The 43,746-nt window shown below is 36.5% G+C and carries 38 protein-coding genes; 20 read left to right on the top strand and 18 right to left on the bottom strand.

Translation table 11 applies throughout. The annotated features are described in order from the left end of the window. The first annotated feature begins 268 nt into the window (after positions 1-268). The 8 genes from IV36_RS08710 (at position 269) to IV36_RS08675 (ending at position 9,733) form a co-directional block, all read left to right on the top strand. On the top strand, positions 269-1,621 hold the full coding sequence (locus IV36_RS08710; protein WP_056991749.1) for a L,D-transpeptidase family protein: 1,353 nt from the start codon (positions 269-271) through the stop codon (positions 1,619-1,621). Positions 1,622-1,987: 366 nt separating this feature from the next. Next, on the top strand, positions 1,988-3,187 hold the full coding sequence (locus IV36_RS08705; RefSeq protein WP_056991747.1) for a DUF2075 domain-containing protein: 1,200 nt from the start codon (positions 1,988-1,990) through the stop codon (positions 3,185-3,187). A 431-nt stretch (positions 3,188-3,618) separates the two neighbouring features. Beyond that, a complete protein-coding gene (locus IV36_RS08700) occupies positions 3,619-5,070 on the top strand; it encodes an MFS transporter (protein WP_056991745.1) in 1,452 nt (483 codons plus the stop codon). A 12-nt stretch (positions 5,071-5,082) separates the two neighbouring features. Continuing rightward, on the top strand, positions 5,083-6,252 hold the full coding sequence (gene aroC, locus IV36_RS08695; RefSeq protein WP_056991743.1) for a chorismate synthase: 1,170 nt from the start codon (positions 5,083-5,085) through the stop codon (positions 6,250-6,252). Between the two features lie 22 nt (positions 6,253-6,274). Then, a complete protein-coding gene (locus IV36_RS08690) occupies positions 6,275-6,808 on the top strand; it encodes a hypothetical protein (RefSeq protein ID WP_010077938.1) in 534 nt (177 codons plus the stop codon). A gap of 8 nt (positions 6,809-6,816) precedes the next feature. Further along, on the top strand, positions 6,817-8,121 hold the full coding sequence (gene aroA / locus IV36_RS08685; RefSeq protein ID WP_056991741.1) for a 3-phosphoshikimate 1-carboxyvinyltransferase: 1,305 nt from the start codon (positions 6,817-6,819) through the stop codon (positions 8,119-8,121). 4 nt (positions 8,122-8,125) lie between these two features. Continuing rightward, positions 8,126-9,226, top strand: coding sequence for a prephenate dehydrogenase (locus IV36_RS08680; protein ID WP_056991740.1), 1,101 nt, complete (start codon positions 8,126-8,128; stop codon positions 9,224-9,226). A 3-nt stretch (positions 9,227-9,229) separates the two neighbouring features. Continuing rightward, positions 9,230-9,733, top strand: a complete 504-nt coding sequence (locus IV36_RS08675) for a shikimate kinase (RefSeq protein ID WP_056991737.1) — start codon at positions 9,230-9,232, stop codon at positions 9,731-9,733. Between the two features lie 25 nt (positions 9,734-9,758). On the opposite strand, the gene IV36_RS08670 is transcribed toward IV36_RS08675, so the two are convergent. From IV36_RS08670 to IV36_RS08640, 7 genes are all read right to left on the bottom strand, one after another. Next, the gene (locus tag IV36_RS08670) at positions 9,759-10,259 is read right to left on the bottom strand and encodes a DoxX family membrane protein (protein WP_056991735.1); all 501 of its coding nucleotides are present in this window, start codon (positions 10,257-10,259) and stop codon (positions 9,759-9,761) included. Between the two features lie 277 nt (positions 10,260-10,536). Then, positions 10,537-11,391 (bottom strand): DegV family protein, encoded by an 855-nt coding sequence (locus IV36_RS08665; RefSeq protein ID WP_056991732.1) that lies wholly within the window; start codon positions 11,389-11,391, stop codon positions 10,537-10,539. Between the two features lie 416 nt (positions 11,392-11,807). After that, on the bottom strand, positions 11,808-12,926 hold the full coding sequence (gene menC, locus IV36_RS08660) for an o-succinylbenzoate synthase (RefSeq protein WP_162261586.1): 1,119 nt from the start codon (positions 12,924-12,926) through the stop codon (positions 11,808-11,810). Beyond that, a complete protein-coding gene (menH, locus tag IV36_RS08655; RefSeq protein WP_056991729.1) occupies positions 12,923-13,732 on the bottom strand; it encodes a 2-succinyl-6-hydroxy-2,4-cyclohexadiene-1-carboxylate synthase in 810 nt (269 codons plus the stop codon). Before menH ends, menC begins: the two co-directional genes overlap by 4 nt. Before the next feature lie 2 nt (positions 13,733-13,734). Then, positions 13,735-15,435, bottom strand: a complete 1,701-nt coding sequence (menD, locus tag IV36_RS08650) for a 2-succinyl-5-enolpyruvyl-6-hydroxy-3-cyclohexene-1-carboxylic-acid synthase (protein WP_056991728.1) — start codon at positions 15,433-15,435, stop codon at positions 13,735-13,737. Further along, entirely contained in the window at positions 15,432-16,727 is a 1,296-nt protein-coding gene (locus IV36_RS08645) for an isochorismate synthase (RefSeq protein ID WP_056991727.1), read from the bottom strand. The genes menD and IV36_RS08645 overlap by 4 nt, the downstream gene beginning before the upstream one ends. Positions 16,728-16,865: 138 nt before the next feature. After that, positions 16,866-17,555 carry a Crp/Fnr family transcriptional regulator gene (locus IV36_RS08640; RefSeq protein ID WP_056991751.1) on the bottom strand — a complete coding sequence of 230 codons (690 nt, stop codon included), beginning with the start codon at positions 17,553-17,555 and terminating at the stop codon, positions 16,866-16,868. 223 nt (positions 17,556-17,778) lie between these two features. On the opposite strand from IV36_RS08640, the gene larA reads away from it, so the two are divergent. From larA to IV36_RS08615, 5 genes are read left to right on the top strand one after another with little or no spacing between them, the layout of a single operon-like run. Continuing rightward, entirely contained in the window at positions 17,779-19,062 is a 1,284-nt protein-coding gene (larA, locus tag IV36_RS08635) for a nickel-dependent lactate racemase (protein WP_056991726.1), read from the top strand. Between the two features lies 1 nt (position 19,063). After that, the gene (gene larB, locus IV36_RS08630) at positions 19,064-19,825 is read left to right on the top strand and encodes a nickel pincer cofactor biosynthesis protein LarB (protein WP_056991725.1); all 762 of its coding nucleotides are present in this window, start codon (positions 19,064-19,066) and stop codon (positions 19,823-19,825) included. Continuing rightward, positions 19,822-21,051, top strand: a complete 1,230-nt coding sequence (gene larC / locus IV36_RS08625) for a nickel pincer cofactor biosynthesis protein LarC (RefSeq protein ID WP_056991724.1) — start codon at positions 19,822-19,824, stop codon at positions 21,049-21,051. The genes larB and larC overlap by 4 nt, the downstream gene beginning before the upstream one ends. A gap of 22 nt (positions 21,052-21,073) precedes the next feature. Next, positions 21,074-21,910: an ATP-dependent sacrificial sulfur transferase LarE gene (larE, locus tag IV36_RS08620; RefSeq protein WP_056991723.1), complete on the top strand. Its 837-nt coding sequence runs from the start codon at positions 21,074-21,076 to the stop codon at positions 21,908-21,910. Positions 21,911-21,916: 6 nt separating this feature from the next. Beyond that, entirely contained in the window at positions 21,917-22,639 is a 723-nt protein-coding gene (locus IV36_RS08615) for an MIP/aquaporin family protein (protein ID WP_010077923.1), read from the top strand. Between the two features lie 41 nt (positions 22,640-22,680). Here the strand turns inward: IV36_RS08615 and IV36_RS08610 are convergent, their stop codons facing one another. Then, complete coding sequence (locus IV36_RS08610; RefSeq protein ID WP_156648652.1) at positions 22,681-23,904, bottom strand: MFS transporter; 1,224 nt, start codon at positions 23,902-23,904, stop codon at positions 22,681-22,683. A 187-nt stretch (positions 23,905-24,091) separates the two neighbouring features. Here IV36_RS08610 and IV36_RS08605 point away from each other — a divergent pair, with 187 nt between their 5' ends. Beyond that, positions 24,092-26,200, top strand: a complete 2,109-nt coding sequence (locus IV36_RS08605; RefSeq protein ID WP_056991721.1) for a putative ornithine decarboxylase — start codon at positions 24,092-24,094, stop codon at positions 26,198-26,200. A gap of 163 nt (positions 26,201-26,363) precedes the next feature. Here IV36_RS08605 and IV36_RS08600 read toward each other — a convergent pair whose 3' ends face one another. The 6 genes from IV36_RS08600 to IV36_RS08575 form a co-directional block, all read right to left on the bottom strand. Next, positions 26,364-27,767, bottom strand: a complete 1,404-nt coding sequence (locus IV36_RS08600; protein WP_056991720.1) for an NAD-dependent succinate-semialdehyde dehydrogenase — start codon at positions 27,765-27,767, stop codon at positions 26,364-26,366. Positions 27,768-28,189: 422 nt separating this feature from the next. After that, the gene (locus tag IV36_RS08595; RefSeq protein ID WP_056991719.1) at positions 28,190-28,894 is read right to left on the bottom strand and encodes a LutC/YkgG family protein; all 705 of its coding nucleotides are present in this window, start codon (positions 28,892-28,894) and stop codon (positions 28,190-28,192) included. Continuing rightward, the gene (locus IV36_RS08590) at positions 28,887-30,365 is read right to left on the bottom strand and encodes a LutB/LldF family L-lactate oxidation iron-sulfur protein (RefSeq protein WP_056991718.1); all 1,479 of its coding nucleotides are present in this window, start codon (positions 30,363-30,365) and stop codon (positions 28,887-28,889) included. Before IV36_RS08590 ends, IV36_RS08595 begins: the two co-directional genes overlap by 8 nt. A gap of 12 nt (positions 30,366-30,377) precedes the next feature. Beyond that, positions 30,378-31,145, bottom strand: a complete 768-nt coding sequence (locus tag IV36_RS08585) for a (Fe-S)-binding protein (protein ID WP_056991717.1) — start codon at positions 31,143-31,145, stop codon at positions 30,378-30,380. Positions 31,146-31,341: 196 nt separating this feature from the next. Continuing rightward, positions 31,342-31,818 (bottom strand): Dps family protein, encoded by a 477-nt coding sequence (locus tag IV36_RS08580; RefSeq protein WP_056991716.1) that lies wholly within the window; start codon positions 31,816-31,818, stop codon positions 31,342-31,344. A gap of 258 nt (positions 31,819-32,076) precedes the next feature. Next, on the bottom strand, positions 32,077-32,631 hold the full coding sequence (locus tag IV36_RS08575) for an NADPH-dependent FMN reductase (RefSeq protein ID WP_056991715.1): 555 nt from the start codon (positions 32,629-32,631) through the stop codon (positions 32,077-32,079). A gap of 591 nt (positions 32,632-33,222) precedes the next feature. Here IV36_RS08575 and IV36_RS08570 point away from each other — a divergent pair. Both IV36_RS08570 and IV36_RS08565 read left to right on the top strand, forming a co-directional pair. Continuing rightward, positions 33,223-34,266: an Atu2307/SP_0267 family LLM class monooxygenase gene (locus IV36_RS08570; RefSeq protein WP_056991714.1), complete on the top strand. Its 1,044-nt coding sequence runs from the start codon at positions 33,223-33,225 to the stop codon at positions 34,264-34,266. Positions 34,267-34,268: 2 nt separating this feature from the next. Next, positions 34,269-34,955, top strand: a complete 687-nt coding sequence (locus IV36_RS08565; RefSeq protein ID WP_056991713.1) for an NADPH-dependent F420 reductase — start codon at positions 34,269-34,271, stop codon at positions 34,953-34,955. Between the two features lie 50 nt (positions 34,956-35,005). Here the strand turns inward: IV36_RS08565 and IV36_RS08560 are convergent, their stop codons facing one another. Together IV36_RS08560 and IV36_RS08555 are read right to left on the bottom strand one after the other, a co-directional pair. Further along, positions 35,006-36,499: a PH domain-containing protein gene (locus tag IV36_RS08560; protein WP_056991712.1), complete on the bottom strand. Its 1,494-nt coding sequence runs from the start codon at positions 36,497-36,499 to the stop codon at positions 35,006-35,008. Continuing rightward, the gene (locus IV36_RS08555) at positions 36,492-36,983 is read right to left on the bottom strand and encodes a PH domain-containing protein (protein ID WP_056991711.1); all 492 of its coding nucleotides are present in this window, start codon (positions 36,981-36,983) and stop codon (positions 36,492-36,494) included. The genes IV36_RS08560 and IV36_RS08555 overlap by 8 nt, the downstream gene beginning before the upstream one ends. Positions 36,984-37,161: 178 nt before the next feature. On the opposite strand from IV36_RS08555, the gene IV36_RS08550 reads away from it, so the two are divergent. Next, a complete protein-coding gene (locus IV36_RS08550) occupies positions 37,162-37,767 on the top strand; it encodes a nitroreductase family protein (protein ID WP_056991710.1) in 606 nt (201 codons plus the stop codon). Positions 37,768-37,948: 181 nt separating this feature from the next. Here the strand turns inward: IV36_RS08550 and IV36_RS08545 are convergent, their stop codons facing one another. Further along, complete coding sequence (locus tag IV36_RS08545) at positions 37,949-38,716, bottom strand: tyrosine-protein phosphatase (RefSeq protein ID WP_235810287.1); 768 nt, start codon at positions 38,714-38,716, stop codon at positions 37,949-37,951. 173 nt (positions 38,717-38,889) lie between these two features. Here IV36_RS08545 and IV36_RS08540 point away from each other — a divergent pair, with 173 nt between their 5' ends. Then, positions 38,890-39,444 carry a TetR/AcrR family transcriptional regulator gene (locus IV36_RS08540; protein ID WP_056991708.1) on the top strand — a complete coding sequence of 185 codons (555 nt, stop codon included), beginning with the start codon at positions 38,890-38,892 and terminating at the stop codon, positions 39,442-39,444. A 1-nt stretch (position 39,445) separates the two neighbouring features. Here the strand turns inward: IV36_RS08540 and IV36_RS08535 are convergent, their stop codons facing one another. Further along, positions 39,446-40,138, bottom strand: a complete 693-nt coding sequence (locus IV36_RS08535; protein WP_056991707.1) for an aspartate/glutamate racemase family protein — start codon at positions 40,136-40,138, stop codon at positions 39,446-39,448. A gap of 257 nt (positions 40,139-40,395) precedes the next feature. Between IV36_RS08535 and glpK the strand changes: the two genes are divergently transcribed. Both glpK and IV36_RS08525 read left to right on the top strand, forming a co-directional pair. Then, on the top strand, positions 40,396-41,907 hold the full coding sequence (glpK, locus tag IV36_RS08530; protein ID WP_056991706.1) for a glycerol kinase GlpK: 1,512 nt from the start codon (positions 40,396-40,398) through the stop codon (positions 41,905-41,907). Between the two features lie 14 nt (positions 41,908-41,921). After that, positions 41,922-43,601: a glycerol-3-phosphate dehydrogenase/oxidase gene (locus IV36_RS08525; protein WP_056991705.1), complete on the top strand. Its 1,680-nt coding sequence runs from the start codon at positions 41,922-41,924 to the stop codon at positions 43,599-43,601. Positions 43,602-43,746: the final 145 nt, after the last annotated feature.

Raw genomic sequence — 43,746 nt, 5'->3', positions numbered from 1 at the left:
TTTCTATACAATTCAGAAATCTTTTATGCATTTACACAAGATATTTTACGCTCTCGAGAAAACATTGTACAATGGTATGAATTTTTTTTTTTAGGTGAAATTTACTAGCATAATGGGGAATATGTTGTTAAAATTATTTATGAAGATTGAGCCAAGATAATGATGATTAAGATACAGTAATGAAAAGAAAATTGAAACTAGGAAAGTATGCTTTCTAATTAAATTATATTGTGAGTAATAGTTAACTTAAAAAAGAGGATGAATTTAATTGAAGAATAAAGGGAAATGCTGGGATAGGTTGTTGAGCGGTTTAATTTATATGTCTTTTTTTCTTTTTGGTTTTTTTGTCTTGAATTGTACAACAACTGTAAAGGCAAGTAGCTCCTCTTCAGTTAATGTTGCTGTAACACAACAACTTAATAAAGATCATTCATTGCGTGGTCAAAAATATATCAATGGTTCATGGTATTACTTTGATGATAGTACCGGCAATGTTGTAACTGGATGGAAGTATATAGCTGCTCAGAAAAAGACTGTCTATTATGCTACAGATGGTAAAATGCTGTATGGGCAGCAACATATCAATGGTTCATGGTATTATTTTGATGATAATACAGGTGGTGTTGTAACTGGATGGAAGTATATAGCTGCTCAGAAAAAGACAGTCTACTATGCAGCAAATGGTAAAATGCTGTATGGACAACAGTATATTGGTGGCAAGTGGTACTATCTAAATGATAACACAGGTGCAGTTACGACAGGTTTTAAATATATTCAAAACCAACGCAAAACGGTCTACTATGCTGCAAATGGACAGTTACAATATGGACAGCAACATATTAACGGCAAGTGGTATTACTTTGACTCAGCAACTGGGGCAATGAAGACAGGTTTTCAATTAATCAAAAATCAGAATAAAATTGTTTACTATAATGCCGCTGGGCAAATGTTGTATGGTCGCCAAAAAATCAATGGGATCACTTATTCATTAAACACCGCAAGCGGAGCTTTAAGTATTTCAAATATTTCCTTGCAATTAGCTGAAGCAAATTTCGCACAAAAAACGAAGCAAACAATTGTTACTGTTGCCAACTATAAGAAGACAGCAAATGTATATCTTTATCAAAAAGATACAAATGGAATATGGTCTCAAGTAATAGCTACGTCTGCTGGGCACGTTGGGTATAACGGGCTAGGGAAGACGTATGAAGGGGCTGGAAAGACTCCTCAAGGAGCGTACACACTTGGCACGGCATTTGGAAGCCATGCGAGTGTAAGTACTGGTCTATCCTATCGACAATCAGATAGTCGCTCTTATTGGATTGAGGATGTAAACGATTCAGCTTATAATACATGGCAAGAAAGAAGCTATGCTAAGGCTCCAAGTGAGCATTTACTGAGTTATCCAACGCAATATGAGTATGGGATAGTCATTAATTATAATACTAATCCTGTTGTAAAGGGTGCTGGTTCCGGCTTTTTCGTACATGTCTCAACTGGTGGTTCGACAGCGGGGTGTGTTTCGGTACCGAGATCAGTTTTAATCGCGATGCTTGCCAAACTCAATAAGGGTGCATACATCGTAAATGTTAATACCGAAAGTCAGATTAGTAGTTACTAGAAAATAATAGTAAAATGGGAGTTGTGCGAGGTCACTTGCTGAGCATAACTCCTTTTTTATTCGGTCTGTATTAAACAGATCAGTTTTTTGTAGGGTTGTGTTTTAGTACTGCTATACTTGTTCTTTACACAAAAAACTCCGTATGCCTAAACATACGGAGAAAAGGTTACGTGATTAAAAATCACTTCATTTACTTATATAGGGGGAGTAAATGAAAAGTTGTTTTTATATCAGGTTACAAGTGCAATATTATGCTTGAAATGTGAAGAAAATGTGAAGAAAGGCTTTAAAAAGATTTAAAGGAGCACAGTTATGATGGAAATAAAGTCTTTGCACTCGTATTGGTTAGCTAGGAGTGAGTATTAAATGGTAAGAGAGAATAAGGGAAAATTAGATATGACTTGGCCTGTGCGTAAGTTAAGTTGCGAGCAGGAAGAAATTAAAAATGAAGCACTGAATTTTGTGAAGAGTAAGATTGAGGCAAGACAGAAAGGTATATTTGTGATCGGTGGACGAGCTGGAACTGGTAAAAGTGTATTAGTTACAGCTTTGTTTAATGAAATTCAAGCAGCTTGTAAGGATAAAAGCTCAATTTTTAGTAAAACTAAAAATTATGTACTAGTTAATCATCCAGAAATGTTGAAGTTCTATAAAAGAGTAGCAGGGGAATCTCCGATATTATTAAAAAAGAATTTTGATAGACCAACATCTTTTATCAATAGGATTCATAAAAGTGCTGAACAAGTTGATATTGTAATTATTGACGAAGCACACTTATTGTTGACGAAAAAAGATGCATATAATCATTTTTATCAGGAAAATCAACTGCAAGAAATTCTAAAGTATGCAAGAATAGTTATACTGATATTTGACAATAAACAAGTATTAAAAGCCAAAAGCTATTGGTCAAAGCAAAAATTAGCAGCAATTTTAGGTGAAGACAATGTCAAAATCAGACATTTGCAGAAGCAGTTTAGGATAGAAGCAAACGTTGATGTGCAGAATTGGATCAGTGATTTTTGCAGCAAGAAAATCAGTCATTTACCAGCAAAACAAAAATTTGATTTTCGCATAATGAATGATGCAAAAGAAATGTATGAATTAGTAAAAGTCCATGAGAAAACTGAGGGACTTAGTAGATTGTTAGCGACGTACGATTTTCCATATCGCTTAGATGGAAATGATTATTTTGTAAAGGCGGGGAATCTGAGCCTACGTTGGGATAGAAGCAAGCCACAAGAATCTTTGGCATGGGCCGAAAGAGCGGATACTATTGATGAGGTTGGGTCTGTTTATACAATCCAAGGTTTTGATTTGAATTATGCTGGTATAATTCTTGGACCAAGTCTGGGATATGATGAACAATTGGACAAAATTGTTGTTCGCTCAGAATTTTATGAAGATCAAGCTGCTTTTAATGGGATAAAACACTTGGACACAAATATCAAAGCAGCTAAAGAGCGATTAATACTGAATGCCTTAAATGTTTTATTAACTCGTGCAAGAAAGGGTCTATATATCTATGCAGTGGACAGCAAACTACGAAAAAAGCTGTTACAAAACTAGAAAAAGTATAATCTGGTTACGTAGTTTTATTTAATAAAGAATTTATAATATCGGAACAGAGAAGGCTGTCTCGACCAGACTGAAATTTTTAATTCAAAGAAAAATAAACAATTGACTTTTAATTTGTAAGGTGTTTTAATATAAAATAAATAAAACAAAGAAAGGATCTATTAAATGTGTATTCATACGAAACTCTCAAGTTCATATTATTATGGCTTTGCTTACTTTAGGTAACGTTCGTGTTTCGTGGCACGGACGGGACGTCCGTGTCTGGGTGCGCAAGGTCATTTTTTGCCGGCTAGACGTGTAGTAGTCTAGCTGGTGATATGACTGAATTCTTTGTTGAATAATCGGTTGAAGCAAACCAGCTAGATAAAAAAATCTAGCTGGTTTTTTATTTTAGTTTTTTATTACAAAGGAGGATGAACATTATGGAGGCAAGTAAACGAAAGAGGCTAACAGTTGGGTTATATCTTAACTATTTTGTTCACGGTATAGGTTTGATAATCTTAGCCCAAAACATGCAGGAACTTGGTAGACTATGGGGCCAGCCCTTAGCAGTTGTTTCATACGTTATTTCTGGTGTTGGCATTGGGCGCCTAGCAGCGTACCTGTTACTTGGTAGTCTAGCTGATCGGTACGGAAGAAAGAGTTTTATTTATATCGGAATTGGTAGTTACTTTATTTTCTTTATCGGGATGTTGCTAGTTAAAGACGTGATGTCCGCATATCTGTTGGCAATTTTGGCAGGAATTGCCAACTCAGCACTTGATTCAGGGACGTACCCTGTATTTATTGAAATGGGTACCAATAATGGAGCTTCAAATATTTTGATTAAAGCTTTTATGTCAGCAGGAGAATTTATCTTGCCTTTAGGTGTCTCTTTTCTAGAGGTCAACAAATTATGGTTTGGCTGGTCTTTTGTACTTGCTGCTATTATCTTAGTTTTGAATGCAATAATTTTGTTTCCAGTGAAATTTCCAGAGAAAAATCTTAATCAAGAAACTCAACAGCAATTATTTGCTCATCTCCCAGCTTGGCGGAGAAAGGGTTTAGCGGTTGTACTCTCTCTTTACGGGTACAGTTCGATGGCTCTGATGATTCTATACACACAATGGATTAGCTTATATGCTGAAAAACAGCTGCACTTTAGCAATTTGCAGGCACATTTGTTGCTTTCTCTATACAGTATAGGTTCAATTACAGGAGTTGTTATCGTTTTCTTACTGTTGCGAAAGCATATTTCTGAAACGATACTTTTAATTTCGTTAAATGCATTGAGCCTAATAAGTCTGTTAGTGGTTAATTTTACCAATAATAGTTTACTGATTAGTATTGCATCTTTGGTGTTCGGAATGAGTGCTGCAGGCGGCATTATGCAGACAGGATTAAATCTATTCTTGAAAGTATTCTCAAAGCATAAAGGCCTAATTACCGGAGTTTTCTTTACCTTTGGTAGTCTAGCATCTTTTTCAATTCCGTTAATTACTGGATGGCTTTCAAAGAACAGTATTAGGTCAGTATTGGAATTTGATTTGTTGATTGCATTGGTGGGCCTCGTGCTTTCTGTGGGTGCCCGTATGTTTTTAGGATCTGAGACTAATCTCGAACAGGCTAGGAAAAAGATTACGTTAATTGATTATTTGGTAATTAAGTTACTTGAATATCGTTTTAAAGAAGTTAAAGTAGTTGGAAAAATAAAATTTTTCAATCAGCAAGCATTTTTAGATGAAAAACGTGAGGAAGCAGTGCTTAATAGAATTTCAGTACAGAGTTCAAATGAGAACTTGACACCATACTTGCAAGATGTCTATCGGCATATTATGAAGAACTCACGAACATATGAGGCAGAGGACTTCGAGAAAGATGATTTAACAAACTAAAGGAGGCTTTCAATAATGAATTATCTAACAGCTGGTGAATCACATGGCCCACAATTAACAGGGATACTAGAAGGGTTTCCAGCAGGAGTGGTACTTGATATAGATCAGATTAATCAGCAATTATCGGCTAGACAAGGTGGTTACGGAAGAGGAAATCGTCAAAAAATCGAGCATGATACTATTCAAATTGTAGGTGGTGTACGCCATCAAAAAACTCTAGGCTCACCAATTGCATTGATGATTAATAATATTGACCATGCTCATTGGTCTAAAATTATGGATCCAATTAGTGTTGAGACAGAACAAAATACACTAAGAAAAGTTACAAGACCACGTCCAGGACATGCAGATTTAATTGGTGGGATGAAGTATGGACACCGTGACTTACGTAATGTTTTAGAGCGATCTTCTGCACGAGAGACGGCAATGCGTGTAGCAATAGGTGCAATTTGTAAGCAGCTTTTGAATCAATTGGATATCGGTATTGTTGGGTACGTAGAGCAGATTGGATCAGTTAAAGCTTTAGGAGGACGTCCAACTGACTCGGCAGAAATTATGGAGAAGATTTTACAAAACGACTTACGAATTATTGATAATCAAAAAGTAGCTGAAATTCATGAATTGATAGATAGGACTAAAAAGAATGGCGATACTCTTGGAGGAATTATTAGGGTAGTTGTGAATAATTTACCTGCGGGATTAGGAAGTTACACAGGATGGAACACTAAGTTGGATGCAAAATTAGCAGCAGCAGTTATGGGAGTAAATGCAATGAAGGGTGTTTCTATTGGAGACGGATTTGAAGTTGCTGGTCAATTTGGGAGTCAGGTTATGGATCCGATTGATTGGGACCAAGATGCAGGATTTACACGAACAAGCGATAACTTGGGAGGATTTGAAGGTGGAATGACTAATGGAATGCCTGTGGTGGTCTTTGCTGCAATGAAGCCAATACCAACCTTATACAAGGCACTACAAACCGTTAATGTCGAGACACATCTGCAACAAAAGGCTAACGTTGAGCGCTCCGATACAACGGCAATCGTACCAGCTTCAATTGTCATCGAGAGTGTGGTTGCAATTGAATTAGCTAAGGAAATCCTAGCTACTTTTGAGGGAAGCAATATTGAGCGTTTAAAAAAGCAAATTGCTGATTATCGGAAAGAAGTTCGAGAGTTTTAAAATTTTTTAAGAGGAGGCTAACTTGCGAATACACACGCTTGGCCCAAAACAAACTGATAGCTATGCGGCAACAAAATATTATGTTAACCAACATCTAATGAATCAAAGTGTTGAAATTGAGCTGCATACGAGTTTTGAAAAAATAATAGCCCAAATGTCAAAATATCAAGGCGAATATATTGTGATTCCCGCGGCTTTTAAGTCTAAAGAATTAGGTGTTGACTGGGGAGACTTCCACTATCGCAATATTGAACGTTTAAAATTAATTACAAGTTTCATATTTGAAATATCACCACTTGTATTGCTGAAAAATAGCAGATGCAATAGCGGGATAGCCTATACTCACGCTGCATTAGCCGATTTATTGAGACAGGTTGTTGAACCTGCTGAAATAAGATGTGCAAAGAGCAAGTACCTTGCCTATCAAGAGTATTTAGAAGATGGACAATATGTACTTACTAATACTAAAAATATTCATTTAAGAGAAAATGAAATTATTTTAAAAAAATTCAGTCCACAGATGGTTTGGGTAGTATATCAGATTATTAAGGAGTAGCCATAATAATGGAAAAAATTAAGTTAGATGCCTTTCGTACGGGGGGACTACATGGAACGATTGATGTTCCTGGAGATAAAAGCATTTCACACAGAGCATTGATGATAGGTGCAATAAGTGAAGGACAGACAATCATTAATCATTTTTTATGGTCACAGGATTGCCGCAGCACTTTAGATGCACTTCGGCAATTAGGAGTGGCAATTGAAGAAAGTACAACACAAGTAATTGTACATGGAGTGGGATTTGGGGGCTTCAAGGCTCCTGAACAACCACTTGAAATGGGAAATTCGGGAACTACAACTAGACTGCTAATGGGGTTACTTGCGGGCACGAACTTCACTAGCAATTTGAGGGGAGACGAATCTCTATCCAAAAGGCCGATGAACAGAGTTGCTGTTCCACTTTCTAAAATGGGTGCCAAAATTGAAACAACAAAGCTTGGAACTCTCCCAGCGGTCATTAAGGGGAGTAAAATTCACGGAATTGATATACAGTTACAGGTAGCCAGTGCACAAGTCAAAAGTGCTGTTATTTTTGCTGCATTGCAAGCCGATAACCCAACGACAGTAATTGAAAAGTTGCCAACGAGAAATCATACTGAACTCATGCTGCGTAAATTTGGAGCAGATCTCACAACTGAAAGTGATCAAAAAACGATCAACATAAAACCTATCAATAATTTAAGGGGACAAGTAGTCAATGTTCCCGGAGATATATCATCGGCTGCGTTTTTTTTAGTGGCCGCGGCAATTGTGCCCAATTCAAAAGTACTTTTGAAAAATGTCAGTTTGAATCCGACGAGAACTGGTATTTTAAAAGTTTTAAAACGAATGGGAGCAAATTTCAAAGTTGTTTACAAGGAAAACACAGATGAGTGTTATGGAGATATTGAGATTAGCACAAGTAATCTGACCCCAATTAGAATAACAGAAAACGATATTCCAGCATTGATTGACGAGTTACCACTTGTGGCCTTACTGGCAGCGTGTGCCGATGGGGTAAGTGAAATAAGAGGAGCGGCTGAATTACGTGTAAAAGAAACGGATCGTATTGCAACGGTCACCCAAGAATTAGGTAAATTGGGGGTATTGATTACTGAATTATCAGATGGAATGATAATTCATGGAAGAAAAAACTGGAAAATAAATACAAATGAACTGAATAGTCATGGAGATCACCGTATTGGTATGATGCTGGCAGTTGCTGCTTTGCGAACAGACCAGGAGTTGTATCTTAATGATGCTGCAGCTATTGCAGTTTCATATCCATCTTTTTTTACAGATTTAAAATCTCTATTGAGAAGGAGTTGATGCAATGAGTACGACGGAAGTTTTTATCAATGGGCTCGGCTTAATTGGTAGTTCACTTGCACGAGCAATTAAAAAAAAGAATGAAGAAATAGTGATAACTGCGGCTGATAAAGATAAAGATACGTTGGACTATGCAATTGCAAATAAAATAATTGATAGAGCTGCGGGAAATTTGGCGGCCGTAAAAACAGCCGATATTATTATTTTAGCAACTCCCGTGGATCAAATTGTCACTACATTGCATGAACTAAGCAAAATGCAGTTAAAAAAGGATGCAATCGTTACAGATGTGGGAAGTACAAAACAAACAGTTTTAAAAGCGGCTAAAGAGTTGATTCAACCAAATGTAACTTTTATTGGTGGTCATCCAATGGCTGGATCGCATAAAACTGGTGTTACGGCTGGAAGAGCCGATTTATTTGAGAATGCGTTCTATTTTTTGGTCGCACCAAAGGCAAAAGATAAGCAGATAGAAAAGCTACAGTTATTGTTGCAAGAAACAAATGTTAAGTGGTTTGAAGTAGATGCCAGCACACATGACAAATTAGTGGGACAAATCAGCCATTTACCGCATATCATTGCAGCAACTTTGGTAAACCGAACGCAAGATGAATTTGCAGATTCTCCATTGGGGATGAAGATGGCAGCCGGGGGCTTTAAATCAATTACTAGAATTGCTTCTTCTGATCCAGACATGTGGAGTGCGATTTTAAAAACGAATACAACGATACTCACGACTCAATTAGCAAAGTACCAGCAGCAGCTTTCTGAAGTCCAAGATGATTTAAAAAATGGCAACCAAGAAAATCTTTATAATTTATTCTTTCAAGCTAAGAATAGTCGTGATAAATTGAGTAACCAAAAAAAATATATCTTACCAGATTTCTATGATTTATTTGTTAACATACCAGATAAAGTTGGTGCAATTGCAAGAGTAACGCAGTTGTTAGCATGCAATAAAATTAATTTAGTTAATTTGCAGATTTTAGAGATCCGAGAAGAAATTGATGGTATTTTACAGCTGACGTTTATGAAAGAAATTGATTATGAGAAAGCAAAAAGAATACTTTCGAGTCAGGGATACCAGATTGTTAAGGGGGAATAGAAGATGGATGCTATCTTGATTGGTTTTATGGGAAGTGGGAAGACAACAATAGGAAGGATGCTAGCTAAGACTTTATTGGTGCCACACACAGACCTAGATCAAGAAATTGTTGAAAATGCTGGACAAACAATACCAGAATTTTTCTCAAACTATGGTGAGAAAAAATTTCGTGAATTAGAACACCAAATCTTATTGAATCAATTGAAAAAAAATGGAGTCCTCTCAACAGGTGGAGGAACTCCAATTAGTATGCAAAACTTAGAAATACTACAAGCAACAAAGGCACCTGTGATACTGCTAGAAGCCTCAACAAATACGATTTTAGAACGAGTGGGTAAGAGCAAAGAAAGACCACTTGTAAATCAAATGTCAGTAGAACAATTAGCGGAGCTGCAGTTTAAAAGAATGCCCTTTTATCAAAAATGCGCTAATTTGTGTATAAACACAGATAATCATTCACCACTAGAAATTACTGAACAAATTTACAAGTATTTATCAGTAAACTAATTTACAATAATTAGCTGTTATAGAATCAATAGTTTTCGACCGAATTCTTGAGAAAAGGAGCTTTTTCGCGGATAAACGGGATGATGAAGCGATCTAACCCAATTTTTCCAGCATTGTAACCAGCAATGATAATTATAAATTCGAGGAAAATATATTTAGGATTAACTGAGATACTTCCAGCCAATATATAGCTGAAGTTCATCATAAGTGCAAAGAATGTTGCTGTTGTGGTAAATGCACCAAAAATTAAACCAAGACCAATGAATATTTCGCCCCAAACTACTAGAAAATTAAAAACACCAATATTTGGAGCAACGAAATTTTCCAGAATTGAGGTAAACCAACCGTATGCAGAATGGCCTGTTGGATCAAGTACAGGCGTCTTAATTGCTGCAGATATAAATTTTTCCGCAGAAAAATTGCCGACTTTTTCAATTCCGGTCATTAGCCACAGGACACCTAAATAAATTCTAATAATTGCTAATAAAATACTGCTTACATTTGAACTGCGTAGCCATTTTATCATTATTATCCCTCCATATTTAATGAATTCGCTTTCACAATGTAAGTATATACAAGATGAATGTGATTGTAAAGAAAAGTGAAAATGTACACAAATCTGCATTAGAATAGCTGGTCGGGGTGATTTTGAATCTTTTGTGAATAAATACAAGGAGCAGAGCCAAAAGTTATATTTTGACCCAGCTCCTTTATTTATTCTATATAAACATGTTTCATAACTCGAAATTATCCATGACTTCAAATAACTAAAAATGTGAGTAAATGAAATGATCGACTGATTTTTAAAGATCTTCTTTTTCTGATAGGGTAATCACGCCAATAGCATTTAATCCTGTATGAGTCATGATTATTGGGCTTGTCAGTCTTATCAAAGATGGAACATGGCTATTTTCACCCAATATTGTTTTCTTTAGTCTTTCTAAAAATTCAGGTTCTGGATCGACATGCGAAAGAGATAAGTCAATGATTGGATTATCAATGTGACGCTTGGCAAGTTCTTCGCAGAATTTAACGAAGGTTTTTTTGCTTCTTCCTTTTACAACAGGATCAAGGCTTTTATCACCCAACTCAACAATAACTTTGAGGTTGATTAGTTTCGTCAGGGTACCAGCTAAACGACTTACACGCCCACCTTTTACCAAACAATCTAAATTATCAATCAAAACACTGATTTTAGTACGTTTATGGATTTCTAGACAATGTTCTTTAATTTCCTCAATACTTTTTCCAGCAGCCACATCTTTTGCTGCTGCAATTACCTGATACGCCAGACCACGATCTGTAGATTTGCTGTTAATAACAGTTACTTCAGTATCTGTCATACCAGCAGCGGTTTGTGCAGTTGCACAAGTACCACTTAAAACATCAGAAATCATAATTGCAAGAACTGAGCTGCCGTCTGCACCAAGCTCATCATACATTTCCACAAACTTTCCTAGGGCTGGTTGGCTGGTTTTGGGAAATCTTCCAGCACGCAGATGATCAATAAGTTCTTGGCGCGAGATGTTTTCACCATCTATGAATGTTTTTCCGTCAATCTCAATGGACAAAGGAATAATATTAATCGAGTATTCTTTCAATTCTTCATCCGTGAGTTGAATTGAAGAGTCAGTCAGGATTTTAATGGATTTAGTCATGCTGTATGCTCCTTAGATTTTTAATCTGCTTTTTATTTATTAACATTACTTATCATATTATACACTTATTATACGCTAAATAGTTTTTAATTCAACATCATGTAAACTCTAAGTCTAGATAACTAATAATTATACTACGTAAATTATAACAGAAATAAGAGAATCTAGTTATTGATTATACTTGGTAAAATAATAAAAAAAGACACAATCAACAATGACTGTGTCCGCTATGATATCTAGAAATTTCTAACACTTGGGGGAGCGTCAAAGACATAGATATCATTTGTTGTATGAGTTATCAGCTCTTACAACAAGGGAAAAGAAAAAGATATATTACTAGGGTATGTAATGAATTGTAGAGTAAAAATGTGAATTATTTGTGACGATAATTCTAGTTTTTTTTAAAGATTAAAAAATTATAGAAGAGAAACTGTATTTTGAAGTGCCTTTTGGTACTTGGAATTGAGGACAACTCCGATACCTAATTCGTCCGGAACTGAGAGCATGCCGTGTTCAAGTATGAACTCAGACGTTATAACATCCTTAAAATAGTAGCGAGAAGATGCTGAAATATCACCAGGGAAGTTTAATCCGGTCAGGCTTGCAATTGCTAGATTAGTTGCACGACCAATACCAGCTTCGAGCATGCCACCACACCATACCAAGAGTTTGTGTTCCCAGCAAAAGTTTATTATTGCCAATGCGTTTGTTATTCCGCCAACGCGAGCAATTTTTAAATTTATTGCTTGGGCACTTTTAAGCATACATGCTGTTTTTACATCATCCAGTGAAAATATATTTTCATCAAGACAAAGTCGGGTTTTGATTCTTGATTGAAGTCTGGAATGGTCAACAAAATCAGTGGTTCGCAAAGGCTGTTCAATCATTACTAGATTAGGTGCGGCAAGTTCAGCAAATTTGGTGGTTGTTTTTAAGCTGAAACTTGAGTTTGCATCAATCATGAAAGTTAGATCTGGAAATTCTTGCAATATTCTTTTTATAATATCAAGTTCTTCAGATGAAGTCACTTTGATCTTGATTCGCCGGTAACCTTGAGCATTTGCGGAAATGATCGTATTTTTTAGATCTACAAGAGAAGATTTAGCCCCGATACTGATCCCCACTGGGACATTTTGACGATACGTAGTATTCATTTTCTGTGCGATTAGTTCAGCTAATGTTTTCTTTTGAGTTTTTGCAAAAAGATCCCATATGGCTGTTTCAACTGCAGCCTTTGCCATCTGATTTCCCGCAATGTTGTTAAAAATAATTGTTATTTCTTCTGGTTGGTTGATTTGAATGTTTTTTAATAAAGGACCGATTACTTTCCTAATAATTAAACGAGCCGATTCTTGAGTTTCTGGCGTGTAGTAGGGTGCAGAAAAAGCTTCAAGTTCGCCGTAGCCCCAGATACCTGCATCATTTTTTAATCCAATAACTGTGATTTCCCGTTCTGAAATTGTTTCGTGATTACTGATAAAGGGTTTCTTTAACTGGAGTTTTATTGGGAGCAAGTGCATCTTTATAATTTTCATATACATTCCTTCTTGCGTATTATTGCCAAAATTTCATTAGGATTTTCTAGGTGAATATTATGACCAACACCTGATATGACAAAGCGTTCAGAATTAGGAATAAGAAGTTGCATATCGTGTGTAATGCTGCTGAATTTAAAATCAAATTCACCGGCAAAAAGGGTAGTGATAGTCTGCAATGAAGGCAGTTCATCCCAGTAATTAGGCATTTTGCCAGTTCCCATCCCCAGAAGGCTTTTAGATAAACCAGCGCTAGATTGTTGCAGGCGTTGTGTACGTACAAATGCTTGGACTTTGGAAGGCAAACATTTTTGACTACTGAAGAGGGGAAGATTTTCCCAGAAATTTACAAAATTGACAAGGCTGTCTTGTTGCAGTTTGAGAGCTAAGCGCTGATCGTTAGCAATCCTAGCCTTGCGAGCAGAATTGTCCTTAATTCCAGCAGTGCTGCTTTCTAGGTAGAGATGATTCACAATATTAGGGTGCCTGAATGCTAGAGCAAGTGCTAGTCGACCACCCATTGAATAGCCCCAAACATTGACTTTTTGATTAGTAATTTGTCTGGATAATGTGGCCAAATCATCGGCTTGTTGTTCAATGGAAAAACATTCAATATTTCCAGTACTTTCAGATTGTCCATGTCCCAATAAGTCAGGAATAATAATCATTCCAGGAAGTTTTTTTGCAATATTAAGATATTCTCTGTGCGATCCCATAAAGCCATGCAGAAGCAACCAACAAAATGGTGCAGACCCATTTTTGAATACTGTGTAGTAATATTTCGAAAACTTGGTTTTAAAAAACATTATTAAAGCTCCTTTGCAATTTGCCTTGCAAATCGATCAACTAATTCCTGACGAAGGGCAACATTATCTTTTCTATTAGTCTTTACTTCAATGATTTCGAGTGTATGCGCAGGTGTACTCAAATGTTCTTTCAAGTCGGTTACAGTCGTAACTAATGAATATTGTGCGTGGTATAGACTAGCTACTTGCTCAATATCAATATCGAGTGGTGTCCCAAAGACATCTTCGAAGCCTGGACTTCCCGCCTGAGGAAGGAATGAAAATATGCCACCACCATTATTATTGATAACAATAATTTTTATTTTTAAATGATATTTCTTTGCCATCATTAAGCCATTCATGTCGTGAAAAAAGGCTAAATCGCCAATTAATAAAAGATTATCAGTGGATTTTGTGCTGATTCCCAAAGCTGTTGATACAACACCATCAATGCCATTTGCCCCACGATTACAGAAAACACGAAGGAAAGTCGAAGGCTGGAAAACACTATCGACATCACGAATTGGCATTGAATTACTGATAAACAAATTACGCTCTTTGTTCTTGGTTGCTGAAATTACTCTGACGACATCCAGTTCATTCAATGTACTAGTAGGATCGATTTTGTTGATAGAGGTATATGCTTTTTCAAGTGTGGACCACTTGTGTAACCATTCACCATGTACGCTGACAGGTGGGAGTTGATTAAAGAAAGCCTCTGGTGATATGTCTAACGAAAATGTCGCAGTCTTTGTATAGTCATTGAGTTTGTTTCCTTCATCAAGTGAGTAAATTGTAGCATGACTTTCTTTTAAAAATAAAGCTAATGAGGCTGCAACAAATGTTTGACCAGTTCTAATAATAACTTCTGGGGTCAAGTCAGTTAATTTATCTGATTTGGTTTTCAATAAAGAATCATAACAAGTAATAACATTAGGCCTAGAAGGGCCACGTAATTGACTTAAAGGATCAGCTAGTATCGGCCAACCGCTTTTTTTTGCCCATTCAAGCATAGCAGTATTAGAAGTTGTACGCTGGTTTGGCCCAGCCAGAATTATTCCTCGCTTCTTCTGTAGTGAAGCATGCAGTTCTGTAATCAGATTAGTGGGCAAGGCAGGAGTGCTTGGAAGCAAAGCATATTTCTGTTGGTCTTGATCGAATTTGATTGGTAATTCAGGCATCAAAGGTTTGCGCAAAGGCTGATTAAGATGAACAGGACCCGCAGGATTACTTTGTGCAACTTGAAAACTTTTTTGAACGACATAATTAGTATAGTCTTGTGAGCTCTGATTAGTTTCAGGTAATGGGAGTTCAAAAAAGTCCTTAACTTGGTTACCAAAAAAATGATCTTGGTCAAGTGCTTGAGGTGCAGCAATTTTTGTGAGTTCAGGTGGACGATCAGTGGTTAGTACAAGCAATGGGACATGTGAAATTGCGGCTTCACAGACTGCAGGATAAAAATTTGCCGCGGCAGTTCCCGAAGTACATACTATTAAAACAGGTTTGTTAGTTTTCTTTGCAATTCCTAAGGCAAAAAAAGCAGCCGATCGCTCATCAACATCAACAAAGAGTTGAATTTTTTGTTCACGTGCTAACTGTGCTAATGCCAAGGCAAAGGGAGTTGAACGTGACCCTGGTGCAATTACGGCTGTTGTGAGTCCTTGAAGCAACAATCCGTTTAGAATAAGTGAGATGTGGTTTGTTAAAGTTTCATTTTGTTTCATTCATTATCTTCCTTTAAAATATTCAAGATTGGATTAAATTTCATTCTGGTCTCTGCAACTTCAGTCTCGGGTACTGAGTCGGCAACGATTCCAGCACCTGCAAATAAGAATGCTGTAGTACCGCTTATAATACCAGAACGAATCCCGACCGCTAGTTCGCCAGTACCGTCAAACGAAATATGACCAATGGGTGCCCCAAACAGTCCGCGGGTAAAGGGCTCTATTTTATCAATCTGCAGTAATGCTTTTTTTCGTGGTAGTCCTCCTAACGCAGGAGTAGGGTGCAGGTTGTTCAATAAAGAAAATAAGTCATAGGAACCGGTTCCTTTGATAGGAGTAAAAAGATGTTGCACATTTTTGTTTTTGAGTAAGATCGGTTCCATGGGATGATGGGTAACTAAACCAGCTTTTTTCAAACTGCTATTAATTTCGTTGACGACAAATTGTTGCTCGCTGCGATTTTTTTTATCCGCAAGGAGTATGTTCCCTAATTGTTTGTCTTCTAATGCAGTACCTCCACGACGAGTTGTTCCAGCAACTGCAGCGGTTTCAAAATAAGCGGCACCAAACTTGGCGAAACGCTCTGGAGTTGCGCTAAGAAAGAGCAATTCCTTTTGTTTTAAAAGAATATGATAAGTATTAGGCTGTGTAAGCTGAAGCCTTTGCCACAGCAAGCAAAGCTCGGGTTCGTGGGCTAATTCAATTTGCAAGTTCCGTGCAAGGACAACTTTTTTTAAATCGTTTTCTTTGATAAGTTTGGTTGTTTTTGCAACGGCAGCTGCCCATTTATCTACATTAAGTTCTTTCTTCGCCACTATTATATTATTCAATTGTCGATTTGATATAGAAATGACAGACAACTGAGAAATAAAAGCAATCTTTTCTTGTATGATCTCGCTTTTATTAAAGCTGCTAGTTATAAGTGTGAAGTTATTATTTTCAATGATAACTATATATTTTGGTAAAAAGAAATAACCGTTTGTTAAATTACCCCAGACTGATTTACCAGTTTGTTTGGATGAAAAACTAAACCCTCCAACAACCTGTGGAGGGACATTCGCATTTATAGGAGTGAGCAGTGAATGTAAATGATCTTTCCAGTGAGAAACAGCAGTAAACTGATTTTCTTGGCCGCCAGGAGTTATTTGCGAAAGGGAGCCAAATGAATAGAGCCTGAGACCTTCAGGAGTTTGAAATATAAAAGCATTATCATATTTTGAGGCCAAAGCAATCAGTTTTTTTTCATCTACAGGCTGCAGTTGGCTGTTTGTGTAATAGATTTTTTTACTCATAAAAACAGTCCTTACAATATTTTGATGATGATAAGATTCTACAGAATGATTTCAATCAATTAATTCTATCACATAGTTTGTCAGACTATGTTTAGAAAAGGTCACTGTTGTGCTAAATATATAGTTCAATAAGTCTGTTTAATAGGCAATATAATCATCCAATTTTTGTACGTTGCGGACAACAATTCTACGTTTACTGAATTCACCACTGTTCGTAAATTCAATCACGCCTTCCTCTTTAAGTTTTTTCATCATTCTGCTAACACTTGCATAAGTTGCAATGCCACAAAAACCAGCAATATCTTCGTTGGTAACATCAAAATTAATTAATATTTTTGAACTATTCGGTAATTTGAGACCAAATTTTAGTACTAAGTCTCTTAGAAAGCTAGCCAAAGCACCTAGTTTGCCATTCATTGTCAGTCGCTGCAAGCGTGAAAAGTTCTCTGACAATCTATGACGATAATATTGTTTTACATAGTTTTGGAGTTGCGAATTATTATTAACATATTTCCAAAATTTTACACGATTTATCTGATAAAAAGTTGCAGTGGGTGATTCGATACGCACGTTAAAGGGCTGTTCATCATATTGCAAAGCCTCATCATGCAATAAGGATATTACATCGGGTTGGTTAATATATGAAATATTAAATTCCCTGCCATCTTGTAAAATTACTGAAGTCTTAATGATACCTTCTTTAAGTATGAATACGCTTGCTGCCTTTAATCCATGAAAGGTCAAATAAGTGTGATAATCCTTGGTAATAGTTGAAATTTGTTTATCCTTTAAGAATTTCACAAGGTAGTCTATATCTTTATTAGTCATTTTATTAGTTATCTTATTAGTCATTGTTTATCCTCTCATTATGTAAAACTTATTTCTTGATTTAGATAATACTCCTAATTTTATCATATCATCTTATCAATTGGTAATGTTTAAAGAACATACACTTGAATAATGTTTTCAAACAATATTTATTGACAAGAAAAGATATAAACATAGCAGTTACTATTATTTATGAACAAAAAAGAAAGAAGATGAAGTTTAGATGGTTGAGATAAAGCTTCCTTATGATCGTGGAACGGTTACTGCAAAAATAGATGAACAAAATTTTGCAGGATCCTTAGTTTCCGAGGCAGCCACATATCATGCAAAATATTCAGAAAAAGAGTTGGTGGAACGATCGCTGGATAATCCAACAGCTTCTCCAAAATTAGAAGAATTGGCAAAAGGCAAAAAGAATATTGTAATTATTTCTTCTGACCATACACGTCCAGTTCCTTCAAAAATAATTACGCCAATTCTATTGCGTAGAATTCGTTCAGCCGCTCCAGACGCAAGGATTAGAATTTTAGTCGCAACTGGATTCCATAGGCCTTCAACAACGGAAGAATTAATCAACAAATATGGCAAGGAAATTGTTGATAATGAAGAAATTGTGATGCATTTTTCTGAACGTGATGAAGACATGGTTAAGGTTGGCAAGTTGCCTTCAGGTGGGGATCTCATCATTAATAAAGTCGCAACAGAGGCGGATTTATTAATTTCAGAAGGTTTTATTGAGTCACACTTTTTTGCTGGTTTCTCTGGCGGAAGAAAAGCCGTTTTGCCTGGTATTTCATCATATAAAACAATTATGGCAAATCATTCAGGTGAATTTATCAACGATAAACATTCAAGAACTGGAAACTTAAATCATAATCTAATTCATGAAGACATGGTTTATGCTGCTAAAACAGTAAAATTAGCATTTATCTTAAATGTTGTGCTTGATGAAGATAAAAAGATTATTGGTTCATTCGCAGGCGACCTAGAAAAGGCACACAAAAAAGGAACAGAGTTTGTGGAATCATTATCAGAGGTTGACGCAATTGAATCTGACATTACTATTTCGACAAATGGTGGTTATCCTTTAGACCAAAATATATATCAGGCAGTCAAAGGCATGACCGCAGCCGAAGCAACTAATAAGATTGGTGGAACAATTATTATGGTTGCGGGCTGCAGAGATGGACACGGTGGTGAAGGCTTCTATCACAATATCGCTGATGTTGCTGATCCTAAGGAGTTTCTTGATAAAGCTATTAATACACCGCGACTTGAGACAGTTCCAGATCAATGGACATCACAGATCCTGGCACGTATTTTAGTAAATCATCATGTTATTTTTGTATCAGATCTTGTTGATCCAGAGTTAATTACCAATATGCATATGGAACTTGCAACTTCACTGGATGAAGCAATGAAAAGAGCTTACGAACGCGAAGGCGAAAAAGCAAAAGTTGTTGTTATTCCTGATGGACTTGGAGTAATTGTAAAAGGTAAGAAATAGTATGGAAGCGGAAAAGGTAAGACAAATATTTCAGCTTGTTTCTGAAAAACAAATAAGTGTGGAAGATGCGACTGAGATTATTAATAACTCTGGGTTTACCGATTTGGGATTCGCTAAGATTGATACGGAAAGAAATAAAAGGACCGGTGTTCCGGAAATCATCTATGGCGAGGGTAAAACGGCTGAGCAGATAATTGGAATTGTTGAAGCAATGTTAGAGCAACAAAATAACATTTTGGTGACAAGAGTCAATCCCCAAAAAGCAAAAGAAGTTAGAGAAAGCTTACCACAACTGCACTACGACAATGTTTCTGAAATGCTATTGTGGGAAAGAAATCCGGTAGCTAAGACAATCGGTAAGATTGCTGTTGTTACGGCTGGGACTTCCGATTTGAAGATTGCTGAAGAAGCTGCAGTTACGGCGGAGGCTTTTGGCAATAGCGTTGTAAGAATCTATGATGTCGGGGTTGCTGGAATTCATAGACTGTTTGCACGGATAGATGAGATTAGAGCTGCACAGGTAGTTATCGTGATTGCGGGAATGGAAGGGGCACTAGCTTCTGTTGTAGGCGGACTAGTAAGTTCTCCAGTGATCGCAGTTCCAACTAGTGTTGGCTATGGGACGTCATTCAATGGAATGGCAGCATTACTAACAATGTTAAATAGCTGTGCAACTGGCATTACAGTGGTGAATATTGATAATGGTTTTGGGGCTGGTTATTCTGCAAGTAAAATAAATCATTTAGCGGAGGCGGCAAAATGAAAAGTTTATATCTTGATCCCTTTTCAGGAGTAAGTGGAAATATGCTGTTGGGTACGCTATTTGATCTGGGGCTGAACTTCGAAGATTTTAAGAAAGAATTGGCAAAATTAGAAGTAACCGGATACGAATTAACCTTGACAAAAACGGCTAAATCAGCGATCAAGGGGCACTCATTTGAAGTTACATTGAGCGCAGAATTTAAAGGACATCATACTGATGAAGGTGCTGAAAAAGTTCATCATCATGGAAGAAACTTAGCTACGATTGAGAGTATTATTAATGATTCTTCACTGAGTGAAAGTGTAAAAAAATCAGCTTGTGCCGTTTTTGAAGAAATTGCTAAGGCTGAGGCACAGGTACACGGCAAGAAAATTGATGAGATTCATTTCCATGAAGTTGGAGCAATAGATTCAATTGTTGATGTAGTAGGATTCTTTATTGGTTTAGAGTTGTTGAAGATAGATAAGGTTATTTGTGGAACACTCGTGGATGGAACTGGAACAATCAAGGTAGCACATGGGGTAATGCCTGTACCTGTTCCCGCAGTAATGCAGATGAGAATAAATAGCGAAGTACCTTTTAGACAAAGAGAAGATGTGCTCACGGAATTGGTGACCCCGACAGGCTTTGGAATTATAAAGCTTGTAACGGATACATTTGGTGGAATTCCAGATAACTTGGTGGTTGAACAAGTAGGATATGGTTTTGGAACACGAGAAACAGGTAGTTTGAACGCGTTAAGAGGATGTCTTTGTAATTCCTTGTTGAGCAATCAAAGAGTTACACAAGAGCAAGATCAAATAATGTTGATAGAAACCAATTTAGATGACGTTACTGGCGAAGAGTTATCTGACGCAACACAGATACTTCTCGAAGAAGGAGTCAAAGACGCATGGACGGAACCAATTATTATGAAGAAGGGACGCCCAGCGTACAAGCTTTGTTTGCTGGCAGCACCGACAAAGAGTGAAGAGTTGGTGAAAATGTTATTTGAAAAAACGCCGTCGATCGGTGTTAGACAACAACTGATGAGTAGAAAAATAATGCAGCGTAGTGTTAAATCTGTAAAGACGAGATTCGGTGATATTCACGTTAAATATTTATCCTATGACGGTTTTTCAAAAATCTCGCTGGAGCATGATGAACTAGTAGATTTAGCGAGAAAAAATAAAGTGGCAGTAAGAGAGTTAAGAAATAGGATTATGGAGTTTGTACAAAATAATTAAATCATAAAAGGAGTTTTTTAAAATGAGTACATTAACAGAAAAAGAAAAGAAATTACAATCTATTTTGGCAAGTTACAAACGAGTTGTGATTGGATTTTCAGGCGGAATTGATTCGACTCTTGTATTGAAAGAAGCAATCAATGCACTTGGTAAAGAGAATGTCTTAGCAGTAGTAGCAAATTCTGAGCTTTTTTCAGACGAAGAATATGAAAAGGCAATTAAGTTGGCAGGAGAATTAGGTGCACAAGTAAAAGGTGTGCAATTAGACTATTTGGCAGATGAGCATGTAAGAAACAATAAGCCAAATTCATGGTACTACATGAAAAAAATCTTTTATGCCAAGTTAATGGAAATTGCTGAAAAATTTGATACAGATGTAGTGTTGGATGGAATGATTATGGATGATGCAGCTGATTTTCGTCCAGGACTTCGTGCAAGAGATGAAGCAGGGGCTGTTTCTGTTTTGCAACAAGCTGATATATATAAAAATGAAGTTCGTCAGCTTTCACAAAAAATGGGATTAAAGAATTGGAACAAAATTCCTTCATGTTCTGTCTCATCACGTTTCCCATATAATACTGAACTAACGAGTGAAAAATTACGTCGTGTTTTAGCTGCCGAAAAATATTTAAGAGAGCAAGGATTTATGACTGTTAGAGTTAGAGTTCACGAAGATATGGCAAGAATTGAAGTACCTGAAAAAGAAATTGTGAATTTAGTTGCTAAGAAGACAGCCATAACTGAGAAACTTAATAAAATCGGCTATAAATATGTTACGGTCGATTTGCAAGGATTTGTCAGTGGACGTATGAACCAAGAACTTTCAGAAGAAGAAAAATTAAATATTTTAGTGGGGTAGAATTCGATGCATTATTCTTTATTTATACGCTGTATAGCAGAATTTTTGGGAACAGCTATCATGGTTGCTTTAGGCAACGGTTCGGTAGCTAACGTTGAACTAAAAGGGACAAAAGGCTTTCATGGTGGTTGGGTCTTAATTGGTTTTGGTTACGGAATTGGTGTTATGATTCCAGCGCTAATGTTTGCTACCGTTTCAGGAGCACAAATTAATCCAGCAATGACGATTGGTTTAGCAGTTGTAGGGAGTTTTCCTTGGCATGAAGTTGTGCCATATATTGTTGCACAAATGTTAGGAGCAATTTTTGGGCAATTGTTGATTATTCTGGCTTATAGTCCTTACTACGATGAGACTGAAAATCCAGAATCAATTCTGGGAACTTTCTCGACAATTGATGCTGCAAATAGTAAACTCAATGGATTTATCAATGAATTCATCGGTACGTTTATGTTAGTATTTGGTGCATTATGCATTACGGCCGATAAGGTCGATTCTCGTGCAGATTTCATCGGACTAGGATTCTTAGTAATGTGTCTTGTTGTTTCCTTCGGTGGTCCAACAGGCCCTGCACTAAATCCTGCTAGAGATCTGGGCCCAAGGCTTTTACATGCTATATGGCCATTTAGATTTAAAGGAAGTTCACAATTTTCTTACAGTTGGGTACCTGTAATAGCACCAATTGTAGGAGCAATTGTAGCTACAACTTTATATCAAGGTATTTTTAATTAACAAAAAATAGTTCGGTAACATTGCCGAACTACCTTTTTTTGTTATTTTTTATTCTTGTTATAAGAGAGCCTAAGCTCAGGTAAAAAAATAATAACAACAAGAAAGTTTATTAATAAGGATAAGGCAGTAAAAATGAACACACCATTATAGTCAAAAAAGTTTGGAATAATTCCTCCGATGAGAGAACCAAACATACTGCCAAGGGCTTGAAAAGATTGATTCCAGCTAAATACAGTCCCAGTTAACTTTGAAGGTGATTCTTTTGATAGGATGGTCTGAATTGTTGGAAAAAGTGCGCCATCTGAGATACCGATCATGAAGCGTAATACACCAAGCATCCAAACACTTGTTACTAATCCTTGGGGAAAGTACATAATAATGGCAAACAAAAAACCAAATACAAGAATTTTGCGATTTCCTTTACGATCACCCAGTTCACCGAGCTTTGGTGCAGCAATCAGTGTTGATAATCCAGGCAAAGCGGCAATTATCCCAGCCACAACAGTGATTGGACCGACATTATGCATTAACTCTTTGACGTATAGACTAATGATTGGTGTGATTGAGTTATTCCCCATTTGGATAATCATTGTTGAAAAAAGAAGCACAATAATTATTTTAGGATTTTTTAATTGTGAAAGCGTTGAAATATGTTTTGTTTTTTCTTTAGACTTGGGAGCGGGTATAAAGCTCTCATGTACAAAAAATAAACTTAAGAAGAAAACGATCAATAAAAGTATTCCAGTCAGTACAAAGGTAATTCTAATTGAAAATACTTGGGCAAGAAATCCTCCTAGGACAGGACCAATCAGGTTACCTGAGACATAACTTGTAGTCAGGATACCTAAAACAGAACCACTTTTTTCTTTCGGAGATTCGGTTGCAATTAGTGCAGAAGCGTTAGGAATATAGCCTGCACACAGTCCCTGAAGAAAGCGCAAAATCAATAATGACCAGATGTTGTGGACGAAACCACAGGCGGCGATTATGATTGCCATTCCGAGAGAAGATCGAAGTAACATGAGTTTACGACCACGCCGATCTGCCAAACGACCCCAAATGGGTGAGACTACTGCAACGACGAGAAAAGTAATCGCATAAGTTAAGCCACTATAAATAGTTAACTGTCCTTTGCTGAAGTTGCCAAGTTCACCGACATAAAGGGAGAGAAAGGGTGCAATTTCGCTAAAACCAATGCCTGCAATAAAGCAGCCAATCCATAAGACAATCAGATTACGTTGCCATTTTTCTAGTTTTGCAAGCATATATGTCATCTCCTGAATTGTTAAAAGGTAAGTTTATTATAAACTTATTTTCGGTTAGTTAGCAAAACAATAAATTTTAAAACATAAAAATTAAGGTTCTTTGTGGGATTACATTAATTTTGAACTTGTTTATTTTACGGTTATGTAGTTGAATTAAAGTAAATTAAAATAAGAAAGAGACGAAAAAATGGGCTTTTTGAAGATCGCTGCAACACAAAAAACAATGTTCTTTTTAGGCGGCAATGTTAGAAATTTAATTTCATTGAATTCCGAGACAAAGATGGCTGAAATCGCAGAGATCGTGAAGTTAAAAGATGAGACTATCCCAGAAGATGTAAGACAAAATCTGATTCAAAGCGGATTAAAAATACCAATTTTTGACGTGGATATAGAAAATAAAAAGCAAATGCAGCAAATTGAGAAGATTGAAGCAATTGCAGAAGAGTACGAGAGAAAAAGTACTCCAAAGTTTATCGAAGATTTAGTGAGTTATGCTAAGGAAAAACCAGTTAGTTTTACTACACCAGGTCATCATGGTGGTAAATTCTACTCACTGCATCCTGCAGGAATAATCTTCAAAAAGTTTATGGGTGATAATTTTTTTCAGGCCGATGTAAGCGATACTGTAACAGAATTGGGTGATACATTGACTCATGCGGGGACACCACTTGATGCTCAAAAACAGGCTGCAAAAGCATACAATGCTGATAAGGTTTACTTTGTTACAAATGGAACGACAACCGCAAATACAATTTGTTCATTGGCTGCTCTTACTGCCGGTGATCTAGTCTTATTTGATAGGAACAACCATAAGTCGCTTTACAATAGTGCACTAATTATGACTGGGGCAGTTCCTGTATACATTCCCACAGATCGTAATGGTCTAGGGGCGATTGGTCCACTGGATGAGGAATATCTCAATGAGGAGAAATTAAGAGAAGAAATTAGCAAAGTTGCTCCTGCTAAAGCAAGGAAGAGACGTCCGTTCAGGATGGCGGTTATACAGTTAGAAACTTATGATGGAATAATATATGATGCGCATAGAATTATAAAAAAGATAGGACCTTTATGTGATTATATTTTATTTGATTGCGCATGGGGTGGATATGAGCAATTTGTCCCATTAATGGAATCTCTCTCTGTATTTACAAGTAATCTTGGTCAGGAAGATCCTGGTATCTTAGTGACACAATCAGTTCATAAGCAACAGGCTGGAGTCGCCCAATCATCGCAAATATTGAAGAAAGACAGTCATATAAAAGGGCAAGAGCGGTATATAGATCACAAACATTTTAACCATACATATTTAAAATATGTAACTACGAGCTACTCGTATCCTATCTATGCGTCCCTTGCTGTTAATGCTTATATGGCAGAAAGAAACTTTGCTGTAAAAGAATGGAGTAAAACTTTGATACGAGGAATCAAATGGCGTAAACGACTATTGGATAGTTCAAAACTGTTTGTTCCATTTGTCCCTAAAAAGATTGCCACTGTGAATTGGAGCGAGGTTGCAACAGAGCATCTTGCCACTGATAAAAATGCTTGGATGCTTAACTCTGATGATCTATGGCATGGCTTTGCTCAGGTAAAAGATGGACAGGTCATGCAAGATCCATTCAAGTTGATAATTAAAACACCCGGAGTGGATGTTGAACATGGTGTTTACGAGCAAACAGGGATACCTGCAATGATCGTCAATGCGTTCCTGACAGAACAACGTGTGATGTCAGCCAAAGCAGATTTGAATTCATTACTCTTTTTACTGACGCCCGGAGACGGAGAGTATGAGTTAGAGCGGTTGTTGGAAAAGCTTCTTGAATTTGAGAAAAAGTATGAGGAAAATGCACCGTTAGTTGATGTGTTGCCCAAGATAGTTGAAAAAAGCCATGGGAGATACAATGGCTACACCCTGAAACAGTTGTGCAAAGAGATGCATGATTATTACAGGAACCATCAGACTTTTATATTACAAAAGAAATTATTTGCTAAACATTCTTTTCAATCGTATGAAGAACTTCCTAGTGAAGCAGACTTAGAATTCATACGTAATAAGGGAAAGCTAGTCGAATTGTCACAAATTAAAAATAAAATGGCGCTTGAAGGTGCTTTGCCTTATCCACCAGGTGTATTTGTTGTTGCCCCCGGAGAAAATTGGGAACAAGATGATATTGACTATTTCCAGACGTTATTGGGCGCAATGACTAAGTTTCCAGGCTTTGATCCAGAAATACAAGGTGTTTATTTGAAACAAGTTGATGGTAAATACATCGCTTATGGGTATGTCAAAGCGTAGGTTATGAGCGAATGTTGATAAATTATCTAGAGCTGGACATTAGACAAAATTTTAATTTATGGGGCAGATCTATACAAAAAAACGATAATGAGGCTGGATCAAAAGTTAATTTTTGATCCAGCCTCATTTATATAGGTAATTTAAAGTGTAATAATAAATATTTTTAGAATAAAGCTCCGCCTAAGTTATCTAAGTTAGGTTTCTCAACTGAAACAATTAATTTATCATTCACAAATGCGTTCAATCCCAAACTGCTCATTTCACGACCATATCCAGAACGTTTGACCCCGCCAAACGGAATTTCAGGTAATGTGTACAAGAATGTATTGACGAAAACCATTCCTGTATCGATTTGTTGTGCGACTTCTTCACCGTGTTTACTGTCACCAGCGAATACAATCCCACCTAAGCCATAGTGCGAGTCATTAGCAATATCAATTGCTTCTTGCTCGCTAGAAGCACGATAAACTTGTGCAACTGGACCAAACATTTCTTCGTAGTATGCAGGATTATCAGGAGTAACATCTGTGATAATCGAAGGTTGGAAAAATTGTCCTGGGAGATCAATTGGCGTATTGCCAAAGTATAATTTTGCACCAGCAGCAAGAGCATCATCCAGTTGCTTTTGCAGTGTTTGCTTTGCTTTAGCAGATGATAAAGGGGCAAGGGTCGTCTTCTCATCCATTGGGTCTCCAGGTACAAATTTTTTATAATTATCAGCCAAGCGCTCCAAAAATTCATCATATAATTTGTCAGCAACGATGAAGCGTTTTGATGATGTACATACTTGTCCTGCATTGTAAGTACGTGCACGATTTGCAACTGTGATAACTTCGTCAATGTTGGCATCTTCAAGAACTATAAAGGCATCGTTGCCACCAAGTTCCATCGAAGACTTCTTCAAGTATTTACCGGCAGTTTGCGCAACCGAACTACCACCACGCTCAGAACCTGTTAAGGCAACGCCTTGAATGCGGCTATCAGCAATAACTTTATCAACCTGATCATGTGTTAAAAAGAGATTAATCAAACTGCCCTTTGGAGCACCAGCTTTTTCGATCATTTCTTGGAAAATGGCTCCAGCCCAAGGTGTGTTTGAAGAATGTTTTAAAATCATGGGATTGCCAACCATATAATTAGGTGCATAGACACGCATGATCTGATAGTATGGGAAATTCCATGGTTCAACCATCATTAAAACACCAACTGATTCTTTTTCAATGCGCGCGTTACCAGCAGTTGTCTTTAATGGAACAGGTGATAACATAGCTGCACTATTATCAGCAAAATAGTCAGCAATCATGGCACATAATTCAACTTCACCACGTGCTTCATTAATTAATTTTCCCATTTCTGTAACTAATACTTTTGCAAGTTCTTCTGAATTATCACGAAATGTTTGTGCAACATCATGCAATTTTTGCGCACGATCAGCGACATTTTCTTTTTTCCATGTACGATAAAGACTATGGGTTGTTGTAAGTGCCTCTTCAATTTGAGCATCAGTTGCATTTGGAAATTCTTTGATTAATTCATTTGTATATGGGTTAATAGTTTTGTAAGCCAATTTTGTTTCCTCCTCTAGATTATTGATTCATGAAGTGTTATGGAAAAAATTTCCAAAAAATTGAAAACGTGACCATAAAAATTGTCATAAACTAATTAGTTCATAAACAACTTACAAATAGAGAGTAATCCAAAAAAAGGTTGAGGTCAATAATTCTATACGAAGATACTAAAAAAAAAATTGGATGGGACCAATTATTGATGTGCTAAATAGTTATGGTTCTGCAAGGTTTCACGTGAAAAATAAAATAGAGTCGCTATAAAAAAATTGGAGTATGAAATATGGTTAGGGAGAATTTTAAACGTAGAACAACAGTTATTTAAAATCAGCAAAAAGGCTGGTTCAGAATTTAAATTTTGAACCAGTCCTTTTATTGACTTTATAATACATATCATAAAATTTGCAGCTTCGAATAATTTTAGTTATAAATCTTCAACAACAACATAGGTCATATCAAGTGGGCCATGGACACCAACTACCAGGACCATTTCGATATCACCAGAATTTGATGGCCCGGTAATAAAGTTAATATTCGAAGTTGTTAATTTACCAGAGGCGATGGCTGCTTCATACTTGTGCATAGCTTGCCTGCTTCGGGATAAGATATGGCTTTTAGGAATAATGCTGAGATAGTGAGTGGGTAAGAAATGGAAACCACGCCCCTGCCCAGGAGTAGTAGCGACTGTGATTGTACCGGACTCAGCTAGTAAATAATCAGCAAATCCAATTGCTCCATCTGCGGCATTTACCTTAGCGAGATTTTCCGTACGTGAACTCTCAGGTGTCCAGAATTCTGCAGAATCTGCAAGTTTATTTTCCCAATCAGATAACCCAAAAGCAGCCCATTTATCACAGGTAGGCAGTATTAAATTGTTAATATCCTTCGCACTCAAAAAATCGTTTAACAGAGTCGAAAGTGAGATTCTATTAGTTTTCTCAAAAGTAACATGGACTGCTTCACTATTTTTTTGCGCAAGTTCAAGCAATTCATCTTGGGACTTACCAGCTAAGGTTGATTCCGGTAAATCATTGATAGGAACGAAGGGATGATTTTTCAACTGATGCCTAGTCCTACCAGCCTTAGTTGCGATTTTATCAAGAAAGACTTCGCGATTTGAATTAGTCATGTGAAGCACCTTCTTGCTGTTCTTTTTTATGTTTCTTATACCAACTTCTGAAATCATCAGAATGCTTTGGGGGCCTTGCCAAGTCGCGAACATCAGTCCAACCGGAGGCAAGTGAAGGTGCTTTCTCAATATGACCATAGTTGAACAGATTATCAACTGAAGTTTCTTTACTCTTAGACAAAGGTGCTGATCCCATATGGGCACCTTCCAAGGCAATTTTGAAGAGAATTGGGGAGCTTGTGGCAACTCCAGCACCCTTCATCAAAACATTATTAAAGCTGTGATCCATCTTTAATTTATCCATCATAACCTTACGATGTTTGATAAGTAATTGATGTAAAGGAATTCTCACAGGACACGTCTCGGTACAAGCGGCACAAAGACTTGAAGCAAATGGTAAATCACCAAATTTTTCATAACCATCAAGTACTGGGGATAAGACAGCTCCGATGGGGCCAGGATAAATCGAACCATAGCCATGTCCACCAATATGACGATAAATTGGGCAGACATTTAAGCAAGCACCACAACGAATACATTGCAAAACTGGCTCAAAATCTGTTCCAAGAGCATTTGATCGACCATTATCCAAAATAACAACATGAAAGTCAGTAGGTCCATCGCTTTCACCACTAACTTGTGGGCCACTGAATGAACAATAGCTGGTCAATTTTTGACCAACGGCGCTTCTAGATAACATATTATCTAGGACTTCTGCCTCCTTAAGACTTGGTACGATTCTTTCCATTCCCATGACAACAATTTGTGTCTTTGGGATAGCCATTGTTAAATCAGCATTTCCTTCATTAGTTACCAGATTAATCATGCCATTATCGGCAATGGCAAAATTACAACCAGTAATTCCTAAATCGGCTTGCATAAAATATTCGCGAAGATATTTTCGTGCAAATTTAGCCATTTCCTCAGGGTCGTTGCTGCCTGAGTAACCAAGCTTATTAAAAACTTTTTGGATTTGATCACGATTTTTATGCAGGGTAGGAAAAACAATATGTGTTGGTTCATCCCAATTGTCTTCTTGCAAAATGAATTCTGCAAGATCTGTTTCCATTAACGAAGTTTCTGGGAGTGACAATAATGCTTTATCAAGATTAATTTCAGTTGTAACCATTGATTTTGATTTTACGATTCTATGTGCTTTTTTCTCTTTTGCAATTTTTTTGATATAATTTACGGCCTGTTCATCAGTTTGAGCAAAGAAAACATGACCGCCCTTTTTCTCAACATTATCACTAAATTGTTCTAGGTAGTCGGGTAGGTATTTAATAACGTGCTGTCGAATTTGTTCACCTAAATCGCGCCATTGTTCCCAATTGCCGAGTTCTTCTCGAGCAGCAGTTCTTTTGTCCCATTGTGCATCTTGTGCTTTTGCAACAGATTGCTGCATAAAGTGATCATTTTCAGATTCTTTGACGCGCGTTAAAAAGGGTTTATCACTAGTTGATATTGTCATAATTGCCTCCTTCTAAACAGTAGTTGGCTGATTTTTGTACCGGATACGACTAGCATCTACATTATGATTGAGTACCTCTGCAATATGCATAATTTTGATATTCTCATTTCGGCGACTGAAACGGCCACCAATATTCATCAAGCAGGATGCGTCGGCACTAATTAAAACTTGTGCACCCGTACTGATAATTGAGTCTACTTTTTCATCAACCATTTGTTTTGAGATTTCTGGTTCCTTAACGGAGAAAGTTCCACCAAAGCCGCAACAATTCTCAAGATGAGGGAGTGGAACCATTTTTAAGTCTTTAACATTGTCCAGTAAAGCAAAAGGAGCAGTCTTTTCACCAAGCAGCCGAGTCATGTGGCAAGAGCGGTGATAAGTTGCAACTGCATTAAGTTGTGCCCCTGCATCAACAACCCCTAAAATATTATAAACAAATTGTGAGAACTCATAACTTTTATCAGCCAATTCTTGTGCCTTTTTGGAGTAGTCAGGATTATCTTTTAGAATGTGCGGATACTGACGTAGCATCGCAACACAAGACCCTGCTGGACCAACGATATAATCAGCATCGGTAGATAGTAATGCATCAATCTCGTTGTAAAAAACTTTGTTGCTTTCTTTATGGTAGCCACTGTTATATGTAGGTTGACCACAGCAAACCTGATTAGTTGGCAAGGAAGTTTCACAACCGAGTCTTTCTAGTACTTCGACCATCGCTTGTCCAACATTGGGAAAGAGCAGGTCGACGACACATGTTGAAAAAATTGCAACTTTCATAAGGCACCTCCAAAAATAATTGGGAACAGTATCAAAACTTACAATAGAAAAGATAACGCCGTTTATTCAAGGCCATTATAGCTCAAATCAAATTAAATTAGAATAATTACAAAACAAAAAAATAAAAAAGTAACCCATCAAAGTGTCCCATTAAAAGATCACTTTAAGGTGCTACTTTTTTATTCTTTAGTCGATGCTAATCAGTAGGACTTTCGTCTAAGTAAGCACTAATCATCCAAATTATTTTATCGATGTCACTCTTATACCCATTTAGAATATCTTGAGTTGGGAAATCCTTCTCTTCATCAGTAACCTCTATCCCGATTTGGTACTGATCACGCAAATATTTAAACTCATCTAACAATCTGCTCATTAATTCCGGCAAGGTAAACTGATCGAATTCGATTTTTTCATCTGGCAAACCCGTATTAGAAATAAACTCTTTGACCGTAGCATAAGGACTTCCGCCCAATGCGATAAGTCTTTCAGCGAGCTCATCAAGTTGTTCACCCAACTGATCTTTATAATCATCCATCAGTGGATGCAGATGAAAGAAATTCTTACCACGCATATACCAGTGGGTCTGTTGAATATTATTTTGCAATTGAGTCAAATCTGCTAATAGCTGGTTTAACTGCAATTGTGTTTTGGAAGAATCAATTGTTTTCGTCATTCTTGATTACCACCCTTCATTATTTGTGATACAGCCTAATTTTATATTGAAACTTATTCACAATCAAGGAAAGAGCATTACTACACTGAACTTAGGTTTATAGCTCCTTTAGAATTAATAAAGTGGGTTATTGAGAATGAATTAAGACATTTAAAAATAACAAATTTAAAAAAGCAAATAAAAAACTGGCAGTCAGTAATGAGCGACCCGCCAGATCTATATCTGCTTGCTTGAATATATAAGATTAATTGAAAAATTTTAAGACAGACGATTAATGAAATCAGCAAAGGTAACCATCGCACTGCCAAGAAACTTGATAGTTCCTTCATTGGTAATTTTCAAATCATCATCAAGTAGTTCTGTGACATTACCAATATATAGTTCAGGTTGTTGGATAGTAGGCATGTTGAGAAATACCAATGATTGACGAAGGTGATGGTTAGCACCAAAGCCACTAATTGCACCTGGTGAGACGCTCAGAATAATTGCTGGCTTTTTGTCCCAGACACTTGCTCCGTAAGGACGTGAACCAACATCGAGTGCATTTTTTAATGCTCCAGGAACAGAACGGTTAAATTCAGGTGTTGCAAAAATCACTGCATCAACGGTTTTCATTGCCTCACGGAATTCAGTCCAGCTTGCAGGAACTCTATCTTCATCATCCAAGTCCTGATTGTACAAATCAAGCTTACTAATATCAATGTTTTTAACTTCAAATCCCTCAGGCAATTGTGCAGCCATTTGTTCAGCAACAGCTCTAGTAAAAGAACCCTTTCTTAAACTACCAACGATTAGACCAACTGTTTTAGTCATTAAAAATCACTCCTTATTTTTTATGTTCTTGACACAGTAACTATAACAACATGTGATAAAAAAAGCAACAACTTTTACTTTAATTACCAATAATTATTTTATTGTAAATTTTATTTGTATTTAAATTTTATTTAATTTGGTTTCTCATGAGATGTATCTATTGGGTAAAAAAGATATATGACGATACAATGTTATTGAAATCAATTAACTGGCGAATGAATTAAGCTTTTGAGTTTTTGTAATTAATTTTTTCAACAGTCGGCAGCTATTTATTACACAAAAAAACTCCGTGGTCTTGGGGTTAACCACGGAGAAAGGGAGTAGAGAAAAAACGAATTTTAGTAGTCTATAGCATCTCCGTTTTGGGGGAGCGGGATGTTTTGTATCAAGACTATGATTATAGTATAGGGTCCAAGTTTGAAAAAACTATGAATAATAGTTAATGAATAATAGTGCTTTTTGTTAAGCTAGCATTAAGATAAGGGAGGATTTGAGATATTAATTATATTTCTTGACACTCAAAGAAATGAATACTAGTATCTTAATATACTTACAAAAAATAAGAATATAATTGGAGAAGGCGGTAAAAAAATGATAAAACCAGAGGAATTAGTGTTTGGTCTGGATTCATTCGGAGATATTCCGCAAGATGAAAACGGCAAATCCTTCACACAGGCTGAAGCTATCAGACAGGTAGTCAAGGAAGCAAAAATGGCTGATGAATTAGGAATTGATGTCATAGCCTTGGGGGAACATCACCGAGCTGATTATGCAATTTCAAGTCCAGATACAGTTTTAGCTGCAATTGCATCTATTACGAAGAAAATTACGTTGGCTACGGGTGTCACAGTATTGAGTTCGGATGACCCAGTGAGAGTATATGAACGTTTTGCAACTCTTGAAGCAATATCAAGAGGCCGTGCAGAGGCCGTATTAGGCAGGGGGTCATTTACAGAATCATTTCCGTTATTTGGATATGATCTACAAAACTATGATGTTCTCTTTGAAGAAAAGCTTAACTTGTATTCCAAGTTATTGGAAGAAAAGCCAGTAACTTGGGAAGGTACAACTAGAGCAGCATTAAAGGATGCCGATGTTTTTCCAAAAACGGATAATGGTAAGATAGCGACAAGAATTGCAGTTGGTGGTTCACCTGAGTCTGTTGTGAGAACTGCAAGATATGGTTTTCCATTGACTTTAGCTATTATCGGAGGTTCACCTGAAAGATTCAATGCATATATCGAGTTATATAAGAAAGCTGCAGCAAAATTCGAACAACCAGCCTATCCAATTGCAGTCCATTCACATGGAGTGATTGCAGACACGGATGAGGAGGCAATTGAATTAGGATGGAATCATATCAGAGCAAGTTTTGTAAGAATCGGGCAAGATCGTGGCTGGACACCAATGTCGCGAGAACAGTATGAAGGTGAAGTTCAGAATGGTTCATTCTATGTCGGTTCACCCGAAACAGTGGCAAAGAGAATTGCCAGAATGATCAAGACTTTAGGTATAGGAAGATTTGAATTAGTGTATGGTGCTGGAGGATTGTCAGCAAATGCTCGTGAACGTACAATTGAACTGTATGCTACTAAAATAATTCCAAAGGTGCGTGAGTTATTAAGCGAGGGATAGAAATGGTGAAAAAAATTGGAATTCTGGGAGCTGGAAAATTAGGGATGGTATTAGGCCAACTTGCCTCAAGGGCAGGATATCAAGTGTATATTGCTGGATCAGGCAGTCCTGAAAAGATTGCATTAACGGTAGAGGTATTGTTACCGAGTGCTAAGGCACTTACCGCAAAAGAAGTTATAGAAAAAACAGATACTCTTATTCTAGCGCTTCCGCTAGGCAAATATCAGACACTTTCTGCTGAACAATTAGCAGGTAAACTTGTAATTGATGCGATGAATTATTGGTGGGAAGTTGATGGGCAGCGTCCGGAACTAACTGATGTTAGTAGTTCATCAAGTGAATTAGTTCAAAATTATCTAAAGAAAAGTATTGTTGTAAAAGCCTTCAATCATATGGGGTACCACAACTTGTATGATGAAGCGAAGTCTAAGGGACAGAAGAAACGAAAAGCGATTGCCATAGTTGGTAACAACAAAGATGCAGTTCAAAAAGTTGCTGCAATAGTTGATGACTTTGGTTTTGATCCCTTGGATGGAGGCAATCTTTCTCAGGGAATTAGAATGGAACCAGGAAGTCCAGTTTTTGGTGCAAATTTAGGATATGATGAATTGAGGACGGCACTAGCTTCTTTTGAAACAACAAAAAGAGGAATAGAGGCAAAAAGTGCAGGTAATCTTGCTATGAAATGAAAAAATAATTTGCTGACTATAGTTACCAGGCTAGTCAGCAAATTATTTTTTCATTTTTTTAAAGTATATTTTTTGATTTTAGGGGAACAACATTTTTTAATATTCTCGCAAATCGGCCATGATAGATACTTTAACTTTATCTTCAAAGCTGTTTCTCCAGTTTTAAGTGAAAGAGTTGTGTGTCCAAGCTTCTGATAATAGAGAAATGGTGTAGTTGATATTGAAATTGATTGAATTTTATTTAAAGGGCAGAGATATTCATTGAGTATAAAAAAATGAACGGTTTTGATTGTGAGTAATCCTTTTTCGTAATATGTGCTAGATTGAATTTTAGTTTTCCAAATAGAGCTAATAACTGACAATAATGTAAAAGAAAGTATTAGTATAACAAACAAGAATTTCCAACCGCTACTACTATTCCAAAAAAATAGCGGAATTAGTAAGAAAAGGCCTAGAAAATGAAATCGGCTGAATAGAAAATAATGTGGTGGACATGGGAATGATTGTGGTTCCTTTTGATTAAGTGTTTCAGTGAACTCGGGTATAATTTGTGCCAGTTTCGTGGATAATAAACGACGATTTATTATCGGAAAAAGAAAAAAGGTAGTGTCTTCGGTATTTTCATTATTTTCACTTTTTTTACCAGATGCCAATAAAAGTTCAACGCTTCTAATGCTTAAGAGAATTTGTAACAAAGACCCTTTTGTACGAATAGCTTGAATCCGTTCGATTGGAACACTTAAAATGGTACGCGTAAAAAAACCGCGTTCTATAATTATGTTATCAAGCTCTCGATATACCTTGAATTTGTAATATTTGAAAATGTTTTTGGCAATAGATACAAAAATGGTGACTACAATAATTATGATTATAAATGAAGAAATGATTAATAGTCCACTTGTAACCACCTTATTCAAAAACGGGTTCAGATATTTATCGGAAAAGTTACTAAATTGATAAACTGCAGCAACTAATCCTAACAGGCCAGAAAGAACATCAAAATCAACGAGTGAAAAGACAATAATATCATTCAAAGATACAGAATATTGTTCTTTATAGTGCTGTTCATTAGTTTGGTTGATATTTGTGTCGATAATATCATTTTTTCCAAGCCGTAGTTTTTCAAGTAAATCATACGTTGACTGGGGTACTACCTCCAATATCGTATTTTCAACCTTGCTACCTGAACTAGCAGTCTCAATAGTAAGTTTAATAATTTGAAATGGCCGAAATAAAAACCATGATTCCTGATGAATTGACTGGATTCTCGAAAAAGGGATGATTTGTTCACGTTTAAAAAATATACCGGTTTTAATTGAGAGAGTTGTGGAACTGATTTGGTATTTAAATGTGACCCACTGGTATGCATTAAATATAATTGCTACCGCAATTAAGGCACCAAAGATTGAGATACTAAAAAACCAATTGGGTCCGTCACTGGGATTACGTAAGATATCGAAAATTAGTATGAGTACGAAAGAATATGACCATGAAATGCTCTTTTTTAGTATTACAAGAGGATGGAGACGTTGATATTTAGACATCTTCACGAATCACCTCGACTAACTCCAGTATTTGTGCACGTAAGTCGGCAGCTGTTTTAATATCTAATCCGCTCAAGTGGTGAGTACTTGCAGCAGTATGAATTGACAATTCGGTCAGACCTATTAAACGAAGGATCGGTCCTTGAGAAGCTTCAATGTGCTGTATCCGGACTAGGGGAATATAGATAGTTTTGCGGAAGAAAAAACCAGTTTGAATTGCCACTTCCGTTTGATTGATTTCATAACGATGAAAAAAGTACTTATATGGAATTAAAATTAAAGAAAATACGGTTATTGATGTCACAATGAGTATAAGAATTAGTTGAGATCTATTTATCCAGGCAGAGTGCCAAAAAACTTTAGCAAAAAAGCGAAGTGCTTCAATGACAGCAATTGAAATAAAAAAAGTTATCAGATCTTTTATAATCCAAGCTTTCTTGATGGATGAAGGCATTTTATTCTTTAGTAAAATATATGTATTCATGAGTGTTACCAACTTTCAAGATAGTATTCATAAAGCATAGCAAAATGTAATGAGACATGCAAAAAGTCAAGAAAGTTAGACTTTTAAAAAGTAAGTATTGACAAGTAAGAAAAAGTTAATTACAATTAAAGATGTTATATAAAAGATAACAAATCAATTCATGTCAGGAGAATTTTTAATGGAACGAAAATTTATCGAATTATTAAAAAATAGACGCTCAATTTATGCTTTGGGAAGAAATGTTACTGAATCAAAAGAAGAAATAGTTAATTTGGTTAAAAATGCGATCAAGGAATCACCTACAGCTTTTAATAACCAATCAACGCGTGCTATCGTGCTTTTTGGAAATGCATCAGATAAGGCTTGGGATTTGGTAATTGAAAGATTGAAGTCTGAAGTACCCACAGAAGAAGCATATGCAAAGACAAAGAAAAAAATTAATTCATTCAAAGCTGGTTTTGGGACGATTTTATTCTTTACAGACCAAACAACAATTGATGATAATAAAGCACAGTTTACTTTGTATGCTGATAACTTCCAAGATTGGTCTGAACAAGGACTTGGTGGGGCTCAACAGAGTGTATGGGTTGCTTTAGCAGAAAATAAGCTAGGTGCAAGTTTGCAACATTACAATCCACTTATAGATGATGCTTTTAAGGAAGCATTTAATGTTCCTGAAGGCTGGGTATTGCGTGCAGAAATGCCATTTGGATCAATAGAAGCAACACGTGAAGAGAAAGTTTACATGGATGACGATAAACGTGTATTAGTGATCGAAGATTAATTTCTGTTTTTTTAGGAGCTATCTGTCAAGAGATGGATAGTCTTGCAAATAAGGGAATAATAAAGAGGGGATCGGGTCAAAAGTTAAATTTTGGCCTGACTCCCCTCTTTTTATATAAGGAAAAGAGCTTCATAGTCATTGTTTCTATCCATGATCTATGCACAGTAAGTTTTTCATAAGGCTAAATGACATAAATATCTTGGAAAGTTGAAACATAACTTTTTGGAAGGGCAAGAGCATCAAGAAGATAGTTGTCAAAGCTTCCAAATTGTTGATTGATTAATTTAAATGCGTATGCTAAGTAATCTTTTTTAACATTTAATGATACTTCTAGCCCCGCTAATTTTTTGGGAGATAGTTTATCAGAGAAGGCATTTAGAATTGCCTCATTAGCTTCCTTGCGAGCTTCATTTGTCATTAAATAATCCTTATAGATATCATCTGGAGCAGCACCTGCAATTTTTAGAAGCAAAGCTGCAGCGAAACCAGTACGATCTTTGCCAGCAAAACAGTGAAAAATTATAGGCTGCGGATTTTTTACTAATTCCATAAGAAAAGTATGGTAGCCCGTTTGAGCAGAGTTGCCCAGTACAAGTTCTGTGTACGCATCAAGCATTTGTGATTCTATGTCATCAGAAATGGTCATGTTTTTAAGACTTGGGTTAGCTCGACCTGCTTTGGACATCAAATTAATATTTTCATATTCAACTTTTTCAAATGGAGAATCTGGCCGTCGCTCTATTTCCTCTGGTCGTCTAAAGTCATATATTTTTTTTAAGTGTAGTTTATCTTCAAGAAAAGAGATATCATGGGTAGAAATGTTACACAATTCGCCGCTTCTGAAAAATGTTTTTTCTCTTAATTGACCATGTGTAACAGGGATACCACCAATATCTCTGATGTTTACAATGGTAGTTTTCTTTGTATAGTCAACACTCAAACAAATCACTCCCGTGTTATATTAGTTTTAAAGCACAATACTGATTGTACACTAAGGATGGAAAAAAAGTAAAAAGATAGCTAAATACTTTAAAAAAATATGTGCCCGTGTTTTAATCTTTGTGAAAAAATAACTATTAGCGATAATATATTATTCAAAAAAGTTTTAGGAGTAACCATTTTATGGATAAAGACAGAAAAATATATGAAAAAATTATATGCATATTAGAGAAAGAAGACACAAAGCTTACTACGGCAGAATTTGCTAGAGAACTTAAGATTAGTAAGAGAACTTTGTACATGCTCTTTCCAAGTAAGGCCGCAATCATCAGTGAAACAATTGATTTTGTATTTTATGAGTTTAGAAACAGTTGGGAAAAAGCAGTAGGCGAGCTGTCACTCTCAGACTTTTCGAGGTGTCGATGTAGCAATTTCCCTAATAATTCTGATGTAGATAAACTAATTAAATTTGTAGTAAAAATCAAGAATGATTATCCAGAACAACGGATTAAAATACAAGAGAAATTAGACGAGTTGAGTGAACTGATATATATACGTGTAGTTGAGAATGAAAATATCAGAGTATTAACCAGTACTGAAAAAAAAGTTTTACAAATGTTGATACAGCAGACTTTTAATCGCTTATTGGGAGGAAACTATCTCGAAGAAAATGGCTTAGATTTCAAGGAGACAATAACATCTCTTTTTAGAATGATTTTATTCGGGATAAAGTACTAACTCATCCCTGCAGTGCAGTGTTGAGTATATCAGCTACATGAATTGAAACAGTATCGTATACAGTTATGGTGATATCTTTTTGGCTTAATATTAATGGGAGTTCGGTGCAACCTAGGATTACTCCATCTAGGTTGTTTTTTGAACTCATTTTTTTGATTATTTCAAGCAGCTTTTGTTTACTTTGAGTTGTTACAATACCAACCTCCAATTCCTTAGATATTATTTGGTGAATGGTATTGATTTGTTCGGCAGATGGGGTCACAGGATTAATGCCTGCAGATTGCAATTTTTTTTGATAAAATCCAAGCTCCATTGTCATTTTTGTGCCAAGTAGTCCAATATTTTTTTGTTTGTTTTTCTTGATGGCCGCTAAGGTCGAGTCCACAATGCTTATCAAAGGCAACGGGGAAGCGCTGGCTAATTCAGTAAAAACCATATGAGGTGTATTTGCTGTTAAAGCAGCGAAACTAGCGCCTGCATTTTTTAGATTGTTGAGACTAGTCAACAGTTCCTGTAAAAGAGCTTGTTTATCTCCTGTTTCTTCTAATTTTAAGAGTTCAAAAACATCCAGACTGTCAATCACGATTGGTGGACAAGCATTAGGATGTACTTGCTGAAATTTAGTTACCAGTTGCTGATAATAGTCAATTGTCGAAACTGGTCCCATACCACCAATCAAACCTATTTTTTTCATAAAAGTACCTTCCTTAAAAATTAATTGATTAGTGATATTATACAACATAATATTTCGAGATAGATCAAAGAATTGGTATACCTTAAAAGATTGTGAAATTTGTAATAAGATGTTTTGCACGATACATTTGTGATGAAGTGAGCAGCTAAAGCAAACGCTGTTTTCAAAAAGAAGAAAGCTCAATTTCTTGCAATTCCATGTTAATGGTATATGATAATTTTATAGAAAGCGCTATCAAAAAATGGAGGTTAGATAAAATGACAGAGAATTACATTTTAACAATTGATGAAGGCACAACAAGCACAAGAGCTCTAATCATTGATCATAACGGTAAAATTGTAGCTGATGCACAACGTGAGTTTCCACAATACTTTCCAAATCCAGGTTGGGTTGAACATAATGCTAACGAGATTTGGAATGCTGTTTTATCAACTATAGCAAATGCTTTCATTAATTCAGGGATACAACCGAAACAAATCAAAGCTGTTGGCATTACAAATCAGCGTGAAACGACTGTAGTCTGGGATAAACAAACGGGACTTCCAATTTATAATGCGATTGTCTGGCAGTCTAGACAGACAAATGAGATAGCACAGGATTTGAAAAATAAAAAATATGCAAAGATGATTCATGAAAAAACAGGTTTAGTAATCGATCCATATTTTTCTGCCACAAAAGTACGTTGGATACTCGATCATGTTGAAGGAGCACAGGAGCGAGCAGAAAAGGGTGAACTTCTTTTCGGAACTATTGATACTTGGATTGCATGGAAGTTATCAGGCGGAGAGATTCATGTTACAGATTACAGTAATGCTAGTCGTACAATGCTGTTTAATATCCATGATCTTAAGTGGGACAAAGATATTTTGCAATTATTGAATATTCCAGAAGTAATGCTGCCAGAAGTAAAAAGTAATTCGGAGGTATATGGAAAAACTGCTAATTACCATTTTTACGGTAGTTCTGTTCCAATCGCAGGAATGGCAGGTGATCAACAAAGTGCGTTATTTGGACAGCTAGCTCTAGAGTCGGGAATGGTAAAAAATACTTATGGGACTGGATCATTCATTGTGATGAATACGGGAACTGAGCCAATAATGTCCGCAAACAACCTATTAACAACAATTGCATACGGAATTGATGGCAAAGTTAATTATGCTTTAGAGGGATCAGTTTTCGTCTCCGGTTCAGCTATTCAATGGTTAAGGGATTCAATGCAATTGGTTGACAGTGCACCTGATTCAGAAAAAGCTGCACTTGAATCTGAAAGTCAGGACGAAGTCTATGTTGTTCCTGCATTTACCGGTTTGGGTGCTCCATATTGGGATTCTGAAGCCCGTGGATCAGTTTTTGGGATAACACGTGGAACAACCCGAAAAGATTTTATCAAGGCCGTTTTACAGTCACTAGCATATCAATCAAAAGATGTGGTTGACACAATGTATGAAGACACAAAAATCAAAATACCAGTTTTAAGAGTAGACGGTGGAGCATCAAACAATAACTACTTAATGCAATTCCAATCTGATATTTTGAATGTACCTATTGAAAGAGCTGCAAATGTTGAAACAACAGCGATGGGAGCCGCTTTCTTGGCAGGCCTAGCAGTTGGATTCTGGGGTGGTGTTGATGAATTGAAGCAAATCTTCTCTGTAGGAAAGAAATTTGAACCAAATATGGATGAGGAAAGACGGAACGATTTATATACTGGGTGGAAACATGCGGTTAAAGCAACAATGGAGTTCAAATATAATAAACGCCAGAAGTAATAGGAGGAATATTGATGACAGTTTTTAATATGCAGACGAGAGAAAATAATTTACAGAAAATGCAAGATGAAGAACTTGATGTACTGGTAATTGGCGGCGGAATAACAGGTGTTGGAATTGCCTTAGATGCTGAGACTAGAGGATTGAAGACAGGCTTGATTGAAATGAGGGACTTTGCTTCTGGAACTTCCAGTAGATCGACTAAACTTGTTCATGGTGGGTTGCGCTATCTTAAGCAGCTTGCGATTCATGAAGTAGCAGAAGTTGGATCAGAACGTGCAATCGTCTACGAGAATGCGCCACATGTGACAACACCATTGAAGATGATGCTCCCATTTTATGCGGGTGGAACTTTTGGTAAATTTACAACGGCAATTGCCCTAGATGTTTATGATTATTTAGCAAAAGTTAAAAAAAGTGAGAGAAAGTTCATGCTTGACCCTAGTGATTCTCTTAAACGCGAGCCGTATCTCAAGCCCGATGGTTTGAAAGGAACAGGGGTATATGTTGAATATCGTACAGATGATGCCCGGCTTGTGCTAGAAGTTGCAAAAAAAGCAAACGAACAAGGAGTCTTGTTAGCAAATTATACAGAAGTTACAGACTTGACATACAATGGTCAAGGAAAAGTTAATGGTGCAAGATATGTTGATCGGGTGTCTGGTAACACAGGCACGATTTATGCAAAACGTGTTGTCAATGCTGCAGGTCCATGGGTAGATAAAATCAGGCAAATGGATGGTTCCGATGTGGGAAAGCATCTGCATCTTACTAAAGGTGTTCATTTGGTTGTTGATAATGCAAAATTTCCAGTTAAGAATGCGATTTTCTTTGATACACCATTCAACGATAAAAGAATGATGTTCGTCATCCCCCGTGAAGGAAAGACATATTTTGGTACGACTGATACCAGTTGGGATAAAGACCCGAAAGAACCATCAATTACAAGTAAAGATGTGCATTATATTTTAAGTGCCGTTAATCAAATGTTTGCGATTGAACCACTGACCTTTGCCGATGTTGAATCAGCTTGGTCGGGTGTTAGACCGCTGATCCAGGAGGAAGGCAAGAGCCCATCTGAGATTTCACGTAAAGATGAAATATTCCATTCGGATTCGGGTCTGTATTCAATTGCTGGAGGTAAACTGACTGGATATCGTAAGATGGCGGAGAAAATTATTAATAAGTTAGCTAAAGATTTTGCGCAAGAGTATGGTGACTATCATTATGTGGATACACAAACAGAAAAATTACCATTGTCAGGAGCAGACGGTAAAGGAAGTCAAGGATTTAAAGAGTTTTTCCCAGGAGCAGTTAAGCGTGGAATTGATGCTGGCTTAGAGGAAGAGCAAGCTAAGGCATTAGTTCATCGCTATGGTTTAAATGTCGATGAAGTTTATAAGTTCTTAGAAAAGGCCAAAGATGCAGATACAGAATTAGAGCCTATTGATTATGCTCAATTGCATTATGGTTTGGAAGATGAAATGGTAGTTCATCCAATTGACTATCTTCTACGCAGGAGTAGTCAGATGCTATTTGGCTTTAAACATATGAAGTCGGTCTATAAAGAAGTAATTGATGAAATGGCTAACTACTACAGTTGGACAGGTGAAACAAAAGAAAAGATGCTGTCCGAGGTTGAAAAACAGATTGAAATTAGACAGGCTTTCAAGAAAGAAGAAGTTACTAGCTAGTGGTTAGTAAGCTTTAAAAATAATAAATGAGCCATATCCAGGTTGTTATCTGAAGTGCTTCATAATTGTTAGACAAAGAGTCTAATGGTTGTGAGGTACTTTTTTTATGACCAAATATAGTTCAAAATTAAAAGCAGAAGTTGTA

Origin of the sequence: Liquorilactobacillus mali, assembly GCF_001437155.1 — a bacterium.
Classification (GTDB): domain Bacteria; phylum Bacillota; class Bacilli; order Lactobacillales; family Lactobacillaceae; genus Liquorilactobacillus; species Liquorilactobacillus mali_A.
The sequence above is the reverse complement of the archived record's forward strand: the minus strand, read 5'-3'. Positions and strand labels throughout refer to the sequence as shown.

Coding starts and splice junctions, on each gene's coding strand:
- IV36_RS08705 (WP_056991747.1), top strand. CDS start 1,988: ATGGTAAGAGAGAATAAGGGAAAATTAGATATGACTTGGCCTGTGCGT.
- IV36_RS08700 (WP_056991745.1), top strand. CDS start 3,619: ATGGAGGCAAGTAAACGAAAGAGGCTAACAGTTGGGTTATATCTTAAC.
- aroA (WP_056991741.1), top strand. CDS start 6,817: ATGGAAAAAATTAAGTTAGATGCCTTTCGTACGGGGGGACTACATGGA.
- IV36_RS08680 (WP_056991740.1), top strand. CDS start 8,126: ATGAGTACGACGGAAGTTTTTATCAATGGGCTCGGCTTAATTGGTAGT.
- IV36_RS08675 (WP_056991737.1), top strand. CDS start 9,230: ATGGATGCTATCTTGATTGGTTTTATGGGAAGTGGGAAGACAACAATA.
- IV36_RS08670 (WP_056991735.1), bottom strand. CDS start 10,259: ATGATAAAATGGCTACGCAGTTCAAATGTAAGCAGTATTTTATTAGCA.
- IV36_RS08665 (WP_056991732.1), bottom strand. CDS start 11,391: ATGACTAAATCCATTAAAATCCTGACTGACTCTTCAATTCAACTCACG.
- menC (WP_162261586.1), bottom strand. CDS start 12,926: ATGAAAATTATAAAGATGCACTTGCTCCCAATAAAACTCCAGTTAAAG.
- menH (WP_056991729.1), bottom strand. CDS start 13,732: ATGTTTTTTAAAACCAAGTTTTCGAAATATTACTACACAGTATTCAAA.
- menD (WP_056991728.1), bottom strand. CDS start 15,435: ATGAAACAAAATGAAACTTTAACAAACCACATCTCACTTATTCTAAAC.
- IV36_RS08645 (WP_056991727.1), bottom strand. CDS start 16,727: ATGAGTAAAAAAATCTATTACACAAACAGCCAACTGCAGCCTGTAGAT.
- IV36_RS08640 (WP_056991751.1), bottom strand. CDS start 17,555: ATGACTAATAAAGATATAGACTACCTTGTGAAATTCTTAAAGGATAAA.
- larA (WP_056991726.1), top strand. CDS start 17,779: ATGGTTGAGATAAAGCTTCCTTATGATCGTGGAACGGTTACTGCAAAA.
- larB (WP_056991725.1), top strand. CDS start 19,064: ATGGAAGCGGAAAAGGTAAGACAAATATTTCAGCTTGTTTCTGAAAAA.
- larC (WP_056991724.1), top strand. CDS start 19,822: ATGAAAAGTTTATATCTTGATCCCTTTTCAGGAGTAAGTGGAAATATG.
- larE (WP_056991723.1), top strand. CDS start 21,074: ATGAGTACATTAACAGAAAAAGAAAAGAAATTACAATCTATTTTGGCA.
- IV36_RS08615 (WP_010077923.1), top strand. CDS start 21,917: ATGCATTATTCTTTATTTATACGCTGTATAGCAGAATTTTTGGGAACA.
- IV36_RS08610 (WP_156648652.1), bottom strand. CDS start 23,904: ATGCTTGCAAAACTAGAAAAATGGCAACGTAATCTGATTGTCTTATGG.
- IV36_RS08605 (WP_056991721.1), top strand. CDS start 24,092: ATGGGCTTTTTGAAGATCGCTGCAACACAAAAAACAATGTTCTTTTTA.
- IV36_RS08595 (WP_056991719.1), bottom strand. CDS start 28,894: ATGACTAATTCAAATCGCGAAGTCTTTCTTGATAAAATCGCAACTAAG.
- IV36_RS08590 (WP_056991718.1), bottom strand. CDS start 30,365: ATGACAATATCAACTAGTGATAAACCCTTTTTAACGCGCGTCAAAGAA.
- IV36_RS08585 (WP_056991717.1), bottom strand. CDS start 31,145: ATGAAAGTTGCAATTTTTTCAACATGTGTCGTCGACCTGCTCTTTCCC.
- IV36_RS08580 (WP_056991716.1), bottom strand. CDS start 31,818: ATGACGAAAACAATTGATTCTTCCAAAACACAATTGCAGTTAAACCAG.
- IV36_RS08575 (WP_056991715.1), bottom strand. CDS start 32,631: ATGACTAAAACAGTTGGTCTAATCGTTGGTAGTTTAAGAAAGGGTTCT.
- IV36_RS08570 (WP_056991714.1), top strand. CDS start 33,223: ATGATAAAACCAGAGGAATTAGTGTTTGGTCTGGATTCATTCGGAGAT.
- IV36_RS08565 (WP_056991713.1), top strand. CDS start 34,269: ATGGTGAAAAAAATTGGAATTCTGGGAGCTGGAAAATTAGGGATGGTA.
- IV36_RS08560 (WP_056991712.1), bottom strand. CDS start 36,499: ATGTCTAAATATCAACGTCTCCATCCTCTTGTAATACTAAAAAAGAGC.
- IV36_RS08555 (WP_056991711.1), bottom strand. CDS start 36,983: ATGAATACATATATTTTACTAAAGAATAAAATGCCTTCATCCATCAAG.
- IV36_RS08550 (WP_056991710.1), top strand. CDS start 37,162: ATGGAACGAAAATTTATCGAATTATTAAAAAATAGACGCTCAATTTAT.
- IV36_RS08540 (WP_056991708.1), top strand. CDS start 38,890: ATGGATAAAGACAGAAAAATATATGAAAAAATTATATGCATATTAGAG.
- IV36_RS08535 (WP_056991707.1), bottom strand. CDS start 40,138: ATGAAAAAAATAGGTTTGATTGGTGGTATGGGACCAGTTTCGACAATT.
- glpK (WP_056991706.1), top strand. CDS start 40,396: ATGACAGAGAATTACATTTTAACAATTGATGAAGGCACAACAAGCACA.
- IV36_RS08525 (WP_056991705.1), top strand. CDS start 41,922: ATGACAGTTTTTAATATGCAGACGAGAGAAAATAATTTACAGAAAATG.